Genomic DNA, 57,671 nt, shown 5'->3' on the forward strand with positions numbered 1-57,671 from the left:
CTGTAGTATTGTTGTGCAGGCAGATATTGATGGACAGGCAGAAGACTGGCTGGTTATGTTTAAAAATGAAACACATAATCACCCCACAGAGATCGAGCCCTTCGGGGGAGCGGCCACTTGTCTGGGGGGGTGTATTCGGGATCCTTTGTCAGGCCGCGCCTATGCCTACCAGGCGATGCGCGTTACCGGCAGCGCCGATCCGCGTGTGCCACTGGAATGCACGCTGCCAGGCAAGTTGTCACAGCGTAAGATTACTACCAGTGCGGCGGCTGGCTATAGCTCCTACGGTAACCAAATTGGTTTGGCAACAGGTCAAGTGGCCGAAGTTTATCATGATGGATATGTTGCTAAACGTATGGAAATCGGTGCTGTTATGGCGGCTGTTCCCAAACACCAGGTTGTGCGTGAAGCGCCAGAGCCTGGCGATATCGTCCTATTAGTTGGCGGTCGTACCGGACGCGACGGTTGTGGCGGTGCTACCGGCTCATCCAAAGCCCATACGGAAGAATCGCTGGAGACTTGCGGCGCGGAAGTCCAAAAGGGTAACCCGCCGACAGAACGTAAAATCCAGCGGTTATTCCGTCATAGTGCGGTTAGCATGATGATTAAACGCTGCAATGATTTTGGTGCCGGTGGTGTGTCTGTGGCTATTGGGGAACTTACCGATGGTCTGGAAATTAACTTGGATGCTGTCCCCAAAAAATATGAAGGGCTTGACGGGACAGAACTTGCTATCTCGGAGTCGCAGGAGCGGATGGCGGTAGTGGTTGCCGCTGACAATGCGCAAAAATTTATTGAATATGCGGATGCCGAGAATCTGGAGGCTACTCTGGTTGCTAAGGTATCTGATGATAATCGCCTGACTATGTTGTGGCGCGGTAAGGCAATTGTCAGCCTTAGCCGTGATTTCTTAAACACCAATGGGGCCAAGCAGCATACAAACGTACAGGTGACTGCGCCAGTTAGTAATAGTTATTTTGCAGGTACATCTATCGGGGGTGAGGTAACTGCGCAAAATATCAAAGACGTGTGGCTGAAGACTTTGCAAAATATCAATGTTGGTAGTCAAAAGGGTCTGGCAGAGCGCTTTGACAGCAGCATTGGCGCAGGCACTGTCTTGATGCCGTTTGGCGGCAAACACCAGGCTACCCCTGCCGAAGGCATGGTGGCTAAATTGCCAGTGGTATCAGGCAATACTACTACTGGCACAATCATGACCTATGGTTTTAATCCCAATCTTTCAAGCTGGAGTCCGTTTCATGGTGCTGTCTATGCTATTGTGGAGGCTGTAGCCAAGGTGGCAGCCTTAGGTGGTAATTTCCGGACCGTGCGGCTGACCTTGCAGGAGTATTTTGAAAAACTGGGACAAGACAACGTCAAATGGGGCAAGCCATTTAGTGCCTTGTTAGGCGCTTTCTACGCTCAGCAGCAGCTGGGTATTCCGGCAATTGGCGGTAAGGACAGTATGTCAGGCTCTTTTAATGAGCTTACTGTGCCGCCGACGCTGGTAGCGTTTGCGGTAACACCCGTTAATGTTAGGCAAGTAATCTCGCAGGAATTTAAGCAAGCTGGCAGCCAAGTGGCCGTTATCCGCCTCAGGCGGGACAAAGAGGATTTACCTGATTTTACTGCTTTAGCAGCTACCTACGACAAAGTGAGGGAGCTTGCCCAAACTGGTAAAATAAGTTCAGCTTATACGATTAAAGCAGGCGGTATTGCTGAGGCCGTCAGCAAAATGGCCTTTGGTAATCGCATTGGGATTGAGTTTGCGAAACAAGTAGCTGTCCAGGATCTGTTTACTCCAGACTATGGCTCGCTGGTTCTTGAACTATCTGCCGGACTAGATCTTACCCAGGCGTTTGGCAATATAGAATATCAGTTACTTGGTCAGACAACGCCAAATCCGGTTATTTGCATTAATGAAGTTACGATAACTTTGGAGGAAGCGTTTGCCGCCTGGGAACAGCCATTGGAGAAGGTATTTCCTACTCGCCCGGAGCTTATTAGCGGCCGACCGCAAAGCTTCGCTGCTTATACGGAAAGAAATAAGCGGCGGCCAAGGGCAGCTATCGCTAAGCCACGAGTACTTATTCCAGTATTTCCCGGAACCAATTGTGAATATGATACCATCAAGGTTTTTGAGCAGGCTGGAGCCATTGCCGAATCACTGGTTATTCGTAACCTTTCTGGCACTCATATTGAAGAATCGATTACGGCACTTGCCAGAGGCATTGCTGGTGCTCAGATTATCATGTTGCCTGGCGGTTTCAGCGCTGGCGACGAGCCTGATGGTTCAGGTAAATTTATCGCCACTATGTTTCGCAATCCCCGGGTAAAGGAAGCGGTTACTGAACTGCTGCAACGACGGGACGGCCTGATGCTTGGCATCTGCAACGGTTTCCAGGCACTTATTAAATTAGGGTTGGTTCCCTATGGCGAAATTCAGGACTTAACTGAGCATAGTCCGACGCTGACGTTTAATAAAATTGGTCGTCATATTTCCTGTATGGTCAATACTAAGGTAGTATCTACCTTGTCACCATGGCTGAGTAATGTTGAGGCTGGTGAGGTATTTGCCATTCCTGCCTCGCATGGTGAGGGACGTTTTTATGCCACTGCTGAGGAAATTGCACAATTGGCAGCTAATGGCCAAATCGCGACTCAGTATGTTGATTTTGATGGTCTTGCTACCTATGACGCTAGTTTTAATCCCAATGGGTCCTTTCACGCTATTGAGTCTATCACCAGCCCAGATGGGCGGATACTTGGGAAAATGGCTCATTCTGAGCGTATTGGCAACCATGTTGCCATCAATATTCCGGGCAGCAAAGATCAGCGTCTGTTTAGTGCCGGTGTCAATTATTTTAAATAGCAGCAGGGGGGAAACCTATATGTATAATGTCGCTCATATCGGGATAGTAGTTAAAGACATGGACAAATCCCTGGAATTCTATACCACTGTTTTAGGATGTGCGTTAGAGGAGAGTTACCAGGATGAGCGTGTTCACCTGGCATTTGTCAAAGCAGGTCAGCAAACAATTGAGCTTATTCAACATCAGGAAGATAGTGTAAAGGTACGTGGTGCGGGTATCGTTGATCATATTGCCTTTGCGGTAACTGATATTGCTGCCGAAATGGACAAGCTCCGGCAGCATAATGTGACGTTATTATTTGATCAGCCCAAGATGGTAAGCGGCAAAAAGATTCTATTTTTTGCCGGGCCTGATGATGAACGATTGGAATTTGTGCAAAATCTGTAGGAACTTGTTTCAGCATAGCTGAAACATCGGTTTGTTCAGGTGAGGCTACCCCACCTGAACAAACGCCGCCTGCAGAGGAGGGAGTCTTAACTCGCCGCAAAAGATAAAAAGGAACGGTTCTTGCTTGTGCTGGTTTATGAATCCAGCAGACAAGAACCGTTCTTCACCGTCCCAACAGAAAGTACAGCTTCTGTTGGGACCGGATACAGGCAACAGCGACTTTTGCTGTCGCCGAAAGCTTGGTGCAAATAGGTTTTTTTATTCACCGTTAGGCCGGGCCGATGCCAGGGGGATGTTTGGGCGCGTTTTCAGCAATTGGACATTTTTCTAAACCGCATTCATCGCTATAATCGCAGTCAATCTCTTCGATCTGGTAATGCGGTGCAGCTTGGTTTGGGATATAGTTTTCACAGTAAATGGCAATAATGCTGTGGCGTTTTTTTAGATGAGGACAATCACCAGATAAAAGAGTGGGTGCGCGTTTGCTCATTCTATCACCTCCGTCTTTTGTTGCGTCTTGCTTGTAACTAGCATATAATAGAAAGTATTAATTAAAAATAATATGCAAATATTTCTGCTTAAATTAGCAGTATTGAACATATTGGGGGGTCTTAGTATCAACTTCCAGAATATTACGTTGGGGCAAAAAGCTTTGTTTGATAAGTGTTTTAGTCAGCGCCGTTACGAAAATGCTCATTATAATTTCACTAATTTATATATGTGGCGCAATTTGTATTCCATTAAATGGGCGGAAGTAGATGGCTGCTTGGTTATTAAGGCTGGTCGCGGTGAGAAACAGTTTATGCTGCAGCCGTTTGGTCCTGATGCAGGGATAGAGAGAATCCTAACGGAGATGGCAAATTATTGTACAGAGAATAACCAGGTTTTTAGACTATCGGGGATAGAAAAATTTATGGTAGACATCCTCGAAAAATGGCGACCAGGGAAGTTTGCTATTACCGCTGACCGGGACAATTACGATTATGTTTATAATAGCAGGGATTTGATTGAATTAAAAGGCCGTAAATATCATAGTAAGAAAAATCATGTTAATAGTTTTCTCCGCAATTACAGTAACTATCAGTATATAGCGTTGACGTCCGAGTGGGTGCCGCGCTGTGTTGAAACCCAAATAGAGTGGTGTAGAAAAAAAGGCTGTGATGATGATGCGATGCTAAAAGGAGAGCGGGATGCGATTATTGAAGTGCTTACCCATTGGAACGAGCTTAAGTTGACTGGCGGTTTAATTTATATTAATGAAAAAGTGGAGGCTTTTAGCTTTGGTGAGCAACTAAACAGTGATACTGCAGTTATCCACGTCGAAAAAGCCAATCCGGATATTCGTGGTGTTTATCCGGTGATTAATCAACAATTTTGTGCCAATGCCTGGCGAAAACTGACATATATCAATCGGGAGGAGGATATGGGATTAGAGGGGTTGCGCAAAGCCAAGGAATCGTATTGTCCGGTGAAAATGGTAGAAAAATTTATTGCTATCCTAAAATAGTAACCCCGCTAGCGGGTAAACTATTGTTAGAGACCTGTGGCTGTAGGCTGCAGGTCTAAAAATTTTGGTAAACCGCTATACTTTTAGCTTGGTTGTGGTATAATCGTTAAAGGATTTTTCGTTGCTCTTATTGGCGCAGACAGGTGTTTTATTTAAAACAATATGGTGCTTTTGGATATAGTCAATCATTTCAGTGAGGAGAAGGACGGTCAAGATGGAAATTAAAGCAATTAAAAAACTAAAACTGTATGGTTTTAATAATCTTACTAAGACACTCAGCTTTAATATGTATGATATCTGTTATGCGAAGACGCCGCAGCATCGTCATTCTTATATTGAGTATATTGATGAGGAATATAGTGCTGAACGGTTGACCAATATTCTAACAGAAGTGGCCAATATAATTGGAGCTAATATCTTAAATATTGCCAAGCAGGATTATGATCCCCAGGGCGCCAGTGTTACCATGCTGATTTCAGAAGAGCCGGTTAATCAACCGGGAGAGCCCGTAACCAGCGAGGAGTGCGGGGAATGTGAGCTTAACAGTGAGCCTAAGTCAGAGGCTGTTGTCTGCCACCTGGATAAAAGCCACATTACTGTCCACACCTATCCTGAAAGCCATCCGGATGAAGGCATCAGCACCTTCCGGGCAGATATTGATGTATCGACTTGCGGTCATATTTCGCCGCTCAAGGCCTTGAACTTTCTGATTAATACTTTCCAGCCTGATATTACGGCCATTGATTACCGGGTGCGAGGTTTTACCCGCGATGTGAATGGCAAAAAGTATTTTATTGATCATAAAATAAATTCTATCCAAAACTATATTTCCAGCGAGAATCGGGACATATACCAAATGATTGATGTTAATGTCTATCAAGAAAATATTTTCCATACTAAAATGTTGTTAAAAGAATTTGATTTGGATAACTATTTATTTGGAACCGCCAAAAAGGAACTCATGGCTGGCGAGAAGAAAAAAATTAAACAGCGCCTCAAAAAAGAGATGGCTGAGATTTTTTATGGGAAAAATATTCCCAAAGTCAATTTGAAATTATGAGTACATTAAAATCCCCCAATTGGGGGATTTTATTTTTATGAAACTATTATTACATCCTTTGCCTGTGCGTATTTTTCACTGGATTATGGCTCTTACCATTAGCTATCTTGTTGCAACAGGATTGTATCTGCATGACCCCTGGGGGACGCTATCTTATGGTGTAATGCGCAAAACACATACTATTGCCGGTATTATACTTGTTTTAAATTTATGGGGGCAGATTTACTACTATCTTGTTACCGGCAAATATACCGAGATACTGTTTACGCCGCATGATTTTCCCAACCTGCGCAGCTTCTTTCGATACGCGTTGTTTATCACTGAGCATCACCCGAATTATGGGCGCTATAACCCGGGGCAAAAGGTGCTGTTTACTTGCTGGGGACTTGCTGCCCTGCTAGCGGGAGCGGCTGCATTACCGTACTTCTTTCCTGAGTATGCTGATTGGCTCAGTCGGCCGCTTGGCGGTCTTGGAGGGATTCGGATTATTTTTTACGGCATTGCCATGTTTTTTCTGGCAACCATTCCGCTGCATTTGTATTTGGCGTTGACCGAAGAACCTGCCAAGCTGCAGGCGATGTTCTCGGGTTATATAAACAAAGAGCCTAAAGGGAAGTAATACTTTACTGTGTTGCATCTAGATTTAAGGCAAACGTTGGCTGATAAACCTGGGGTTGACAGTGATTTTGCGTTTTGGCGGACTTGACCATTGCGGTCAACACTTGCCGGCCGGTATCCATACCTTGGGCACCGATTAATACAATAAGATCACCGCTGCGGGCATGACTGAGTGCAGCGGTGATCGCCGCAGATAAAGTGCTGGTGTGGGTATAGCCGGTTTTTAGTGTGTTGAGTGTTGACAGAAAGGCCACCCTTTCTTCGGGGGTTACTGTATCAGGTGGACCAACCTGGTCGGCGCTGTCGGTAATAATTAATTCAAACGGTAATTTTTTACTGAGACCGGCAAGGGTTGCGGCATTGGCGGCGTTAATTGCCGGACCGCGCTGACCGCGGATGGCATTAACAACAACAAGCTGCTGATAGCGCAGCGTGTTTGTTGTATCGAAAACAGCTTCAATACTGCCTGGATTTAGAGCCGTATCATCAACAACAGTGAGTCCGTCGATATGGAAAATATCCATACGCCGTTCAACGCCCCGGAAATCGGCTAACGCCTGGGAAATGACTGCTGGTGTCAGGCCCTGTATTAGGGCGGCGGCAGCGGCCAATAGTGCATTTTCGATATTATGGCGTCCGGGAATGGCTAATGTCATAGCATATTGGCCGGCTGGTATTTGTTGGCCATTGAGTGCGATCAACGGGTTGCTGATTGTAAGGATAAAGCCACTGCCATAGGCTGTCAGGTGGGTAATACCGGCGCAGATGTCGGCCGGGCTATTGACTGCAACGGTAATAAGCCTGCCGGTAAAATGGGAAGCAATAACCTGGCAGTAGGGATCGGCGATATTGATAATCAGGGGAGCTTGGGGGGGAAGCAAGTCCAGAAACTTAGTTTTGGCCGCAAGATAGTTGGCAAAATTGCCATGAAAATCGAGGTGGTCGGCACATAGATTGCTAAATATGCCTGTTGAAAAACGAACATGAGTAACGCGATGCATATCAACGCCCTGTGCGGATACTTCCATAGCGGCATGGGTAACTTTGTTTCTAAGCATTTGTGCCAGATAGTGTTGAAGAGTAACCGCATCTGGTGTTGTCAGGGTACTGGGGATAGCGTTTTTGCCGGTATTGACCCGGACGGTGCCGATAAGTCCAGTCTGGAAGCCATTACGGATAAAAATATGTTCAAGCAGGCAGGCAATAGTAGTTTTGCCATTAGAGCCTGTTATACCTACAAGGTTCAATTTGTGTGACGGGTTTTCATAAAAGGCCGCAGCCAGCTCAGACAGGGCCAATCTGGCGTTAGCTACAACAAGTACCGGAATGGGCAGCGGTGGCAGATGGTCTGGGCAATCGCTCACAATCACCAGTGCTCCCCGGTCAGCGGCAGCTTGGGCAAACGTATTACCATCGGCGGCGCGGCCACAGATCGCCACAAAAATATACCCTGGCTGTACCTTGTCAGAATGGCAGGTAATTCCTGTTGCTTTGCTAACCCAATTCTCAAGTACCTGCATATCATTTCCTCCTTGTCAGCAAATAAGATACTCCATGGTATTCCCACTACAGGCAGGAGGTGAACGAGATAAAAAATCTTTTGCAATTTCTGTTTCTCATGCTTATTATGCTACTGGCACTTAACGCCGGTTGCGGTCTAAAAACGCCTGCTCCCAAACCTGAAGTTCGCCTAGTAGCTGACCAGGTTACCATTGAAGGACAGCCTGTAGGCGCTATGACGATGGAACAAGCCACCAGAGTTTTGGTTAACTTGGCCAAGGCCAAAGATGTGCCGGCCGTAAATGCCGGCTTTGCCCCTGAAACCGGCGAGGTTATTCCTGAACGTCCGGGTCAGCGTCTCAATGTGTCAGCCACTTTGAACGAATTGTTTGCTGCAGCGCCTGGCAGCAAGGTTACATCAGTCTATCAGCAGTTTGTGCCTGATATTACCCAAGATAAGCTTGCTCGTAGTCACAAGCTGGGGCGTTATACTACACAAATTTTGGATGATAGCCCGGGGCGTCTTGCCAATATCCGTCTGACAGCCAAATTAATCAACAACACAGTTCTTGAATCCGGGCAGGAATTTTCTTTCAACAGACTAACAGGCGAACCGACGGCCGGCAGGGGTTTTCAACCAGCAGCAATATTTGGCGATAAGGGAAAAACGGAGCAGGGGCTTGGGGGTGGCATGTGCCAGGTGTCATCAACTCTATATAATGCGGTATTGGCTGCAAATCTTACAGTTACCGAGCGTCATCCTCATTCCCAACCGGTAAAATATGTGCCGCCAGGCAAGGATGCCACTACCTACACAGATAAGGATTTTCGCTTTATCAACACCACGCGCCATCGCCTGATAAGCCGTGTTTTTACTGATGAGACAGGTTCTCAGCTAACAGTGGAACTATGGGGATTGCCTGACGTATAAGCTTGAAACTTTCCAGCCATACTAAACACGAGGTGGGAGCGCATGAAAAACAAGACATGGAATACCGCACTAGTCGTAGGAATTTTGCTGGCATTTCTCACGGGAGCGTACACACTACTCAAGCCTCCCGCCCAAAAACCAACACCTGCACCAACACCGGCACCGACTGAGCAGGAACCGGCCCCGGCGCCACCTGCGCCGGTACCACAGCCGATTCCAGGAGTTGCGCCTTTTGATGCAGCTAAATATGCTAATGAACCACAAATAAAAGTCTATCTGGCAGACAAAGGCTCGATCGAGACTATGCCGCTAGAGAAGTACATTGAAGGGGTTATTGCCCAGGAGATGGAGCCGGATTGGCCGACAGAGGCCTTAGCGGCACAGGCCATTGCCTCACGTACCCTGACAATCAGTGCCATTGAGGCTGGGACAATAAAAAAACTACATAATGCCGATGTCAGTACAGCGAAAGAAGAGCTTCAGGCTTTTGCTCCCCAGAAAGTCAACGACAGTGTGCGGCAGGCCGTGGCCCGGACACGCGGTGAAGTACTGTTATATGCCGGTGGACTTGTTAATGCAATCTATAGTTCCTGCAATGGGCAAATTGGTGCTACCAGAGAAGAAAGCTTCCCTAAAGAAATTCCTCATGACACGCCATATTTCCAGCCTGTCAAAGATAACTGCTTTACCTATGCCCCAGAACAAATAGAATCCTGGACAGTAAAAATTCCGGCTTCCCAGGTTGCAGCTGCCATCGGCTATACTGGTAACCCAGCCGATATCCGTATTTTGGAGAAAGGGCCATCTGGTCGGATTCTCTATATTGGGGCTGGCAATAAAAAAATGTATGGTGCTGATTTCCGCAGAGCTATCGGCTATGATGTTCTGAAATCCACCTTAGTTACGGAAATGAATGTGGAAGATGGTTACTTCATTTTTAAGGGCAACGGCTGGGGCAATGGTGTTGGTTTGTGCCAATGGGGCGCCTATACCTTTGCCAAAGAGGGCAAGCAGGCCGAGGATATTGTCAGGCATTATTATCCTGGCACGGAAGTGAAAAAACTATGGCAATGATTTGTTAAAGAAAAGAAATTTATTCACTGACTTCATATTGGATGAATTTTATAGTAATTTCTGCATACATTAATTACGCGAGGTAGTATGGCGGCTACCTCCCGGGGACTGCGCCGCTTGTCTGGTACGCACGGACAGGCGGCGCAATTTATTTTCTTGATTTTTTTGCAATATTGGTCTTATGAATATTGGCAATAGCTTTCGACTACGCTATAATAATAAAGTTAAGGTTCTGTGAAGGGATTGAGTCTGATCGAACAGAGTAATACGGATATTAGCCATGTACTCATTTCTGTGAAGGGCTCACAACAGGATGATCATGGCGAAGAAGATACAATTGAATTATTTACGCATGGGCGTCGGTATGCGAAAAATGGGGTCCACTACATCACGTATCAGGAAAGCGGGATTAGTGGGATGGAAGGCGCCTCAACACTCTTAAAAGTCTACACAGATTATGTTATTCTGGTGCGTAGGGGCGGCGTTGACCAGCGGCAGGAATTTCGGGTTGGGCAGCGCTCACGTTCCAGGTATGTCACACCCTACGGCACAATGGAAATTAGTATACAAACAACCCGGCTGGCGATAACCCGTGCTGAGGATAATAGTCAGGTTACCGGAATACATATTGAGTATGAGCTGGAAATAGACGGACAGTGGCAAAGCACCAATAAACTTGCTGTCCTTATACAGGGGGATAAGAAGAATGGACATTAAACAACAGCTAATTGCCGCTATTGGACAAGCAGCGAACAAAGCGATAGCGGATGGCGTATTTGTTGCCGAGCGTCTGCCTGAGATAACACTGGAAGTGCCGCCACAAAAGGAGTTTGGCGATTATGCGACTAATTTTGCCATGCAGTCGGCGAAAGCGGCTAAGATGAATCCGCGGGTGATTGCCCAGGCGATTATCGACCGGCTTAATGAGCCATGGCTGGATAAAGCCTTGCTGGCTGGGCCGGGGTTTATTAACTTTTATCTTAAGTCAGATATCCTATACCAAGATTTAACGGATATATTGGCTGCCGGGGAAAATTTCGGCCAGACTAACGCCGGACAAGGTCAGCGGGTACAGGTAGAGTTTGTCAGTGCCAACCCCACCGGGCCATTGCATGTTGGTCATGGCCGGGGGGCGGCCGTAGGCAGCGCCCTTGTTAATCTGCTTCGGGTAGCAGGTTACCAGGTGGAGGCGGAATTTTATATCAACGATGCCGGCAATCAGATGGATAACCTGGCAGCTTCTGTCAACGCCCGGTATTTGGAGCTTATGGGGAAAGCAGTTGATTTTCCCGAAGATGGCTATCATGGCAGGGATATCATTGATACAGCTGAGAGGATTATTGACAAACATGGCGACAAATATCTCAGTATGCCGGAGGCAGAGCGTTTAGCCGCGTTCAAGGAAGTGGGACTAAAGGAAAAGCTGGCTGCGCTTAAAGACGATTTGGAACAGTTTGGCGTCAATTTTGACGTATGGTTTAGCGAACGCACACTACATAACAGTGGTTCTGTAGCAGCTACCTGTGAATTGTTAAAGGCCAATGGCAGTATCTATGAGAAAGATGGTGCCTTATGGTTAAAATCGACAGCCTATGGTGATGATAAAGACCGGGTAGTGATTCGCGATAATGGGGTGCCTACCTATTTGGCTGCTGATATTGCCTATCATCGTGATAAATTTGCCCGTGGTTTTAACAAGGTTATTAATATTTGGGGGGCGGATCACCATGGTTACATTTGCCGGGTTAAGGCCGCGATTAGTGCCATGGGATATAATGCGGATAACCTGGAAGTAATGATTTTGCAGATGGTAAGCCTATATCAAGATGGCCAGCTTGTCAAGATGTCCAAACGGACAGGGCAAGGCGTAACCTTGAGTGAACTTATTGAGGAAGTGGGGCGCGATGCCGCCCGGTATTTCTTCATTATGCGTTCCACTGACAGCCAGCTTGACTTTGATCTTGATTTGGCAAAATCTCATTCCAATGAGAATCCGGTGTATTACATCCAGTACGCTCATGCCCGGATATCCAGTATTTTTCGCCAAGTGGCAGATGCGGGCTTACCTGTTCCTGCTGTCTGGGACCAAAGTAAGCTGGAACTTTTAACAGAGCAGGCAGAAATTGATTTAATCAAAAAAATGGCGATATTCCCAGAAGAGGTTGCCAGTGCTGCTTGTGAGCGTGCGCCGCACCGGATTGCCCGCTATGCGCATGAATTAGCCAGCCTGTTCCATACCTTTTATAATCAATGCCGGATTATTGGCGTTGATCCTGACTTACAGGCCGCCCGTCTGGCACTTGTGACAGCGGTAAGGGCAACGGTAAAACAATCACTTGGTATCCTGGGGGTTGCTGCTCCCAACAAAATGTAAATCGCTTACTTTCCAGGAATGTTTTACAGCAATCGGGAGGAATTTACCTCTGTGTGTTGAATATAAAACGCGGATTGTTAAGTGCGGAGGGTAAAATTATGGCTATACCGAAGAATTCTATTGATGAAGTCGATTCAGCATATCAGGTTTTAAAAGCAGCAGGACATCCGTTATATTACCGGGAATTAATTGATCAGGCCATCGCCGCCAGGGGGGGGACAGTACGTGCATCAGCCCATACTATTGCTGATGTACATACGCGGATTAATCTGGACAGCCGGTTTGTGCACACAGGCAAAAGTATGTGGGGCTTGAATGAATGGTCACCTCAGCGAATAAGTGTGACCGAAGCAGAAGAAACAGCAGCTGCCCAATCAGATATGCAAAGACGGGCTAAGTTGTTTGCTGCCATTCAACAGGATTTTGAAAATGAGGGAACTGCCAGTAACTCTGATCCTGACCAGCTGCTGGAAGACGAGACTGAATTAGAAGAAGAAAACGAAGAAACTGAGGTGTAGTTGTAAGAAGCTGCTACTCTCAGTCATCGGATAAAGAACTTGCATTTTTGGCATAATTAGGGATGTCAGACAGTTAATTGTGGGAAGTTAGTAGGAGGATTTTTAAATGGCTAAATATATTTTTGTTACAGGCGGCGTGGTATCTTCACTTGGTAAGGGAATCACGGCAGCATCACTTGGGCGTCTTTTGAAAAGCCGCGGGCTCAAAGTTACCATTCAGAAGTTTGACCCGTACATCAACTTTGATCCAGGGACCATGAGTCCTTATCAGCATGGCGAAGTATTTGTCACAGAAGACGGTGGTGAGACCGACCTTGACCTTGGCCATTATGAACGGTTTATTGATATTCACTTAAGCAAAAGCTCAAATGTCACAGCTGGCAAAATATATTGGTCAGTTATCAGCAAGGAGCGTAAAGGAGATTATTTGGGCAGCACTGTCCAGGTAATTCCCCATATTACCAACGAAATTAAAGAACGCATTTACCGGGTAGGCGAAGAAGACAATGCTGATGTTGTTATTACCGAAATCGGCGGTACGGTTGGTGATATTGAAAGTCAGCCATTCTTAGAAGCCATTCGTCAGGTTAAAAAGGAAGTAGGCAAGGGTGGTGTGCTCTATATTCATGTTACCCTTGTACCCTACATCTCGGCAGCTGGCGAGCTTAAAACCAAGCCTACCCAGCATAGTGTAAAAGAACTGAGAAGTATTGGTATTCATCCTGATATCATTGTGTGCCGTACTGAGCATGAGATCTCGCAGGAGATGAAAGAAAAGCTGGCCTTATTCTGTGATATTGACTGTGATGCAGTCATCCAGAACAAAAATGCCGCCAGCATCTATGAGGTTCCACTGATGCTGGAAAAGGAAGGGCTTGACCGTATTGCCATGGAAAAGCTCAACCTGAAAGACACTGGGGCCGATATGACGCAGTGGAAACACATGGTGGATAAGATCATGAATCCGCGGTATAGTGTGCAGATTGCCATTGTCGGTAAATATGTCGCCCTGCGGGATGCGTATATGAGTGTGTCAGAAGCTCTGCGCCATGGTGGCATTGCTAATGATACCGCAATTGAGATAAAATGGATTAATGCCGAAGATATTGAGGATAAGGACACTGATCTAGTTGCATGTTTAGGTGATGTTGATGGTATCTTGGTGCCTGGTGGGTTTGGTGACCGCGGGATTGAAGGTAAGCTCAAGGCCATTCGCTATGCACGGGAGAACAAAGTGCCGTTCTTTGGCCTGTGTCTGGGTATGCAGACTGCCGTCATTGAATTTGCCCGTAATGTATGTGGCTTAACAGACGCGCACAGCACTGAGTTTGATCCAGATACAGCGCACCCGGTAATCGACCTTATGCCTGAGCAGGTAGCTATTGAAGCCAAGGGCGGTACAATGCGTCTTGGTGTGTATCCCTGCAAGGTTACAGAAGGTACACTGACCTATCAGGCTTATCAGGACGAGATTATTTATGAACGTCACCGCCACCGTTTTGAATTTAATAATGCGTATCGTGATAAATTGTCTGCTGCCGGCCTTGTTATTGGCGGTACTTTGCCTAATGGGCGCTTAGTTGAGATTGTAGAATTAAAAGATCATCCCTGGTTTGTGGGTACGCAATTCCACCCGGAATTCAAGTCGCGTCCGACTAACCCGCATCCGCTGTTTAGGGATTTTATCAAAGCAACGCTTACAAATAAGCTGGGGAAGTAATAGTAAGTCGCTAAGGGGATTATAATAAAAGAAAGCTGTTGGAGATTATCCAACAGCTTTCTTTTACAAATAGTTATATTTTGCCTGAAAGAAGGTAGTAGTGCAGAGTCTTTACCATGTTGTATAAGTTACATAAGGGAGGTAAGCTTATGTTTAAACGTTCAGTAGTTATCTTGCTGGTTGTTATTATTGGCATATCCATGTTAGGAGCAATGTTCATTGCCCCTAAGGTGAAACAGAGCAAACTGGCCAGCCATGATAAAATCGCCATTGTCTATGTTGATGGTGTGATTGTTGGTGGTCGGGGACAGGTTGGTTTATTTACCGAGGGCGGTGGGACCGATGCTCTCATTCGTCAGCTTCATCAGGCTCGTGATGATGCCTCTGTTAAGGCTATTATCCTTAGAATTAACAGTCCTGGCGGCACAGTTCCGGCTTCGCAGGAAGTAGGTGAAGAACTAAAGAAAATTCGTGCTGCCGGCAAACCGGTCGTTACTTCTATGGCTGACATGGCAGCCTCCGGTGGTTATTGGCTGGCTGCATGCACTGACAAAATATATGCCAATCCATCTACCATCACGGGAAGTCTTGGTGTATATATGCCCTATTCTAACTGGGAGGAATTATACAAAAAAATTGGGGTCCGTCAGGAAAAAATTAAAAGCGGTCCGCATAAAGATATCTTATCACCAGATCGTCAGCTGACCGAGGAGGAAAGAGCCATTATTCAAGTTATGGTTGACGATATGTATAATCAGTTTGTCGAGGTCATTGCGGCAGGACGCCAACTGGACCCGGCCAAAGTGCGTGAGTTGGCTGATGGCCGTATTTATACTGGTCGCCAAGCCAAAGAAGCGGGGCTTGTTGATGAATTAGGCAATATGTATGATGCTATTGACGGGGCGGCCAATATGGTGGGTATTCAGGGTCAACCTGAAATTATTGAATATGGCAAGAAAAATGTCATTGAATCTTTGTTCGCTGCGCAAGATACTTATAAACCCGAACAACTGATGCTTAAACAGCTTACAGAAATACTCTCTTCGGCCGGCCCTGCGGCCGCACCCCAGAGCTATTAAGGGGGGATTTATATGGGCAATTTTTTGGAAACTATTTATGATGTGTTATTTAAACCGAGAGCAGCTATGGAATACATTGCCGAAAAAAAACTAACCGGGCAGGCATTGGTCATGTTTACCATTGGTATGCTTGTCCCGGTGTGGGCAATATATACGGGAATGAGAGGCTCGCCAGGTGTAGCGGCGTTAGGCAGTATGTTTGCCTTGCAATTTATTGGCAGTTTGTTTTTTTGGATACTGGGAGCTTCGGTATTGAATTTTATTGCTGAATTGGCAGGTGGCCGGGGAACGGCTACCGGCCTGTTTGCTGCCCTGGGTTTTTCACACTTGCCGCGGGTCGTCGTAATACCACTAGGCGTTATTGCTGCCTTATTGCCAGATGGCCTGAGTGGTGTAGCTTTTGGCATCATCGGTTTGATTGTAGCTGTATGGACACTGCTTTTGACTGTAGCCGCTATTCGCGGCGCACATGGGCTATCTGGTTCTAAAGCCGTGCTTGTGCTCCTCGCTCCCCTGCTAGCGCTAATTGGCGTTACTATAGCGGCTGTTATTTTTCTCGGCTCAGCCTTAGTCCAACTTCCGTTTCATTTTTAGCGTACCCGGTATAGGTAAATTTCCCAGACTGACCAGCCTTCACTAAAATGCTGTAAAAACTCAAGACCACTTTCCTGATAGTTTGTTATTTCGGCGGCGGATAAAATATATTCGCCGCCTAGCTTTCTAAAAGCCTGACTATCCAGCTCCAGATGATTGAGCTTTAATTGATAAGACTTTCGTACCTCATAGTACTCAAGTTCAGCGGGGAAGAGGTAGCAGGTTATACCCCAGTAATCAAAATATTTTTGCCAAAACTGGTTTTTATCTAATTCTCTGGCCATAATCTGGCGGAAGGCGTGCTTATAAGCGAGCGGGTAAATATTAAGCCGTCCGTCAAGGGTATAGAAGCCATGATATTGGGTTATAGCCGGATAAATGCCGATAGTCGCCACACGGTAGTCCTCTTTCGGACGGCCAATGTAGTTGTCTATTTTTTGAAATAGGCTGTCAGCAAAAAATTCGCCATAGCTAATGTTTTCGTAAAGCCAACCGTTTTCGATCACTGAGATGCCTGTTTGCTCTTTTAACACTAAGTCATACTCAATGTTATTGCCAAACAGAAATCCAAGTTGCAAAGTAATCAGGAGAACCGCCAGTAGTTTGCCAATATAGCGGATATTATCGATAACCGCCAGGCATAAAGCAAAGATGGTATACCATAGCAGCGGGTGCAGCCAATGAAAGCGCTGAATTTGGAATGAATTTAAAAAGCTGTTGCCTGCTACAGCTGAAATAAAAAATTCTGAATAGCGAATTCCATAAAAAATCGATATACTGAGTGCGAGTGTCAGTAACAGCAATATACCTTTATATTCACGTTTTTGATGCCAGCCGGTAAAGAGCGCCAGTGGCACAGCGATACTTAGAATGTACTTATGCAGGCTGACGGCATGATATTGGCCATTAACCAAGTTGTCGACAATAAGTGCTTGAACGCCGCTCCAGTCTTGGGCTTGTCCTAAGAGCAAACGGTTAATTTCCTCGCGGCTGGATAGGAAACCCGAGCTAAAAAAGGCATTATAAATCAGCCATATTTCTGTTATAACATACGAACCGGTTAAAAGGGCGATCGCTCCCCAAAACTTCGGGCGCAGCCTGCGGTGGAGCCAGTAATCATAGAGAGCAGCTAGTCCAAGAGCTGCCAAAATAAAGACACCGGCAAGCGGCAATGATGAATACAATGCAAAAATAATTATAATGAAGACACTACCTGCTATTTTTTTATCATAATAGGCATTAAGCATAGCATAAAATAGTAAAGGCTGTCCGGCGATTGACAGGCCATAGACTGTATAAAAAGGGAGGGTAGCAAACGAAGCGGCACCGGCCCAAGCCAGCCAACGCTGATGGTTAGCTGGCAGGACATAATGCGTAAGCAAAAGATACATGCCAATGAAAGCAGTAAAATGAACAAGTAAGAGATTGATCAGGTATGCGCGGAAAGGAGGCAGGATAAGATAGAGCCAGGTAATTACATTAAACCCGCTGGGCAGACAATTGCGGGGCAGTTCTCCCAGCATTTGATTGATGGTTCCGGTCAGTGCAAATACCTTACCGCTTTTGGCAAGCACTATCCAAGAGGTAATCCAGTCCAGGTTATCATTAATGGTAAAATGAGCATTTTGCCGTAAAACAACAAAAGGTGTTACATAAGCAACTACCAGAAAAGAAAAAAACAAAGCCGATTTATGGCTGGTAAACCAGGATAACAGCTTGCGTAGTAATTGTAATTTGTTTTGCATATAGCTACCTCGCAAATTGATTTCTCTACAAAGTTTAGCACAATTCTGCTGAATTTAGAAATTATTTCACAGAAATTAGAAAAAACAAAATAAATTTCCTATTTTTACCATGAATTAGCAGGATATTTTCAATTGACTACGAATATGATTAAATTAGGAAACAATAATTTAAATTTTCCGTCAAAACTGCGAGAAAGTAAGGTGGTTACATGAGCAATTCCCAAGCAACCATTCTGGTAATTGACGACCAACCTGGGATTCGGAGATTGCTGACTGAGGTTCTCCAGGACGAGGGTTATCAAGTGATTACAGCCACTAATGGCTACGAGGGTATACAGGCTGCACAGAATACTAATCCCAATGTTATATTGATGGATATGAAGATGCCTGGCATGGATGGTATTACGGCGCTAAAAGAGCTGAAACGCCAGGGGCAGGGGGATCAGGTTATTATGATGACAGCGTATGGTGAGTTAGACATGGTAAATGAGGCCCGGGAGATTGGCATGCGTGATTATATCACCAAACCATTTGACATTATGTCCCTATGCCAGATTATTCACGACAATATTAGTACTAGCTTTGGCGAAACTCGTCGGTGTATGATTGGCTGAAATAAACGGTAGATAACCCCGGGGCACAGCTACCCGGGGTTATTGCTGGTCACTCACTTTTCACCTGATGTTGCTAAGTTGTAGTAAGTAGGCAGGATTTTTACCGTAGGTGGCGAAATACAGGAAGCAAAGGGGGGATATCCATGGTCATTAGCGCTGTCTCTACATTGGCGTTGTATTGTCCGCGATGTGGCAAAATTGAACTTCATAATGTCTCAAGGTTTGCGATCAATAATGCTGCATATCAACTTGTTTGCAGCTGCGGTCAAGTACAAGGGGCTATATCTAGTGCGGGACGGCGTCAATATCTGCTTGATATTCCTTGCGTAGTATGCGAAACCAATCACCTAATTTTCCTTGATAGTAACTTGTTTCGCCAGCCAAAAGTAAGTAAGATATATTGCGATCAGGCAAATCTTGAGCTGGGTTTTATTGGTAAAACGGAAGCGATTACTGCGACTATTGCCAAACATAAGCAAGAGGTTGCTAGCTTAGCCAGTGAAATGGCGGGGCAAGCAGATGGTTCAGGAATCGAAAATTCGCAAATTTTGCTGGAAATCTTAAACAAGATTCATGATATTGCGGAGCAGGGGGGGGTATACTGCTCTTGTGGTAATACCGATGTTGATGTTGATGTGCTTGTCGACGCGGTTGAGCTGTCTTGCCCTCAGTGCGAAGGTAGACTGCTGATTTCAGCCAAGGATGAACAAGCTTTAGCGAGACTATCAGCTATGGAGGTTCTAGAAATAGCTCCTCTCAGGCGTACCAGCCGTAAATGAATAGGGGCGCTATTATAGACAATAATGAGAAAAGGTGAGTGAGTTACCTGTGAAATTTTTTCTCGATACAGCTAATATTGGCGAAATCAAGGAAATTTTGCCAATGGGTGTTGTGGCCGGAGTAACTACCAATCCATCACTTATTGCCAAGGAAAAACAGGATATCAAGGAAGTAATCAAGGAGATTGCCTCATTAATACCGGGGCCGGTAAGTGCAGAGGTTATCAGTACCGAGTTTGAAAAGATGCTGCCGGAAGCGCGTGAATTAGCCAAGCTTGGCGATAATGTGGTAATCAAGGTTCCGGTAACGGTTGATGGCTTAAAAACAGCCAGTGCCTTGGCTGCTGAGGGCATTCGCACTAATGTTACGTTGATTTTTTCTGCAAATCAGGCGCTATTGGCCGCGCGGGCAGGAGCAGCTTTTGTCAGTCCTTTTGTTGGCCGGCTTGATGATATTAGTCAGGACGGTATTGCACTTATTAAGGATACGGCTGATATTTTTGCCATTCATGGTATTGAGACCGAAATTATTGCTGCCAGTATCCGTCATCCCCTGCATGTTACCCAGGCGGCCCTGGCTGGAGCGCATATTGCTACTGTTCCCGCCAAGGTATTGAAGTCACTGCTATATCATCCGCTAACAGATGCGGGTATTAGACGTTTTCTTGAAGATTGGCAAAAAGCCAATAGGTAAGATAACCTCGAGAGTAGCGTAACAAGCAATCTCAATATTGAGATATGCTGGCCGGGCAGGTGCCCGGTATAATTGTTTCTAGAATTAAGGAGATGTAGCATTATGGAACGTGAATTGGCATTAGAATTTGTACGGGTTACCGAGTCTGCCGCAGTTGCCTGTGGCCGGTGGATGGGACGTGGTGATAAAATTGCCGCTGACCAGGCGGCTGTAGATGCTATGCGTGCTGCTTTTGATATCGTTAGCATTAGTGGAAAGGTGGTTATCGGCGAAGGTGAGATGGATGAGGCGCCGATGCTGTACATTGGCGAAGAAGTAGGACATGGCGGTCCGGCAGTGGACATTGCTGTTGATCCATTGGAAGGCACTAACTTAGTAGCTAAAGGTTTGCCAGGCGCTATTGCTGTTTTGGCTATCGCCCCGCGCGGCCATCTGTTGCATGCGCCTGACATGTATATGGATAAGATTGCCGTTGGGCCGATGGCCAAAGGTAAAATAGACATTAATGCGCCAGTGACAGAAAATCTTAAAGCCGTTGCCGCTGCGCTTAACCGCTCGGTGGAAGACGTAACAGTGGTTATTCTTGACCGTCCGCGGCATGCTGCCATTATTAAAGAAGCCCGTGATGCTGGGGCGAGGATTAAACTGATTTCTGATGGTGATGTCTCTCCGGCGATCAATGCTGCTATTGAAGGTACAGGCGTACATATGCTATTGGGAATCGGCGGCGCTCCCGAGGGTGTATTGGCTGCTGCTGCTGTTAAATGCCTGGGCGGCGACATGCAAGGCAGATTATGGCCGGAAGGCGATGACGATATTAAGCGGGCAAAAGCTATGGGGATTACTGATATAAATAAGGTATTTACCTTAGATGAACTGGTTCAGGGGGATGATGTGATTTTTGCGGCAACAGCCATCACCCAGGGCGATCTTTTAAACGGAGTGCGTTACTTTGGCGGTGGTGCCCGCACGCATTCGCTTGTAATGCGCGGCACAACAGGTACTGTCCGGTTTGTTGACGCTATTCATAAGTTTGATAAAAAACCCATGCTTATTAAACGGGTATAATTATTGTTAGAACCGAGATTGCTTCACTGCACTTGCAATGAAGCAATCTCGGTTTTTTTCTTCAGCACACGAGTCAAGACTTCCGCCTCTCCGAAAACAACAGACGCTAGACAGATTTTCTGAAAAATAATCCAAGTTATGCATATTTTGTGGGCCTGTCGCTTATGCTAATACTGGGGATAATTCGTGTTGCCAGCTTATTTTACAAGCTGTAGCCAAAATTAGACCAGTAGCGAGGTGATATGTATGCATCTGCCGAAATGCAAGGCCAGACAATGGGCTTATTTGGGAGGAATGGCAGTCTTGGCCGGTATATGGGCTTTTCCTGGCGGACCCAAGCCGGTGTTGCTGGAAACTATCAAGGCTCCGTCTGTAGCCGAAAATCAGATTATGGAGGCACCAGCAGCTGTTTCGCCGCCACAAGCTATGACTATCAGTCATTACATTGTGCAAGCTGGGGATACCTTATCCGGGATAGCTCAGCACTATGGTATTGATGTAGAAACATTGACGGCAGCCAACCCTGCTGTCAGCGAGCTTATTCACCCCGGTGACCAGTTAGTTATATTGCCTGCGAAAGGCGTTGTTCACCAGGTAAATACCGGGGATACCTTATGGGATATTGCTTATACATATGGTATACAGGTAGAAACAATTAAATCGGCCAATGCTAAAGCCAGTGATCAGGTAGACGTTGGTGAAAAGCTTTTTATTCCTGGCGCGCGCTGGGGACGGGCTGACACAGCGGTAGCCCGCGCCTCGGCTAGCCGCTTTATTTGGCCAACCAAAGGTGAAATATCCTCATCGTTTGGCTGGCGGTGGGGACGGCTTCATGCGGGTGTTGATATTGCTAATGATATCGGCACCTATGTTATGTCTGCACGGGCTGGTCGGGTGATTTGGGCCGGCTGGCGAGGCGGCTATGGTTATGCGGTAATGCTTGATCATGGCGGTGGCTATGTAAGTTTATATGGGCATTTGGATGATTACTTTGTTGAGATAGGTCAATATGTACGGGCTGGTCAACGAATTGCCTCTATGGGCAGTACCGGTAATTCCACAGGGCCGCATCTGCATTTTGAAATTCAAAGAGATGGCCAGCCGGTAGATCCAATGGGATTTTTGCCATAAAAACAGAGAATGCCACGTCGCATGGACGTGGCATTCTCTGTTTTTACTTTTTACGATTTAGTATTTTCGGTAAGTTTTTTTGTAGCTTCCAGGTGTTGCAAGGTTGCATCATGATAAGGCCAGGCGGCATCACTCATGTTTTTATCTGTCTTGGTGACAGTCATGTAATTATTGGCTGTATCAGTGTGGGTAAGAAACCATTTTTTCCCTATCTTTTCAAAGGTTAGATCGGTTTTACTTAGGCTGCTGCCGAACTTGCCGGGGGTGGCGGCTGTAACGCTAAATTTGGCATGAGTGGCGGCATCAATGCCGTTGACTTGTAAGCCGTCATTTTTGACAACTATGATGGCATCAACCTTATTGCCGATTTTTTGAGTGACAGCGTCAATGGCTGGTTCAGGGTCCGTAAATTTGAGACCGGCATACCCGGCGGTGGCATCGGGACTGATAGACGAGGCGCCGATAATGCCAATACGGATTATTTCTTTCTTTTTGTCTTTGCCTACATTAATTTCTTTGATGATGTAGGGTTTAATGGCTGCCAAGGCTTTATCTGAAGTCTGGGCATTGGCTGACAATAACGGGAATCTGGCTAGCGGCAGTGTTTTTGTTAAGTAGGCCGGGCCATAGGCAAGCTCGCCTGTACCAAGCACTACGGCGTCATAACCCAGATAGTTATACATGGCGAACATTGGATTAGGAAGCTTAGATGGTGTAGTCGCGAAGTAGTCGGTTAAGGCAGAACCTGAAAGCATGTTGCCTCCATCAACCAAGATGGTATAAGGATTACTCTGGCGTTGTTCTCTTACCAAACTTGAAACTCTTACCAGACCAAATTCAGCTACTCTGGGGAATTTATAATCCCAGTCAATAATATGGCCGTTCACCCTGGCTGTGGCCAGTAGCGTGACTTTAACCGGTGCTGGCGGTAGTTCAGGTTGTTTAGCTTTTGCCAGTGCCAGGACTGGCAGACACAAGATAACGATTAGCGCCAATGCTGCTAGGCGCAATAATGATTTGCAAGATTTCTGCAAGGTTATCCCTCCCAAATTATTGGTTTAGTATTTTCTACTAATTTCGCTATGATTGCAGGTTTTTCCTGTCACATATTAACTTATAAAATTAAAAATATTGGAACAGCCGTTTGTATACACAACTGTTTTTTCGGGGAATAATAAGTATAATCCTGGCGCCTGTACCTATATAAAAATCTACAGAGTGCATATACGCTGCTGCGAGGAAAAGCCATGGACTATATTATTGCCATTCTTATGGCCGGGTTAAGTTTTTTGCTTAATCGTCTCTTTCTGCGTTACTTGGGGCCAGTAAGCATTATTAGTGCAGGTCCGGTTGTTGAGGAAGCTGCCAAAACGCTGTTTGCTTATTATCTGGGAGCTGATCTTATTACGGTACATATGGTATTTGGTGTTATTGAGGCTGGCTATGACTGGCAGCAGAAAAGTACAAGTGGAGGAATTACGGCACCGTTTTTAAGTATTGCCGGCCACAGTTTGTTCGGTGCCGGTAGTGCTGCAGTTCTCCTACTGACTAGTAGTCTGTGGTTAGGGTTAGCTGCCGGTATTGCACTTCATTTGGCATATAATGTTGCTGTTGTTCGGCTATTAGCGGATAAAACGGCTAACAATTCAGGAAAGAGGGATAACCCATGAAAATTTTCTATCATTGTGAATATTGCGGGGAACTAATTGATACATTAGAAGTAGAGGCAGTAGATGAGGTTAAGTTTGGTTTTGATTGCTTGACTGACCAGGAACGTCAGGATATAATTAAAACTGACATTGCGCAAAATGCGATCTATGTAAAGGCACTGTGTGACAGCTGCATAACCGCTATAGGATTGGATGATGATACCGTTGCGCTAGGTATGTCAGCCATTAATAAAGGATATATTCACTAAGATAGAGGTTCTTATGGTATTTGTATTAGATAAAAAATAAATATGTAAGGGCTTTAGCCTAGGCTAAAGCCCTTTTGGTACTACCAGGACGGATGAGGTTTTTATGGGAGAAAAAACAAGTGTAAGGCTATTGACCGCTTTGACTGAGGACAAAGCATTACGCCAGGCTCAGGCCGCATTTGCATTACCTGATGCACAGAGTTTGATTTATGGTCTTACAGGTGCACAAAAGAGTGTGTTTCTTGCGGCTGCTTTTCAGGCAGCTGCGCGGCCAACTATCATTATAGCAGCCAATCATGAAGCAATTGATGTGTTTAGAACTGACTTTGCGGTTCTCTTACCAGAGGTGCCGATAGTAGAACTGCCGGCCCTTGATATGGTGACTTTTGCTGCTGCCGCCAAGAGTGTTGAACTGGCGGCAAAACGCATGGATGTTTTGAATCGTTTGGCCAGAGGCGAAAAGCTGATTGTTTTGGCTACCGCCGAAGCTGCGATGCAAAAGGTTCAGCCCAAACAAGAGTTTTTAAACAGCCGCATAACAATACATAGTGACAGTGCGGTAAGCCGGGAAGAGCTTATCGGCTCATTAGTTTCCTACAGCTATGAACGGGTCGACCAAGTAGATAGTGCTGGTCAGTTTAGTGTACGCGGCGGTATTATTGATATATTTGCTGTTAACCGGAGTTTACCACTCCGGCTTGAACTGTTTGGTGACGAGGTTGATTCACTGCGTGAATTTGATCCGGTTAGCCAGCGATCGGTAAAGGATCTGGTATTGGCAGATATTATGCCGTTAACTCAAACCGAGCACACTGGAAAAGCGGCTGTATTTGTGTCTTATTTACCGGCAAGTGCTGCTATAATACTGGATGAGCCAGCACGGCTTAGGGAACAGATGACTAAGCTGGTTAAGGAAAATCCTGATAGTAAGCGGCGGGTTTTTGCCTGGGCCGAGCTGGTAGCTGCTTGCCAGGCATATAATGTAATTTATCTATCCTTATTGCTGCAAAAAATTCCTCATACGCAGCCGACCGAGATTATTAGCATTACAGCCAAGGGGATTGCGCCTTTTCACCGTCAGATTGAGCTGCTGAGTGCAGAAATAAAAAGCTGGCAGGATAAACGGTATACTATTGTTATATTTATGTCCAGTCAGGATAAGGCCGTCATTATTGAGCGAAATCTAGCCGATGAGGGGCTTACCGCAATTATAGCTCAGTCCGGGCCCGTGCCGCTTATACCGGGTGCTGTTGTGGTACTTACAGGCGCGTTGTCAGGTGGCTTTGAATTCCCGCAGGCCAGGCTTGTGGTGCTGACTGAGTTTGATATCTTCGGACGCCAAAAGAAAAAGCGTCGGCTCCGTGTGGGCAAAGAGCAGCAAATTACTTATTTCCGTGATATCAATCTTGGTGACTATGTTGTTCATGTTAATCATGGTATTGGCAAGTATGTTGGGGTAGAAACACTGGAAGTGGGGGGGGTTCATAAGGACTATCTCCATATTCGCTACGCCGGCGATGATAAATTATATGTGCCCACCGATCAGGTGGGGCAGTTACAGAAGTATATTGGTTCTGAGGGCGAAGTGCCACGCCTTAGCAAGATGGGTGGCAGCGACTGGCTGAAGGTTAAGACCAAAGCTAAAGCGGCTGTAGCCGATATGGCCAAGGAGCTTATCGCACTTTACGCCCAGCGTCAGCTGCAGGTAGGGTATACTTTTGGCCCAGACACCCCTTGGCAGCGTGAATTTGAGGACGCGTTTGCTTATGAAGAAACACCAGATCAACTGCAGGCTATTGCTGAGGTTAAGCATGATATGGAACAGTCGCGGCCTATGGATCGTCTGTTATGTGGTGATGTGGGCTTTGGCAAGACGGAAGTGGCTATTCGCGCTGCCTTTAAAGCTGTTATGGGTGGCAAGCAAGTGGCGGTGCTAGTACCGACGACTGTGCTTGCACAGCAGCATTATCAGACCTTTAGCTCACGCTTTGCCGATTTTGGTACTGTAGTTGACGTTATCAGCCGTTTTCGCAGCGCCCGCGAGCAAAAGGCTACTTTGCAAAAAGTGGCCCTGGGTCAAGTTGATGTCCTTATTGGCACGCACCGAATTTTGCAGTCAGATGTGATATTTAAGGATATTGGCCTCTTAATTGTTGATGAAGAACAGCGTTTTGGTGTGGCGCAAAAGGAAAAGATGAAAAGATGGCGTGCTAATCTGGATGTGCTTACGCTAAGTGCTACCCCCATCCCACGTACATTGCATATGTCATTGGTGGGTGCGAGGGATATGAGTATTATTGAAACTCCACCCGAAGATCGGTTTCCGGTGCAAAGCTATGTTGTTGAATATAATGAGGAAATTATTCGTGAGGCCATTGTCCGCGAATTGAAACGCGGCGGGCAAGTGTATTTTGTTTATAACCGGGTACAGACTATTGATAAAATACGTCAGCGTCTGACAGAAATATTGCCAGACGCCACCATTAAAACAGGTCATGGTCAGATGCCGGAGGAACTCTTAGAGCAGGTTATGCTTGATTTTTATGAAGGTCATGACGATGTCTTACTATGCACAAGCATTATTGAAAATGGATTAGATGTATCTAATGCCAATACCATTATTATCTATGATGCCGATCATTTCGGTTTATCCCAGCTGTATCAAATGCGCGGGCGGGTTGGCCGCTCACACCGGATGGCATATGCTTACTTTACCTATCGCCAGGATAAAGTATTAACTGAGGTAGCCGAAAAACGGCTTCAGGCCATCAAAGAGTTTGCTGAGCTTGGTTCGGGTTTTAAAATCGCCATGCGGGATTTGGAGATACGGGGGGCCGGTAATCTCTTAGGACGAGAGCAGCATGGCCATATTGTCAGTGTCGGATTTGAGATGTACTGCCGGTTGTTAGATGAAGCTGTTGAGGAGCTAAAAACAGGTAAAATAGTCTTGCCGCCGCCTGAGCCGACAATTGAACTTACGCTTGATGCTTATCTTACCGGTGATTATATCAGTGATGCTATGCATAAGATTGAAATATACCAGCGTATCGCAGCTATTCGCCAGGAAGAGCATTTGACTGAACTTATTGATGAGCTTATTGATCGCTTTGGCGAGCCGCCGCTGCCTGTTACCAATCTTTTAGGTGTTGCCCGGATCAAGAACTTGGCACGTCAGTTGGGTGTTCGATTGATCGCCGAACGGGGTGGGCGTGTGGAAATTTCTTTTGGTGATACGCCTAATGTGACTGACGACGGCTTAGTCAAAGCCAGGGAACTTTTTCCCGGCAAATTGTCCTTTCTTCCCGGACCGCCGGATACCATGCGCCTTGCTACTTCCCGCCTAAACCTGCCGCTAATAGAGGTATTAACGAAGTTACTTACCTGTTTGTCAGGAGTTACAGATTCGAAATAAGTGTTAATTTATACGCTGGTTTTGCAGGCAGAAAAATGAATAAAACACATCACCCAGATATATACTACTATCAATGAACGAGTAATATATTTACTGTCGCCTTGCAAGGTGTAAGCTAATTTATCTTAGCACACGAGTCATGACTCTCGCCTCTATAGGCGGCGTTAGTTCAAGTGGAGTAGACTCTCCACCTGAACCCCCGATGTTTCAGCTTTTGCTGAAACAAGTTCACTCTTCAAACTGTCTCGAGTCAAGGTTAGTTTGCAAAAGCTATAGAAAGGGGGATACTGGTGAAGGCAACCGGAATTGTACGCAGAATTGATGATCTAGGCCGGGTTGTAATACCCAAAGAAATTAGACGAACTCTTAGAATCCGTGAAGGCGATCCTCTGGAAATATATGTCGACCGTGAGGGTGAGGTTATTCTGAAGAAATACTCTCTGGTCGGGGAATTGGGGGATTTTGCCAAGGAATATGCAGAATCCTTGTTTGAGGCTATTGGACATATTATTTTGATTGCAGATCGTGATAATGTAGTCGCAGTTGCGGGTGGCGCTAAAAAGGAGTTTTTGAGTAAGCCTCTCGGCCCAGCAGTGGAGAAAGTAATGGAGGAGCGTAAAACTGTTTTAATCAGCAATCCTGGTGAGTCCAAACATTGTCAGGATTGCGCCTCCCAATGCGAAGACGATGAAACCTGTAAATTCACAGCTGAAGTCATTGCCCCCATTCTTGTGGAAGGGGATGCCATTGGTGCAGTTATTATCTGCTCCAAGGAACCGGGAATACAAATGACCGATATGGAGGTTAAGCTAGCCGAAACAGCAGCAGGATTTTTAGCAAAACAAATGGCCCAATAATAGTTACACAATAGGCGAAGTAGCGGACAATAACACTCCTGTTAAGTTCGCTACTTTTATATTATTTTTGCGTATTCATTACGGTTCGCTAATTATGGTTTTAATGACAGGTAGATTTTGCTATAATAGGTAAAGTGGTCAACAGAGACCAGATTTGGAGAGGAATGACTCGGTATTGAGCAAAGATACATTTTTAAAAGGTGCGTTGATTTTGACAGTAGCCGGAATTGTTGTAAAAATTATCGGCTCGGTTAACCGCATTTTACTATCCCGTCTGTTGGGCGGCGAGGGGGTAGGCCTGTACCAAATGGCTTATCCTATTTACTTATTGGCGCTCAGTATCTCATCAGCCGGTATTCCGGTGGCTATTTCCATCATTGTGGCTGAAAAACTGGCTCGCAGTGATTACCGTGGCGCAAATCGCGTTTTTCGGATTTCGTTAGGGGTATTGGCGATTACCGGCATTGTGTTTACCTTTCTTTTGTACTATGGCGCCGGGTGGCTGATTGAACATCATTTTGTCCGTGATGCCCGTGCTTACTATGCCATTGCTGCATTGGCTCCAGCCATCTTCTTTGTAACCGTACTATCCAGTTATCGAGGTTATTTTCAGGGGCTGCAAATGATGACACCCACGGCGGTTTCTCAGATTTTTGAGCAGCTTTTCCGGGTTGTCACAATGATTGCTTTTGCCTATATTCTGATGCCGCATGGTCTGGAGTTTGCCGCAGCCGGAGCGAGCTTTGGGGCTGGTCCTGGTGCTGCCGCCGGACTGTTGGTACTATTATATTTTTATTGGCGGCATAAACCTGGTTTTAAGCATAAGATGAAAACCCAGCCGATGGTTATCCAGGAATCTAGTGTTAGTATTGTCAGCCGGATTGTGAAACTGGCGTTACCAGTATCACTAGCGAATATCATGCTGCCAGTGGTATCTAATATTGATCTTTTAATTGTGCCAGCCAGATTAGAAGTGGCCGGTTATACTGTAGAGCAGGCTACCGAGTTGTTTGGTTATCTCACCGGTATGGCGGTGCCACTGGTTAATTTGGCAACAATTTTGACGGCATCGCTTGCCGCAAGTTTGGTGCCGGCTGTATCGGAGGCCTATACACTTTGTGATAAGCAGCTGATTTATCAGCGGATATCCACAGCAATGCGTATTTCCAACCTGATTACCATTCCAAGCTTTGTGGGATTGTTTTTACTAGCTACACCTATTTCACTGATGTTGTATGGCACGCCGAATGCGGGCACGTCTATTGCCATTTTAGCGGTCGGTATTTTTCTTCTAGGCATACATCAGGTAACAACCGGCGTGCTGCAGGGGCTGGGTCATACGGCTATTCCTGTTATCAATATGGGCATTTCGGCTGTAGTAAAAATCATTATGAGTTGGACACTTACTGCTATACCGGCCTTGGGTATTATGGGGGCCGCCTGGGCCACGGTTGCTGATTTTGGCGTGGCAGCACTTTTAAATATGGTTTTCGTTTACCGGTATGTCGGCTTTAGTCTCAATATCAGGGATGCTTTTAAAACTATCATAGCCTCTGCTGTCATGGGGGCTGTTGTGCTCTTAAGCTATGATGCTATAATGAGCCAAACACTCCATAATAGCGTGGCTACATTAGGAGCTATTAGTGTGGGTGGGATGGTATTCGGTATTGTTATTTTATTGGTTGGCGGGGTTGCGGTCCGCGATATTGAACAACTACCACGGGTAGGTGGAAAATTGGCGGTTATTTTAACGAAATTCAGACTGTTGAGGCGATAACTATGGGAATCACTATTGTCGGACTTGGTCCTGGCAGCTTTAAGCACATAACACTGGAAACATGGGAACTATTGAACGGGAACAGAACGCTATTGTTACGTACGGCCAAGCATCCTTGTGTAGATACGCTCAAAGCGCGCGGGGTTAGCTTTTCCAGCTTTGACTATTTGTATGAGCAGGCCGAAGACTTTGCCAGTCTGTATCAGCAAATTGCTGCTGCTGTGATTGAAAAAGCAAAACGAGGGCAGGATATTGTATATGCTGTTCCCGGCAGTCCGCTGGTAGCGGAAAAGACGGTAGAGTTAATTAGTGCACAGGCCGGAGAAGCCGGGGTAAGCCTTACTATTATTCCGGCCATGAGTTTTTTAGAGATACTGTATACAAGACTGGGTGTAGATCCAATCACTGGTGTAACCATTGTGGATGCGGCTGATTTGACGCTTTTACCGCCTGATCTTGTGACTGGTTTAATTATTACCCAGGTATATAGCCGCCAGGTAGCGTCAGATGCTAAGTTAGCACTAATGGATTATTTGGGAGACGAATACCAGGTTACTGTTGTCCGTCATCTGGGTTTGCCGGAAGAACAGATAACCAAGGTAATGTTGTTTGAACTTGACCGGCTTGAAGGCATTGATCATCTTACGAGTGTATATGTACCGCATCGTCCGGCGCGCAGTAAGCTATTTTCGCTTGATCCGGTGGTGGATGTAATGGCCCGCCTGCGCTCGCCTGGCGGATGTATCTGGGATATTGAACAGACACATCTTAGTCTGCGCCGTTATATTGTGGAGGAGGTGTATGAAGTACTGGAAGCCATTGAACTGGCTGACGGTGTTAAGTTATGTGAAGAACTTGGCGATTTATTGCTCCAGATTGTATTCCATGCGCGTTTGGCCGAAGAAAGCGGTGGTTTTACCATGCAGGAGGTGGTGGATACAGTTACCGAGAAAATGGTGCGTCGCCATCCCCATGTGTTTGGGAAAATAACCGTGCGTGATGCGGCTGAAGTTGTTGTTAATTGGGACCAAATTAAAAAACGGGAAAAGGCTGGTGAAAGGATAGGGGTGCTTGATGGTATTCCTATCGGCCTGCCTACCCTTATGGCGGCTTACAAACTGCAAGCCAAAGCGGCTAAGGTTGGTTTTGACTGGGATGATATTGGCCCGGTATGGGACAAGATAGCAGAAGAACTTGACGAATTGAAAGAAGCAGCAGCGCTGCCTGAAGCTGAGCGTGCTCAGAAGATGGAAGACGAATTAGGTGATGTGTTATTTGCTGTTGTCAATTTGGCCCGGTTTATGGGGATCGATCCAGAGACCGCACTTAACCGCACAAATAATAAATTCAGGCGGCGGTTTAATTATATTGAGGCTAGGCTCAAAGAGCAAGGCATAGCCTGGGAAAGCACGATTTTAGCTGATTTGGATGTGTTGTGGGAAGAAGCCAAGAAAAAAGAGAGCGCTGGATGAGTTTTTTTGCCATTTTTTTTAATCATAGCAGGAATAAAATATTACGTAGCGAATAAAGCTAATCGTAATCGATTTACGTTAGGGGGACACGATTGTGAACAAAACTGACCTGGTTAAAGCAGTAGCCCAAAAAGCTGATATGACTCAAAAGGATGCCGAGAAAGCTATTAATTCTGTATTCGCCGCTATTGAAGAAGCCTTAGCCAATGATGATAAAGTGCAAATTATTGGATTTGGCACTTTTGAAGTGAAGACTCGCGAGGAACGCAAAGGACGTAATCCACAAACTGGCAACGAGATTACAATTCCAGCTTCCAAGAACCCGGTATTCAAAGCAGGTAAGGGGTTAAAAGATACTGTAAACATGTAAAGAGTAAGTGGACAAGACTACAATAAACCAGGTTTTTTGAACCTGGTTTTTGCTTTATCCAGTAATGAGGAGAGACATCATTTATGACAGGTAAGATTTTGATAGTAGATGATGAAATTAATATCCGTGAACTTATAAAGTTCACTTTGGAAAAGTCAGGCTATAAGATCATTGAGGCTGGTGATGGACAGGCGGCTGTAACTATGGCTAAAACCGAAAAGCCGGAGCTTATTGTGCTTGACCTAATGCTGCCAGGCATGGATGGTCTTGAAGTATGCCGAATTGTGAAAAACTCCCGGGAAACAGCCGCTGTTCCTATTATTATGCTTACCGCTAAAAGTGAGGAAATCGATAAAGTAATTGGGCTTGAACTAGGGGCAGATGATTACATCACCAAGCCATTTAGCCCGCGCGAACTCTTGGCCAGAATTAAAGCTGTCCTCAGGCGCAGCAACAAAGAAAGCGCAGTCGGTGGCGAATTGGTACTGGGTAAGCTTAGACTTAATTTTAGTCGTTATGAAGCCTATTTAGGGGCGGTCAAGCTGGAGCTTACTCCCAAAGAATATGAAATGCTCAAGTTGTTTGCAACAAATACCGGCAAAGTATTTACCAGGGAACAACTGCTGGAAAAGGTATGGGGCTACGAATATTTTGGTGATACCAGAACTGTTGATGTACATGTGCGGCATTTAAGGGTAAAATTGGGCCAAGAGAATGAAGTTGCTGAGGCCATTGAAACCGTACGCGGGGTTGGGTATCGGTTTAAGGATTTGTCAGAGAACTAAGTCGCGGTAGAACATGTTAGCTGCATAGATTTTATAGTAAAAAAGGCTGACAAACTTGTTAACACATTGTATATAGTATAAGGGGCGAAATTGCCACACTGCGCTCGCAATGACGATGGAATTGAGTTTCCACTGCGTCATTGCAGACGTAGGTGAAGCATTTCGCCTTTTTTTTAGGGGTATAAATTTTAAAAAATTTTAACAAGATGTTAACATTCAGCTGCCTATTTTTATGTTATATTGCATATGAGAAACTACAGGAGGCAAAACTGGCTTATGAGATATAAAATCCAGGTAAATAAGTTGAAGCTGTATTATGGTGATGTTCTGGCCCTAAAAAAGATCTCAATTGATATTGCGGAAAACAGTGTGTTGGCGTTAATCGGCCCATCGGGCTGTGGTAAATCGACCTTTCTCAAAACACTTAACCGTATGAATGATTTGATTGAAAGTGTAAAAATTGAGGGCGAGGTATTGCTTGACGGCGAGAATATATATCACCCCAAAATCGACACAGTTATGCTGCGGAAACGGGTGGGCATGGTTTTTCAGCGCCCCAATCCATTTCCAATGTCCATTTATGACAATATTGCCTACGGACCGCGTATTCATGGGCAATCCAACCGCGCGCTATTGAATGAAATTGTCGAGAGGAGTCTGACTGGTTCGGCACTTTGGGATGAGGTTAAAGACCGGCTGCATTCCTCAGCAATGGGATTATCCGGTGGTCAGCAGCAACGGCTTTGTATTGCGCGTTTGCTAGCCGTTGAACCTGAGGTACTGTTAATGGATGAGCCTTGCTCTGCGCTGGACCCGATATCGACGATGAAGATTGAAGAATTAGTAACTGAGCTGAAATCACAATATACGATTGTCATGGTTACGCATAACATGCAACAGGCAGCGCGGGTATCTGATTATACCGGCTTTTTCTTAAATGGCGATTTGGTGGAGCAAGATAAAACTGACAATATTTTTACTCGCCCACAGGATAAGCGAACGGAAGATTATATTACTGGACGTTTTGGGTAAAAGGAGGGATTGAAAAATGGTAACAAGACAAAGTTATGATCAGGAACTGGCGGACCTGCGCCAGGCCTTGCTAAATATGGGCAAGGCGGTAGACCGAGCAATTGATGAAGCCGTAATTTCGCTGGCTCAACAGGACAACGAATTGGCTCGTAAGGTTATGGATTCTGATGATGAAATTGATCAGATGGAAATTGATATTGAAGATAAGTGCATGGTGCTGATCGCCAGACAGCAGCCCTTGGCCCGCGATTTGCGGATTATCGGCACTGGCCTTAAAATTACTACTGATTTGGAACGAATGGGTGATCATGCCTATGATATAGCCAAAATAGCGTTGGCCATGAATAAGCAATCCTTGATTAAACCGCTTGTTGATATTCCCCGTATGGCGCAAATGGCGCAAAAAATGCTTAAGGATTCTCTGGAAGCCTATACTACTCTTGATATTACGCTGGCTGAACAGGTGTGTTTAAACGATGATGAGGTTGATAATATCTATTATCAGGTATTTAGAGAACTGTTGACTTATATGATGGAAGACCCCACAACTATTAGCCAGGCCACAGAGCTTATCTTTGTTGCTCGCTATCTGGAACGAATTGCTGACCATGCCACTAATATTGCAGAATGGACCGTGTATTTGGTAACAGGGCAGCGACGGCGGAAAAAATAGTATGTAGTGCAATAAGAACAGGCGAGATTTGCTACGCTGTTGCTCGCAATGACCAGGGACGTCATTGCGGACAACGCGAAGTAATCTCGCCTGTTTTATTTAAAAAATCAGACTAGAATAGAGAAGTACAAAAGGGATGCATCTTTTGAGGTAACTTTATTGTGAATCGTAAACATATAAAAACTAAATAGGTCATTTATTTTGTTGACTTATGTTTGGTTATATATTATTATTTATGTAAAATATACCACTAAATATATAAATAGTAAATTTTGTTATGATTTGATAAAAATCATCAGATTTTATCGAGGAATTTATTAAAAATCTTTGCGCCAAATAGCAGATCTATTGGGCAGGGTAAAAATATATTCAAGAATAAAAGGAGTCAAAGAATTGTTTCTTTGACTCCCATAGTTAGCAAACTTATCGAAAGGTAAGGACGCAAAGCCATGGGTCTATTGTACCACGGGTACTATGATTGCCAGGTTGCCGTTTTAGTTTCACTAAAATGTTTTAAACCAGACTAAAGCGAAGTCTGGTTTTGTTTTTGTAGGGGAACAAATAATAGAATCAAAAAATGGTGATATGAGTGAGTCAAAGAGGGAGAAAAGCACAGAAGAAATTGAGAAAATTATGACGAAAGGTGAATGAGTTAATTTGTATTGAAGTCTTTTGTGCTCTAGAGTGGCATAGATATGTGCTGCTGAAAGGGGGGAGTATCATCATGTAATTTGTAGTTGCCTGTAATTTAGTAGTAAAACAAAATAATCTTAAAGACAACGGTTTCATTCCGATTTGTGCTTTAAGTGGATCGAGGGGTATGGTTATAAGATGAAGGTTACCAGTATTAAAGTAAAACTACTTTTAATTTTTTTGCCATTTGTTATAGTATCTTTTGCTATTTTGTCTGGTATAAGTTACTTTATATCCCGGCAGGCTTTAAACCAGAGCGTGGAAGATACTGCTATGTCAATAGGAGCCGATTACTCTCATCGTATTGAAAGTCAAATTAATGGTGCAAGAGTTCAGTTAGAATCATTTTCCAGTGTTAGTCCGATATACAATCCTGTTGATAAACAGACACTTGTAAAAAATTTAAATGATTGTTCCAAACATTTAGATGGCTTAGCTAATATAATATACCTTTATCCTAGTGGTTCAGGATTACGTCCAGATGGCAGCAAAGTTGAAGCTGGTGACAGGGAATATTTTAAAAAAACAATAGCAAATTGCAAGCCTGTTGTTTCAGATGTGATAGTCAGTAGAACCACTGGGAAAGTGGGCATCAATGTTGCCGTTCCTGTTCTCAATCAGGGACAAATAACCGGTGTGCTTACAGGCTCTATGGCTATGGATAGTCTTGCTGAACTGGTGAAAGAGCTGCAATTTGAGGATTCAGGATATGGGTATATTCTTGATTCGACAGGTACTATCATTGTAAATCCTCACAATAAGGATATTGAAGGAAAATTAACTCTTAGCAGTAAGACTATTAATCCAGATTTGAATTTAAAAGTAACAGAACTAGATAATAACTTAGTAAATTTATTTAATAAAGCTGCCTCTTCAGGAAACCAGGTACGAGGGGAATACATTTCCGAGGAGGGGGTTAATGTCATTGGTATAATAACTCCAATTAATCTAGCAGGCGGGAACCGCTGGTTCATGGTGGTGAATGCCCCGAAAGAAGAGGCACTGCACGAAGTCAATGCGTTAATGTGGGCAATGTTGTCAGTATCAATTGTTTGCCTGGTGGCGGCAATCTTATTTGTTATAATAATTAGTCGACGTATTGCTAACCCCATAGCGTTAATTAGGGATGAATGCTTACTATTAGCAAATGGTGATTTAAGAGAACGTGAAAGGACGATTGTTTCGCATGATGAAATTGGTCAGTTGGTCAATGGGTTTGCGGATATGCGGAACAATCTATATGCGCTGATTTTAAAAATAAAAGATTCAACAAACCAAATGGCTGATATCTCGTGCAATATGGCGGAAGGGGCAAACCAGAATGGCGAGACTGCCAATAAGATCGCTATAACTATAACCGAAATAGCTGAAGGGGCCACACAACAGAATAAGCAAATTATTGAAATTCGAGAGAAAGTGGAAGCTACTAGAGAACATGTTCATGCCGGCCTTGCAGAAGCAGTTGCAACACTGGAGTATGCCACCGGGACTTCACAGGCTACCAATGAAGGAATAAAATCATTGCAAGCAGCAACTGGTCAGCTGACTTGTTTACAAGATATTGTTAAATCTGCAACTGGATCAATGCAAAACCTGGGCCGACGGTCACACGAAATCAGCAGTATAGTGGACATTATTACCAGTATTGCGGGACAGACCAACCTATTGTCCCTCAATGCGGCCATTGAGGCAGCAAGGGCAGGGGAGCATGGCAGAGGCTTTGGTGTCGTAGCAGAAGAAGTTCGGAAACTGGCCGAACAATCAGCCCATGCGGCAACGCAAATTAGTAACCTTGTACAAGATATCCAATCTGAAACAGATGCTACGGTTCGTATTATGGAAGACAGTATGACGCAGGTTGATTTGCAGGTAAGTAATTTTGAGAATGTTGGGGAAGTCATAAAAAAAGCGACCAATGCAATTGTGCAGTCAGAACGCAATATTAGCAGTTTGCAAAATCATTTAGAAATTCTAGAAAAATATTCGATAAGCGTTCAGGAGGCCGTTATGACTATTGCTGAGGTTGTTGAAGGAACAGCAGATGCAACTGGGGAAGTTGCCGCAACGTCAGAAGAGCAATCCGCCTCAACAGAGGAAATTTCAGCCTTAAGTAAAAATATAGCCGACATAGCCGAAGAACTAAAAGTACTTATTAATAAATTTCGAGTCTAAAAGCTAAGGTGAGTTGATTTGTAAATAATGATGAATTTTGCCAGTATAACGTTTTAATGCTGCAGAGGGGGATGGGATTTGCCAAAAAATTTTGTTTCGATTCTTGCAATCGGCTTTGTTGGCGGCATGTGGAGTGGTTTTCTGGGACTAGGCGGAGGTGTAGTGTTGTTAGCAATCATGGTGACTTGCTGGAAGGTGGAGCAGCATGTTGCCAATGCTACTTCATTAGCTGTGATCTTTCCAACAGCAATTGTGGGAAGTTTGCTGTATCAGCACCAGGGATTTTTGGATATGATGCTTGCAGCAAAAATCGCGGTTGGTTGTATTGTCGGCGCGTACTTGGGCTCAACATTAGCATGCCGGTTACCAGCAGCTACCTTAAAAAAATATCTCTCTGGCGCACTGATCATAGTTGGAATATGGATGGTGATTGGATGATACTGTTTTTATTGGGCTTGGTCATGGGCTTTCTCAGCGGCTTAATGGGTATTGGCGGCGGAATTATTATAGTACCTGCTCTCGTTCTTGGCTTTGGTATGTCACAGCACGCAGCCCAGGGAATATCATTGATGCTCATTATTCCCACTGTTCTATCAGGATTGATTACTTATCACCGCAAAGGCTTTGTTGACTATCGAATGGCAGGGCTACTGGCCGTAGGCTCTTTAGGCGGTGCTATCTTCGGAGCCAGTTATGTTCAATACATCCCAGCTTTTATACTGAAAAAAATATTTGGGGCAGTTCTCGCTTTGCTTGGGTATAAAATGTATCGCGATGTTTCTAAACGCTTCATCCTGAAGGGTAATGCAGTGGAACTAATGGACGAAGCAAAATAATTCGAACAGTAGGAGGAAAAAATGCCATTAAAGAATATTGTTGTTTTAGATTTGACGCGGGTGTTGGCTGGACCATTTGCAACTTCGATGTTAGCAGATTTCGGCGCTACGATTATTAAAGTGGAGCCTCCCGGGGGCGATGATGCGCGAGGCTATGGTCCTTTTATAGGTACAGAGAGCCGCTATTTTATGGGACTCAATCGGGGCAAGCAGTCGATGACCCTTAATCTGAAAAATCCTCAGGGACAAGCTGTACTAAAGGAAATGGTTCAACAAGTAGATGTGCTTATTGAAAATTACCGTCCGGGAGTGATGGAAAAATTTGGCCTGGGCTATGAAACACTTAAAAAAATCAATCCAAAGCTCATTTATGCAGCCTGCTCGGGTTTTGGCCAGACTGGCCCATACCGGAATAAATCAGCCTATGATATAACTGTTCAGGGAATTGGCGGTATTATGAGTGTAACCGGTCAGGAAACTGGCGAACCCACGCGGGTGGGGATTCCGTTCGGTGATATTCTGCCTGGACTGTATATTGTTAATGGAATACTCTTGGCTTTGTATCATCGCCAGCAAACAGGTAAAGGACAGATGGTAGATGTATCGATGCTTGATTGTCAGGTAGCGGTCATGGATTCACATATCGGCAAATATTTTGCTACTGGGGTGGTGCAAAAACCGATTGGCAACCGGCATCCGACAGTCACTCCGCTGGAATCGTTTAAGACGCAAGACGGCTATGTTATCGTTGCTGCAGGCAACGAAAAAACCTGGGAGAAATTCTGCTTGTTGCTTGACTGTCCGCAATTACTAGCTGACGAACGTTTTTTATCTAATAATTTAAGGACTCAAAACCGCGATGAACTCAAGCAGCCGTTGGACGCAGTTTTCATAACTAAGACCTCCGAAGAATGGATAAAGCTATTGGAGGCGGCGGGTATTCCCTGTGGCATAATCAATACCATTGATAAGGTCGTAGAAGACCCACAGGTATTGGCTAGAAAGATGATTGTTGAAGTTAACCACTCGGTTGCTGGTAAGGTCAAACTGGCAGGCACTCCCATTAAAATGTCTGAATCTCCTGGGTGTATCCGTGATGCTTCGCCATTATTAGGCGAGCATACAAACAAGATTCTCCAACATTTTTTAGGAATGGACACTCAGAAAATAGCTGAGCTACGGGAAAAGCAAATAATTTAAATTAGTAGAAAACATAAGAACAGCTCAGTTTACTTGTTTTTATTCTTAACGCGCTATGAGTCGAGGAATGGTTCCTCGACTCATAGTTTTTTTGTATAGACCAGCTAGTAGAGCGGTGATGTCCATCTGACACTATTATTGACTCAGCTTTTCAGTACCTGGGAGAGTTATCGTAAAGGTTGTTCCCACATCAAGCTTGCTTTGAACCGTAATGTGGCCACCTAGCATCTCGATAATAAACTTTACAATAGCCAAACCAAGGCCAGTGCCGCCAGCCGAACGGGTGCGGGCTTTGTCTACCCGGTAAAACCGGTCAAAGATCAGAGGCAGGTCTTTAGCCGGGATACCAATGCCTGAATCTTGGACAGCAATGTGTACCTGATTATTTTCGGACCAGCAGGTAAGGATAATTTTCCTTGTTGCCGGAGTATACTTAATGCTGTTTTCGAGTAAATTTACAATAACTTGTTTGAACCAGTCGGGATGAGCCAACGCAGTGAGGGGTGCTTGACTGTATTCTAAGGTAACTGTTTGGTTTTTTTGTTGCCAACGCGGTGCCATATCCTGCTTGGCCGCAGTCAACACGGCGATAATATCAATTGATTCTAACTTGATTTGTTCGCGGTATTCTTGGGCATTTAGCCGGGCTAACTGGAGTAAATCCTGGATAAGGCGATGCATACGGTCAGATTCGTTGTAGATAATGCGTACAAATTTTTCCCTTAGTTCAGGCTGCGCCAGTGCACCGTCAAGCAGGGTTTCAGCAAAGCCTTTGATGGCAGTAAGCGGCGTAGCTAGTTCATGTGAAGCATTGGTAACAAAATCAGCCTGGCGGTCATGGATTTCCTGGAGGGTTGTTATATCATGAAAAACAGTTAATATGCCTGTAGAATCGTTCTCAGCACTGATGATGGGGGCCAGGAATACCTGAAATACCCGCTTTTTGCCGTGAATATTTGTCTTTAGGTCAATAAGCTTGTTTTCTTGCAGCTGCAGAGTACCTTGGATTGCCTGGTCAAGCAGGCTATTGCCGATAACCTGAATATTGTGTTGGCCCATCATTTGCTCGGTTATACCGAAAGTGGTTATTGCTGTTTTGTTGGCGGTTGTTACCTTGCCAAATCGGTCTAGCAGGATAACGGGATCACCCATATTTTGAAGAATGAGCTCCAGCTTATGTTTTTGGGCAATGATGTCATTGACTTTGTCTTCCAGACTGGAGGTTAGGTTGTTGAGGGCATGAGCTAAGATTTCCAACTCATCTCCTGTCTTGATAAATACCCGCTTACTCAGTTGACCTTGCGCGATTTCATTGGCAGTTTCAATAATTTTTTCGAGCGGACGGGTGTATTTATAGGCTAAGGCCAGACTAAAGGCGATAGCTACCAGGAAGGTCAGGCAGCTGGTCGCCAAAAGCGCTGATAATATCTTGCGGTAGCCTGCATCAACATGATCAAGGGGCATGGCCACACGGACAACCCCGGTAATCTCATCATGGTAAAAAACAGGTGTGGACACATAAAGTAAGGACTTGTCCTGGGTAGTGCTTGTCCGAATGCTGTAGCCATTGTTGCCGATAAGTGCTGCAGCTATCTCAGACCGGTCCAGGTGGTTTTCCATGAGTTCTGGATTTTGCTGAGAGTCGGCAATGACAACGCCGGTGGTATCAACAACTGTGACCCGCAGGTCAATACGGGAGCTGAGCTCCTTAATTTTTTCATCAATTTGCCCTTTTTGGATCGGGCCGGACATATCCCGGTAGATTAACTCTTCAATGATTTTAGCCTGGTTAAGCATGGCAGAATCGAGACTGGCAATATTGTGTTGGTAAAAAAACCATAGTATATAGCTTCCAAGCGCTACCAATGTAAAGAGAATGAGTGCTAAAAAGGATAAAACCAGCCGGTTGCGAAGGTTGCGGGTAAGCATGTATGGAATACCTCCTTACAACAAAATACGTTATCTATAGCACCATCATACCGTATTTGGTGTCTGGAAACCAACTTGTTTTTCTTTAACATTCTCTTAACATTTCCTTAACACAATAACATGTAAAGTGATTTACAATAAATACATCAAAAGTACAAACTTCGAGGAGGTCAATAAATAATCATGAAACTTTCGAAAAAAATGCTAACCGGTGCGTTGGCTATGGTGCTGGGAGTAAGCTTACTGGCTGGCTGCGGTGGTCAAAAAGAGGCTCCTAAAGAAGCAGGCACAGCGCAGGCAGAATTATCTGGTACGGTAACTGCTTCTGGTTCGACAGCTCTCTTACCGTTCTTAAAACCGGCTCAAGAAGAATTTCAGAAGAAAAATGCCAAAGTAACGGTTAATATTGCCGGCGGTGGTTCGTTTACCGGTCAAAACCAAGTGGGTGCCGGTTCGGTGAATATCGGTAACTCTGATGTGCCCTTGCAAGATAGTCTCAAAGATAAAGGGCTTGTAGAAACCAAGCTTGTCGGTATTCCGTTTGTATTCATTGTCAACTCCGATGTTTCTGTTGACAATCTGACACAACAACAATACGTTGATATCCTCACCGGCAAGGTGACTAACTGGAACGAGGTTGGCGGCAAGGATCAAAAAATTACCCTTATCCACCGGGCCAAATCTTCCGGCTCACGTGGGGCCATTGCTGAAATTGTGCTTAAAGGCGCAGCTTTCACCGATAATGCGGTTATTCAAGACTCCAATGGTGCTGTAAGGGCTGCTATTGCCAGTACTCCGGGCGCTATTGGTTATGTTGATGCCGCTTATGCCGACCAGTCCGTAAAAGCTCTGGCCTATAATGGCGTTAAGTATAGTATCAATGACGTGATCAGCGGCAAATATCCGGTATTTACCTATGGTCGCATGTTTACCAAAGGTGCGCCCACTGGTGCAGTAAAAGCCTTCATTGATTATGCAACAAGCAAAGAATTCCAGGAGGCTTATGCTGAGAAAAACGGGTTTGTGCCTATTACTAAAATGAAGTAGTTTGTTAAAAAAGACAACTGAATAGTTTGTAACCAAAAGCCTTGAACCTTGTGGTTCAAGGCTTTTGGCTCAAATCCATCTCTTTTGCCACAGACCTGCAAGCCGTGTATTCTGTATAACCTTAACACAATCTTAACATGGCATTAACAAAAATGGAGATGCTAGTGAAGTATAATTGAGAAAAGGACTATATTAGACAGGATGTGACTTTTGGTAATGGCAACAACTGCTGACAACCGGGAGCATCAGCGAAAGCTGCTATATGACAGGTATGTACGCTATCTATTTATTACCAGTGCTTTTCTTATGACGGTAATTATTTTATCAATCATTATTTTCGTAGGACAGCAAGGGCTGGCCACCTTTAAAGAAATCAGTCCAATGGAATTTTTCCTATCCTCAAAATGGGACCCGACAGAAAACCAATATGGTGCTTTGAGCTTTATTACGGGTTCGGTGTATGTAACCATACTGGCTGTATTGTTTGGTGCACCCTTGGGTCTGGCTGGAGCCATTTTTATGGCTAAGATTGCGCCAGAGTGGCTGCGGGAGATCATGCGTCCAGCCACAGATTTATATGTTGCTATTCCCTCGGTTGTATATGGCTATGTTGGGCTGACGGTGTTAGTTCCCTTTATTCGTGAGTTTTTCCATGTCAATACAGGATTTGGCTTATTTGCAGCTTCACTTATTCTAGCCATTATGATATTGCCGACAATTATCAGTATTTCCGAAGATGCCCTTAGGGCTGTGCCCAAGACCTTGGAAGAAGCTTCGCTGGCCTTGGGGGCTACTCGCTGGCAGACCATCGCTAAGGTGCTATTGCCTTCTGCATTGCCAGGAATTTTGACGGCTATTATTTTAGCTATGGCCAGAGCTATTGGGGAGACCATGGCAGTGCAAATGGTAATTGGCAATACGCCACAAATGGCAAAATCGCTGTTTACGCCAACATCGACTCTTCCTAGTGAAATTGTTGTTGAAATGGGTAATACACCCTTTGGATCGGCCTGGGGGAATTCGCTATTTTTAATGGCGCTGGTTCTGCTAATTATATCGTTGGCAATGATTTTGCTTATTAGGCAGATTGCGGCAAGGAGGATGGCATAATGTCGTCAGCACAAAGTCAGGATAAAATGGCAACCGCGCTTATGTGGTTGGCTGGTATGCTTATTTTACTCATATTGGTTGCTTTTCTAGGCTACATGCTGATCAAAGGCTTACCGGTTCTGACCTGGGATTTTATCACAGGTCAATCTAGTGACATCAATGCCGGTGGTGGTGTTGGGGCGCAGTTATTCAATTCTTTCTATATACTCGGACTATCGATGCTATTTTCCCTTCCTGCTGCGGTGGGTGCGGGCATATATCTGGCCGAATATGCCGGTAATAACCGGCTGACAAATATGATTCGCTTAAGTACGGAAAGCTTGGCAACAGTACCTTCGATTGTGCTGGCTTTGTTCGGCATGATTATCTTTGTTAATATGTTTGGCATGGGGTTTAGTATCATTGGTGGTTCGCTTACCTTGATGCTGCTTAATTTGCCGGTGCTGGTACGGGTAACTGAAGAATCAATTCGTACTGTACCTGCATATTATCGTGAAGCCAGCCTGGCACTGGGGGCAACCAAATGGCAGACTATCTGGCAGGTGGTACTGCCGAATGCTATGCCGGGAATTATTACCGGTATCACTCTGACGGCTGGCCGGGCGCTGGGAGAAACGGCTATTTTGATATTTACTGCCGGGACTACGGTATCACGCAGCATGCCTGATTTTAATGTTATGGCTGGCGGCGAAACACTGGCGGTGCATATGTGGTATGTTATGGCGGTTGGCCTTGTACCTGACCGGGTTGCAATTGCCGATGGTATAGGAGCATTGTTAATTATTACAATTTTGATTTTCAACCTGATGTTTACACTTCCCGGTAAATATATCCAACGGAAAATGGCTGGCAGCGGTCAGTAACAAAAAAAGTCCTGAGCTTATAGCTCAGGACTTCTTTTGTTACTGTCAGTATTCTCGAGTGTTTTTAGTTTTTTTGCTTTTGCTGCTGCTTTTTTTACTTTAGCCCAAGCTGTATCCCAGCTCTCCATGGCGGCGGTTGCTCTGGCTAATTGCCAACCGGTGATCAGGCCGGCATCATGGTGGGTGAGGCGGCTGGCGGAGGCTTTGACAAGCTCTTGCAACAGCTGTGGAGTAAAGGCAGTGTCCTGAATTTGGCCTAACAGATCTTGTAGTTGTTCCAACCGTTTGGCAAGTAAGCGGGTATTGTCAGGCAGGATAGGCGCCAGCGATTCCAGTGTATACCGTAGGCGCTTGCTGGCAATTCGCAGCTCGTGGGCGGCACTCAGGTCATTAATATCCAACTCATCGCCTTGCTTGAGAAAGCGGGCAAGCCAGTAGGTTAAGCGTTCCAGGACAAACTTTTTACAGGTTGGCTGCGGCTCAGTGGCAGCTTGGGCGGGGCAATTTTCGATAAACGACCATAAACCCAATAATACAGGTGTGCATTGACCAGTGGCAATTTCGGTATAGAGGTTGGCTCTTGCTGATTGGCATTTGTCAGCAATTAAGGCTGTCAAAGCAGGTTTGCTTGCTTGATGGGGAAGTATAGTTGTTACAGCACAAGTTATTTCGTTCCAGGTTAGACTAAATACATCAAGATCGCGAACCTGGGCCAGCTTATAACTCCAGGTAGTGAGTTTGGTTTGCCAAGCGGTATATTCCTCGTTTGGCAGCAGCGGCTTGACAAGCTGTACCAGGGCGCGTAGTCTACGAAAAGCTACGCGGAAATCGTGTACTTCTTCTATACCATCAGGATTGATTAAATAAGCTTGTTGCGCTCTGATTATTGCATGCAGGTTATAGATAATCATTTGGCCGAGTACTTGATGAGCTGGCCGGGATCCACTGGATTTTTTCAAGGGAGAAGGGAGCGCGTTATCTTGTCCAAGTCCATCAGCTATACCAGACAACATAGCTGCCCGGTATAGCTTGCTATCTTGCTCTGGTAATAGCGGAAACTCTTCAGCTAAAGCCGCTCCCAGCCAAATCAAGGCTTGCGGCTGTCCGGCCTTTAATTCCAGTTCAAGCTCCAGTAACTTCTGTTGTTTATCACCAGCTAAAATCTCACCATCATCTAACGCCAATTCAATCTTGCTGCCGTCTGGGGCAGTAAGATTCAGTATGTGGCGTTCAAACCGGGTACGGAAAATTGGTTCGAGTGGCATTTCTCCCACCGCCGCGGTTAGCCGGGCGCCGATATCGGTAAGCATAAAAGGCATGAGGGTGGGGAGCGGGGTGGCTACATCCATATTATATTCAGCGCGCTGGTGAAGTCCGCCGTCACTCGTACCATCAGCTTTAACTGTGGCTGTCCACTTGCTGTCTGCTAACCGTAAGCGGTAAGACAGGCGTGATTTCAGTAATCGCTGATCAGGAGTATCATAATAGGTGGTATCAAGCAGTTGTTTGTAGACTGGCTGAGTTGACAGTTCCTTTAACACAGAGGAATTGAGTAGGGTATTCAGGCAGGTTGGATCAGCTAGCCGCAATTTCAGTTCTGCTTCCGTGTTTGACATGGAAAAACACCTCCTTGAGCTGTTATGTACTTATTCGCCAAATAAAGCAAAAACGCCTTTTATAAGAAACCGGCTCTTTTGACATAGTGTCAAAAGAACCGGTTTTACGACTTGTTATGTGTGCCGCTGACAGAAAAGGCGGTTAAAAGAAGCGGCACGCTGATAAGTCAGCGTGATAGTGCAGTATCGGTTTGAAACAGCTCCTGCCAGAGGGTGGTGGCAATTGTTTGGGAAGCTGTTGGATGAGCAATTAAGGCAGCCATTTCACGCATATAGTCAAGCTGCGCCGGGTTTGTAAGGAGTGTTTGGACAGTGGTAGCGAGAGTCTGGCTGTTATGGGCCCACTGTGCCGCCCCTTTCCGGGTCAAATAAGCAGCATTTTCTTCTTCATGACCGGGGATGGCCTGATATAAGAGTTGGGGCAGTCTCATGGAAAGAGCTTCACTGATGGTAAGGGCTCCTGGTTTAGTAATTAGGAGATCGGCAACTGACATAAGTTCGGGAACATGCCGGGTATAGCCAAATACTTTGAGCGGGTGGGCACAAGAGTATGTCTTGGCTAAAAGCCTACGGCGCAGGTTTGCATTGCGTCCGGCTACCACCACTAGGTTAAAGGGTAATAACAAAGTATCAAGGGCTAGTACCGCTTGTTCAAGATCGCCTAATCCTAATCCTCCGCCCATGATGAGTAATATCGGCTGATTATTGGAAAAACCTAGCTGCTGGCGAAGAATAGCTAATTCGGCTTGCTCAGGAATATAGCTGAATTTGGGATTAACAGGTATGCCAGTGGCGTGAATGCGCGGTAGGCTAATGCCTTGGGTTGCTAATTTTTCTTTGAGTTCCGGGGTAGCGACAAAATACATATCTGTTTCGTTATAACGCCAGAAACGGTGAATGGCAAAATCGGTAATAACACCAATAAGAGGCTGAGTAATTCTGTGGGTACGTTTAAGGTAGGCCGCAGCACCACAGGGAAAGGGATGGGTACAGATTATGGCATCCGGACGGTGGGTATTAATCAGCGTAAGCATACTACGCTTCATGGATATAGCCATAAGGCTTTGGACTTTACTTCCTGGCGGCATTTGTGAAAAGCGGTATAAGAGGTCATACATATCAGGGAAAATATCGATAAGTTTGAGGTAAACGTCTTTTACTAGCGTATTAAGATATGAGTTTTCACCTGCCATAAAATCAACCACTTGCACGGTGGTGGCTGGCGCGTGGTTTTCTATAGCTGCTTTGATGGCTAGGGCGGCTTGGGTATGTCCATCACCGACAGATGCTGAGACTAATAAGATTTTTACTGGTTTATTTATAGACGACAAAGTGATCACCTCGTCATTAACCTCAATATAATTGTTTTTTTGCCCGCAAAAGATGGTTAGTGCCACGTTAATGGGGCGTTAGCAATATTTTCCGGGGGGAGTACTGTTTTTTATCTGGATAAAAAAACGCGCGCGTTCATTGCGAAATGGGCTTGCAATATCGGCGCGACGCGTTGCGTCTTACTTTATTACTATTATCCATGTATCATTGTACGCTTTATAGTTATCAAGGTCAAGCTCCATAACCGCAAAAGGTTCTGAAATGCATGTAACTGACATCCAATTGCCATAATAATAAAAGTATGCAAAAGAAAATGTTTAGTGAGGTGGCTTAGGATGAATAGGAAGAGTATTGGTTATTTAGTGTTACTGGTATTTTTGTGCATGGCGCTCCTTGGTTGTAATAATCAACCACAGAAAAAGCCAGAAATGCCTCAGGCCCCATTGGATCAGAAGCAGGCAGTCCGGCAAAATGAACCAGAGATTACTGTGTTTATGCATGAAACAGGCGAAAAGAAAACCATGAAGATGGAAGAATATCTTGCCGGAGTAGTGGCCGGAGAGATGAAAACCGAGTGGCCGGTAGAAGCCCTGGCGGCGCAAGCCATTATTGCCCGTACTTTTACGGTGGAGGCCATAGAAACCAAAGGCGGTGTTCCTGAGCGTGGCACCCAGGCTTCCACAGATATTAAGGAATTCCAAGCGTATAATGCCAAGGCTGTCAATGACAATGTCAAAAAGGCTGTGGAAATGACGCGCGGCATGATTATAACTTACCAGGGTAAACCCATAAAAGGTTGGTTCCACGCATCAGCAGGCGGCATTACCGCAACAGCAAAAGAAGGGCTTAACTACCGGGATGCCGAGCCGGCATATATCCAGTCAGTGCAGTCGCCGGACGACCTGGCGCCTGAAGACGTAAAAAATTGGACAGTTGCTTTTTCTAAAGAAGATGTCATAAGTGCAATGGCTAAAATGGGGAAAAAAGTAAATGATATCAGCAGCGTAGAAATTACTCAAAAGGGTCCGTCAGGGCGGGCGACAGTACTTATGATTAATAAAGAAGTTGAGGTATCCGGACCGGAGCTTAGAGTGGCATTAGACAGCACAAAACTAAAGTCAATGCTGCTAGATAAGGTTATGGTAAGCGAGGAAAGTGTAACCTTTGTAGGTAAGGGCTATGGCCATGGTGTCGGCATGTCTCAATGGGGAGCAAACCGGATGGCCAAAGATGGTAAGAAGCCGGAAGAAATTGTTACCTATTACTTCAAAGGGGTACAAGTAGAAAAACGTTGGAATTAACAGTCGGGCGGCAGGCACTGTTAGCATAGGTATGCTGGTATAAGTTAAACAGGCTGTAGTAAAAAGCCATAACCAAGCGTAGCGGCGGCATAAAATGCCGCCGTTTTGCAGGCAAAATTGGCTTCGTGCCTGCAAGCATTATGGTGATCCGAAACTCCAGACAAGCACCCAGGAAACAATAGCAGGTGAAAAATACGATACCACTTTTGCAGTTTCGAAAAAGATGCTAGGGCAATCGTTGTACTATTACTCTGCTTTGCGGCATATACATAACTTGATTTGAAATAGCATTGGCTAGGAGGGAGAAGTTTATGCCGATAGATAACAAGACTCCTAAATGGCGGCATCAGTTAACGCTGGTTGACAGGGAGGAACTCAATGTGGATGGGGTTGTTAGCCTGGGCAGCTATGATGAAAAAGAAATTGTCATGGAAACCGAGAAGGGTGTATTGATCATTAAAGGCGAAAGCCTTAATATTAAGCAGCTCAATCTGGAGCAAGGTAACATTATTATAGAAGGAGCAATCAAGGGCATGTACTACGAAGAAGAGTCACGTCAGAAAAAAGGTCTGCTGGAACGGTTTTTGAAGTAAAGTGCGCAGCCGGGCATTGTCGCTGTGGCTGTTCTTGCTGTCTGTATTTGTAGTTCAGGTTGTGGCATTTAGTCTGGCAAGCATTCTGGTCGACTATAGCCGTGGCGCTCTATATGTAAGATTTACAGCAGAAGCAGCGAGCCCACAAGAAGTGAAAGACCTGCCTTATGCGGCGATCATTAACCAGGCTGGCACAAAGTATGGGGTTAGTCCAGGGCTTATTGCTGCTGTAATTAAGGCCGAGAGTTCGTTCGACCCCCGGGCACTGTCTAAGGCTGGGGCTTATGGACTTATGCAGGTTATGCCAGGTACCTGGCGGTTGGTCAATCGCCAGGCGTTAGTTTGCAGCGGCCGCCATGAAGGGGAATGTGGCAGTAATTGTTTTTATAATCCCGAACTTAATATTGCGATTGGTGCTTGCTATTTAAGTCAACTGGCTAAACGCTATGAGAGCCACACAGAATGGGCAGTAGCAGCCTATAATGCCGGGCCGGGAGCTGTTGATAGGTATGGCGGAATTCCGCCCTATGCTGAGACAACTGAATATGTGGCAAGAGTAGTTGACTATTGGTATCAGCTAAGCGGACGATTACCGCCAACGGGGTTAACAGCTGAAAACTGGATAAAGGTCGCGCAGGTGCTGGGTTGGAGCAGCGTGATGACTGCCTTTGCGCTATTGTTATTGGGCAGAAATTTATTTCGGCGGTACCGGGGGTTCCACTGGCGATAAAGTTCAATACCTCTTGTCCTGTTGTCATGGTGAAAAGATAATACTCAGTACACCAGTCAGGGGGTGAGAAGATGGAGTTTTCGACGCAGGTTAAGACGTTTTGGGTTATCATGGCTACTGGCATAATTCTCGGCGTACTTTTTGATACCTATAGGATATTGCGATGGCGGTTCCGGCCGCCCTTGTTAATAACCTCAGTTACAGATTTAATTTATTGCCTGCTTGCAGCGGCAATTGCATTTGCAGCACTACTTATTAGCAACTGGGGGGAACTCCGATTATATGTGGTAATTGCGTTATTTGCCGGACTATTTTTTTATTACCGTCTAGCCAGCCGCCATGTTATGAAGCTTGTTATAAGCTTGTTTAAACTCACGGCCAAAGTTTTACATATGGCTAAAAGAATAGTTGCTTTTATTTTTATCAGGCCGTTGGTTGTTATTCTGCGACTGTTTTTTTCCCCCGTTAAAATTATGGGAAGGAAGTATAAAGACTGGTACAAAAGATGGCGGTCGCCACCGCCGCCACCGCCGCCACCCGAGGAAATACTGCCACCATGACTAGTGATCAGAATTATTTATATAAATTTCCAGCACTAAGAGGATTTGTTATATAAAGAGCGAATATAATAATAATCAAGGAATATGGTGATGTGTATGAACAAAAAATGCAGGACATCAAGACAATTTAGCTGGTTTCGATTATGTATTGCGGTTATGGTCGGATACTTTTGCTATGTCTTTATTGGTCAACAAACTGAGCTTTCTAAAATTCGTCAAGAATCTCAGCTAGTGAATGCCCGCATGACTAATGCGGTTGAGATCAATAATACTCTGACTGCAGAAAAAGAGAAGCTAAGTACAGCTGCCTATATTGAAAAGGTGGCCCGCGAACAGTTAGGTTTGGTAAAGCCGGGAGAAGTGCCCTATATTCCTTCCCGGTAAACGTCATTCTTGACACATTTTCATTGGCAAGAGTATAATATGGATTGCGGGTTCCAAAAATAAATAAAAAAAGTACGAGAGATTTTAAGGAGGAAATTTGATTAGTATGTCCATTGAAGTTGGCAGTGTTGTTGAGGGAGTTGTGACCGGCATAACTAACTTTGGCGCTTTTGTCGAGTTGCCGGGTGGAAAGGTAGGTTTAATTCACATCTCCGAGGTTGCTGACGTATACGTCCGCGATGTTAAGGATTTTTTAAAAGAGCAGGACAAGGTTAAAGTTAAGGTCTTATCAGTAGATGATCGCGGTAAAATCGGCCTTTCTATTAAGCAACTGCAACCTCCTGCGCCAAGAAAACCGCATACCAACGATTTCCGTCGTTCTAATAGAGTTAATAGTTTGACATTTGAGGATAAGCTGAGTAAGTTTTTAAAAGACAGTGACGAGCGTCAGTCTGATTTGAAGCGCAGTACTGATTCTAAACGTGGCGGCAGTGGCGGTCGCGGCGGTGCTGGCGGTGGCGCCGGTGCTGGTGGAGTTGCGTATTAGGGCGTAGTCGTAGTGAGTTGTCTTTATCGACAAAAAATGGAATAATTAATGATAATATAAGCAGGAACCACCTGGCGATGAGTAGCCAGGTGGTTTTTTGGCATTTGTATTGAATTTATGTCAGATTATTTTATTATATCGGTGGCGTAAATAGACAAACCTCTTGATGGTAATTTATGTAAAATCTTAATTGGGCGTAAAACACTTTTTTACAGGGGTGAAGAACCATGCCAAAAGTATCTGTTATTACTCTGCCTGAAGAAATTCTTCAGGCACCACCGATGAGGCCGTCAGCGGAATTGAGGCAAGAGGAGAAGCCGGTTTTTCAGGAATTTTTTGATTGGGTGAGGACCAGAGGAAAGGATCTGGTTTATCAGAACAATTTGCCGCTGCATATCCTGGCACTCCTGCTTGGGCGGGTATCGTTACTGGGTGAGATGGCTCCATTCGGGCTAGCGCTCTTTGCTGCTGTTGCCAGTTTGGCCAGAGAGCGGGCAGCGGCTGTTGGGATTTGGGCTTTGGTCGGTGTGTTGAGTGCAGGTTTTTACCAGGAGGCGATCATATATCTGCTATCAATACTTTTATATTGGCGTTTATCAGACAAGCTGACGCGGTATGAGAAAAAAATACAGGCTGTGCCGTTGTTTTTGTTTGGGTGCATGTTTTTAAGCGGTGCAGCACTTATGCCGTGGCGGGATTTAAGTTTATACGGTATGTTGCTGGTGGTTTTGGATGCAACATTATGTATGATAGTGGCTTTTATTTTTCGTTATGGTGTGCCGTTATTTCTTACCAATACAAAGGAACAGCAGATCGAGTCTGAAAATCTGCTTGGTGGCACAATTATGCTGGCCATAGCGGTTGCTGGGTTGGGCAGTTTAACGATATATGACTATAGTTTACGCAATATTGCAGGCTCACTTATTGCTATGACGCTGGCCTTTAGCGGTGGTTCGGGTGTGGGTGCTGCAGTGGGGGTGATTACCGGACTGGTTATTGGGTTAAGTGATGGTGATGCGGCCACGGCCATTGCTATGTATGCTGTGGCAGGAATGATTGGCGGGGTATTCCGGGAACTGGGAAAACCGGCAGTGCTGCTTGGGTTTATGCTTGGGAGTGCCATCGCTGTGCTATATTTGGGACAACCAAGTCAGTTGTTGTTGGTTCTGATCGAGGTAACAGTTGCCGGAGCAGTCTTTATGTTGGTACCTGCTGCGAAACTGAGCCAGTGGCGGGAAAAATGTCTTGATGAGGTAGATGAGGGTAAGGTTGCCCAGCAAATGATTTATGCAGCTGTAGGAAAACTGAATAATATTTCCTGTATTTTTGGTGATTTAGCCAAAACCTGCAGTGCTGACAGTGACGAGGAAGCGGCTGCTTATAATGAAAAAATTAAAGAGGGACAATTAGCGCACCTGCTTACAGCTGTTGGAGAACGGATTTGCGGCCCCTGTGTACGGAGAAGTGAGTGCTGGGACCAGAATTTTTATCTAACATATCAAGCTATGCTGGATATGCTAGCCTTAGCTGAAGCTGGGAAACTTAGAAATGGGACAATACCTGATATCATCAAAAGCTCGTGTGTTAACCGGCAAGTGCTATTTGAACTTATTAATCAGGCCGCAGAAACCAACCAGACCCATTGGTATTGGCACAAAAAAATAGCAGAGTGCCGTCAGACGGCTGTAGAGCAACTGCAAGCAACAGGAGTAATTATTGGCAATCTGGTACAAGAACTGAAAAGGGGGCCACAGACAGACAGGGAGGTTGCTGAGATGCTGGCAGACCAGGCTGCTGAGCTAGGGTGTCCGCTTAGCGCAGTACAGGTAATTAGTGAACAAGGCAAGGTTATGGTAGCAGCACAAAAAACGGCCTGTGATGGGACACGGGAATGTATCAATACGATATTGCCGGTAACGTCCAATTTGTTACAGGAGAAAATGATATTACATGCCGACTGTGGCAATAAAATTCGGCATAAAAATTGTAAACTAACTATGGAACTGGATGAACGGTATCATGTGGAAACTGGTATGGCGACAGCCGCCAAAGCTGAAAGCCAGGTTTCTGGCGATACCTGTGTGGTTCAGTCAGTCAGTCGGGGTCGAACAGCACTTATTTTGAGTGATGGAATGGGTAGTGGTGAAGCCGCCGCTAACAGTAGTGGTCAGGCTGTTAGCTTTTTGCAGCGATTATTGGCAGCAGGCTTTGATGTAGATACGGCTGTAAAGATGGTTAATTCGATGTTGCTGATAAAAATGCCAGGTGATACCTTTGCTACTGTTGATATGGCAGTAGTCGACACATTTACCGGCAAAACTGAGTTCTTGAAGGTCGGTTCGGCTCCCAGTTATATTAAACGAGTCCGGGAGGTGACGACAATTAACCCGGTATCGCCACCTATAGGGATATTAGAGCATGTCGAAATTGAGCCTGTTAGACGCGTATTGGCTCCAGGTGATATTGTGATTATGGTGAGTGATGGTGTTACAGATGCTGTCCATGGTACTGATAACGACTGCTGGGTAGCTAATTTCCTGCGTCGCACAGGCAGTGAACGTCCGCAAGATATTGCTGATAGGCTGTTACGGCAGGCCATTCACTTATCTGGCGGTATAGCAAAGGATGATATGGCTGTGCTGGTAGCCAGGGTAACAGACAGGCCAGGAATTGTTCAATAACTATGGAAAAGAAGGGGCTGTCGCAAAATACTTTTTAAGTTATCCACAGCCCTTAAAATTAATGATAATACTGAAAAAGTGGTATAAATTTAGCTTTTAAATCGCTATTTATACCACTTTTCCTATTATTTATAGTTTCATTTTATATAATTAAGCCATTATTTATGGAAGATTTTGTCTTAGTGCGACAGCCTCTTCTTTATCTTGGATACGAGTCAAGACTCCCGCCTCTATAGGCGGCGTTAATTCAGGTGGAGTAGACTCTCCAACTGAATCTCCAATGTTTCAGCTATGCTGAAACGAGTTCACTGCAAATTAGCAGTGAACGGGTCTGGCTTCTCAAAGCCTGCAAGCGGAATGCGTTTATAAGGTAACTTTACTAACATTTGCTCTGTAAGATCTTTAAAAATTATATCTATATTTGTGTCAATGCTTTCTGACTCTCTATCGTATTTAACTACTTTAATCATGTCAAATCTGTCTAATAGGGAAGAGTAAGCGTAACATTTCAACACAATATCAGATTCAATATATGTTTCATCAAACCAAAAGGTATGCATTCTGTCCTGCCGGACTTGCGACAATTCAACAACAACGACAAGGTCGGCAGATAAATTAGCCGCAAGTTTGGCCAAGACTTTTTCATCAGTTAGGCGGGAAGTTTTATGTTCAGCCAAATAGGTTTTGGCAGCTTTTTGCACTGTATCAGCAGGGAGCAATGAATAATAGGGGTACTTGAAAGGTTTTATTATGGTGCTTTGTATTACATGAATATCATCCAGATAACGAAAGTTGGCTGTGTTAATTGGCGGTAAAACGGCCACATTGATAGGTTTTATCGCAAAGGTGGGAAACGGAACAGCACAAAGGACTAGCAATAAGAGCAATAGCTTAACAAAAAATATCTCAGTTTGCCGAATAGACATAGGTAAATTCAGTCCTTTCGTAGGTATTTGGGCTAGTTGCTTATTATATTATACAGTATTATGCAAGCTACTGATGCATAATTCTGAAACATTGTGCCATACTAGGAATTGCAGATGGGTCTAAGTGGCAACTACTATGCAGCAGAAACAAAGTAATTGCAGTTTTGATTGACGTCAAGGAGTTGATTAACTTGAAAATATATCTGATTATACTGCCGGCAGCCTTATGTACAGGTCTGAGAATATGAGCCTGCGTGTGGGAGTGCCGCAAGGGTTATTACATTTCCAGTATGGAACTGTATGGGAACGGTTTTTGTCTGAATTAGGAGCTGAAGTGGTACTATCTGGTGAAACCTCGCGGCATACACTTGATTGTGGGAGTGTTCTTGATGAGATGTGTCTGCCGGCAAAGGTTTTTTTCGGCCATGCCTATCAGTTGCGTGATAAGGTAGACTATTTGTTTTTGCCGCGAATTGTTAGCATTCGGCAGGGGCAGTACACTTGTCCGAAGATTATTGGCATGCCTGATGTGCTGAGAAATAATGTGGGTCAGCTGCCGCCCATTATTGATACAAATATCGATATGCGGAAAAAAAGCAGGCCGTTGTACCAAGCTATTGTTACAATCGGACAGTTGTTTGGCTGCGGTGTAGTCGCAAGTCTGTATGCCTGGTTTAGGGCGTGGCAGTACCGGGCACGAACACAGCCTGTGGGATGGGCTTATGATGGGCGTCCACGGCTTGCTCTTATTGGTCACCCCTATATCATCTATGATCGCCAGGTTAGTCTTGATACTTTGAAAAAACTCAGCAGACTAGGGATGCAGGTTGTTACTCCGGAAATGGTGGAACCCGAAGAAATTAACCGTGCTGCGGCAAAACTGGAGAAAAAAATTTTTTGGTCTAATAGTCATACGCTTGCTGGTGCGGCTATGGCACTCATGTCAGGGAGCCGCTCCTTAAGCGGCATTATTTTCATGACCTGCTTTGCATGTGGACCAGATGCGTTGGTAGGGGAACTTATTCGGCAACAAGCCAGCCAGCTAAATATTCCCTGCCTGCAGCTGTCACTTGATGAGCATACGGCAGAGGCCGGTTTAATTACACGGCTGGAGGCCTTTAGCGACATGGTTAAGCGGAGGCAAAATACATGATTGTAACTTTTCCCCATATGGGAACGCTGAGTATTGTCTTAAAAGCATTATTTACTCAGCTGGGATGTCAGGTTTTGGTGCCGCCGCCCATTACGAAACACACGATGGAGCTTGGGACAAGGGTATCGCCTGAAACGGTATGTCTGCCATTTAAGCTGACCTTAGGCAACTTTATTGAGGCCCTGGAGCAAGGAGCCGATACGTTGGTAACTTGTGGCGGCGACGGCCCTTGCCGTCTTGGCTATTATGGGGTTATTCAAAAAAGAATTTTGGAACAGTTAGGCTATCAGTTCAGGATGATTACAGTGGAGCCTAACTTGATAGAATCTTACCGGCAGCTAAAGTTTGTTGCTCCCCATACAAGCTGGCACCAACTATATAAGGCATTTCAACTGGCGGGTGCTAAGATGAATCTTTTGGATGATATTAGTTGCGAGGCTAATCGTCTCAGGGCTGGTGAGTCTGTACGCGGTTCCGTAAATCTACTATGGGAACAGGCTGTCAGGGAGATTGATCTAGCAGAAAGCTGCCTGGCGCTCAAGGGCTTGCGGGAAGATTTGTTGCAAAAATTACAGGCGGTAAGGGTAGTGCAACCGTTAAATCCCCTGCGGGTTGCTATTGTGGGGGAGATATATGTAATGCTTGAACCTTTTGTCAATCAGAATCTGGAGCGCCGCCTTGGTGACATGGGGGTTGAGGTCTCGAAGACATTGCTTTTAAGCGATTATGTTAAAGGACATTTGTTGCGCCGGCAAAGCTATTTGGAACTTTATAAAAAGCTGTCGACTATAGCGGCACCTTATCTTGGTCACTATGTTGGCGGGCACGGTCTGAAAAGTATTGCGTATACTATTTTAAAAAAGCAACAAGGTTTTGATGGAATTATTCAGGTCTATCCATTTACCTGTATGCCGGAAGTGGTAGCCAAGAATATTTTGCCCAAGGTTAGTCAAGACATAGACATGCCAGTACTTACGCTTGCCTATGATGAGCAGACTGGTGAGGCTGGTGTTATGACAAGACTGGAAGCTTTTATTGATTTATTAAAATATCGGCAGACTAAGCTGCGACAGACTATCAAAATCGACAGTGAACTATCGATTCTGCATTAACAAAGGTCAAGAGCACTGAATTACAGGGCGAATACGCCCTGTTCCTTTTTTGCTAGGTATAGGGATAATGGTTAATTAAGGCAGGAGATTTCGCTTTGCGGCGCGAATGAAAAACTAAAATGCCAACAAAGACTAACACAAGTAGGAAGCCGGGGATAGTAAAAATGCTTGATAAGGTAAAAACATGGATTAACAACTACCGGCTCGTTAAGCCAGGCGGTCGAATTTTGGCCGCCTGTTCGGGTGGGCCGGATTCGCTGGCCCTGGTTCACATTCTACATAGGCTGAAAGACGAGCATGGTTTTAGTTTGGCTGTGGCCCATG

General features: G+C 45.1%; 53 protein-coding genes and 1 riboswitch (2 of these 54 running past the window's edge). Of the genes, 45 read left to right on the top strand and 8 right to left on the bottom strand.

The features are described 5' to 3' along the window. Both SALPA_RS14100 and SALPA_RS14105 read left to right on the top strand, forming a co-directional pair. Nucleotides 1-2,872 carry the 3' portion of a phosphoribosylformylglycinamidine synthase gene (locus tag SALPA_RS14100; RefSeq protein ID WP_255451204.1) on the top strand. Its footprint begins 911 nt before the window's first position, so 2,872 of the gene's 3,783 nt are visible here — the last part of the coding sequence; its start codon lies beyond the left edge, outside the window; the stop codon is at nucleotides 2,870-2,872. Nucleotides 2,873-2,891: 19 nt separating this feature from the next. Next, nucleotides 2,892-3,260 carry a VOC family protein gene (locus tag SALPA_RS14105; protein ID WP_186451072.1) on the top strand — a complete coding sequence of 123 codons (369 nt, stop codon included), beginning with the start codon at nucleotides 2,892-2,894 and terminating at the stop codon, nucleotides 3,258-3,260. A 268-nt stretch (nucleotides 3,261-3,528) separates the two neighbouring features. Here SALPA_RS14105 and SALPA_RS14110 read toward each other — a convergent pair whose 3' ends face one another. Continuing rightward, a complete protein-coding gene (locus SALPA_RS14110; RefSeq protein ID WP_145095175.1) occupies nucleotides 3,529-3,750 on the bottom strand; it encodes a hypothetical protein in 222 nt (73 codons plus the stop codon). A 102-nt stretch (nucleotides 3,751-3,852) separates the two neighbouring features. Here SALPA_RS14110 and SALPA_RS14115 point away from each other — a divergent pair, with 102 nt between their 5' ends. The 3 genes from SALPA_RS14115 to SALPA_RS14125 all read left to right on the top strand — a co-directional run bounded on the left by SALPA_RS14115 (nucleotide 3,853) and on the right by SALPA_RS14125 (nucleotide 6,446). After that, entirely contained in the window at nucleotides 3,853-4,767 is a 915-nt protein-coding gene (locus tag SALPA_RS14115; RefSeq protein ID WP_255451205.1) for a DUF2156 domain-containing protein, read from the top strand. Between the two features lie 214 nt (nucleotides 4,768-4,981). After that, nucleotides 4,982-5,827 (top strand): adenosylmethionine decarboxylase, encoded by an 846-nt coding sequence (speD, locus tag SALPA_RS14120; protein ID WP_145095181.1) that lies wholly within the window; start codon nucleotides 4,982-4,984, stop codon nucleotides 5,825-5,827. A gap of 37 nt (nucleotides 5,828-5,864) precedes the next feature. Then, complete coding sequence (locus tag SALPA_RS14125; RefSeq protein WP_145095184.1) at nucleotides 5,865-6,446, top strand: cytochrome b/b6 domain-containing protein; 582 nt, start codon at nucleotides 5,865-5,867, stop codon at nucleotides 6,444-6,446. A 4-nt stretch (nucleotides 6,447-6,450) separates the two neighbouring features. Here the strand turns inward: SALPA_RS14125 and SALPA_RS14130 are convergent, their stop codons facing one another. Next, nucleotides 6,451-7,965 carry a Mur ligase family protein gene (locus SALPA_RS14130; RefSeq protein WP_145095187.1) on the bottom strand — a complete coding sequence of 505 codons (1,515 nt, stop codon included), beginning with the start codon at nucleotides 7,963-7,965 and terminating at the stop codon, nucleotides 6,451-6,453. A 98-nt stretch (nucleotides 7,966-8,063) separates the two neighbouring features. On the opposite strand from SALPA_RS14130, the gene SALPA_RS14135 reads away from it, so the two are divergent. The 8 genes from SALPA_RS14135 (at nucleotide 8,064) to SALPA_RS14170 (ending at nucleotide 16,235) form a co-directional block, all read left to right on the top strand. Beyond that, the gene (locus tag SALPA_RS14135; protein WP_222427991.1) at nucleotides 8,064-8,876 is read left to right on the top strand and encodes a VanW family protein; all 813 of its coding nucleotides are present in this window, start codon (nucleotides 8,064-8,066) and stop codon (nucleotides 8,874-8,876) included. Between the two features lie 42 nt (nucleotides 8,877-8,918). Then, nucleotides 8,919-9,950, top strand: coding sequence for a SpoIID/LytB domain-containing protein (locus SALPA_RS14140; protein WP_145095193.1), 1,032 nt, complete (start codon nucleotides 8,919-8,921; stop codon nucleotides 9,948-9,950). A 234-nt stretch (nucleotides 9,951-10,184) separates the two neighbouring features. Then, entirely contained in the window at nucleotides 10,185-10,667 is a 483-nt protein-coding gene (locus SALPA_RS14145) for a DUF1934 domain-containing protein (RefSeq protein ID WP_255451206.1), read from the top strand. Then, nucleotides 10,657-12,324, top strand: a complete 1,668-nt coding sequence (gene argS / locus SALPA_RS14150; RefSeq protein ID WP_145095196.1) for an arginine--tRNA ligase — start codon at nucleotides 10,657-10,659, stop codon at nucleotides 12,322-12,324. Before SALPA_RS14145 ends, argS begins: the two co-directional genes overlap by 11 nt. A gap of 98 nt (nucleotides 12,325-12,422) precedes the next feature. Continuing rightward, nucleotides 12,423-12,842: a DNA-directed RNA polymerase subunit delta gene (gene rpoE / locus SALPA_RS14155; RefSeq protein ID WP_145095199.1), complete on the top strand. Its 420-nt coding sequence runs from the start codon at nucleotides 12,423-12,425 to the stop codon at nucleotides 12,840-12,842. A gap of 106 nt (nucleotides 12,843-12,948) precedes the next feature. Next, on the top strand, nucleotides 12,949-14,562 hold the full coding sequence (locus SALPA_RS14160; protein WP_145095202.1) for a CTP synthase: 1,614 nt from the start codon (nucleotides 12,949-12,951) through the stop codon (nucleotides 14,560-14,562). A gap of 200 nt (nucleotides 14,563-14,762) precedes the next feature. Further along, nucleotides 14,763-15,641: a signal peptide peptidase SppA gene (sppA, locus tag SALPA_RS14165; RefSeq protein WP_370516735.1), complete on the top strand. Its 879-nt coding sequence runs from the start codon at nucleotides 14,763-14,765 to the stop codon at nucleotides 15,639-15,641. Nucleotides 15,642-15,653: 12 nt separating this feature from the next. After that, the gene (locus tag SALPA_RS14170; protein WP_145095208.1) at nucleotides 15,654-16,235 is read left to right on the top strand and encodes a Yip1 family protein; all 582 of its coding nucleotides are present in this window, start codon (nucleotides 15,654-15,656) and stop codon (nucleotides 16,233-16,235) included. On the opposite strand, the gene SALPA_RS14175 is transcribed toward SALPA_RS14170, so the two are convergent. Then, entirely contained in the window at nucleotides 16,232-17,980 is a 1,749-nt protein-coding gene (locus tag SALPA_RS14175; RefSeq protein WP_145095211.1) for a DUF6044 family protein, read from the bottom strand. The genes SALPA_RS14170 and SALPA_RS14175 overlap by 4 nt on opposite strands. Nucleotides 17,981-18,189: 209 nt before the next feature. Here SALPA_RS14175 and SALPA_RS14180 point away from each other — a divergent pair, with 209 nt between their 5' ends. The 5 genes from SALPA_RS14180 (at nucleotide 18,190) to SALPA_RS14200 (ending at nucleotide 22,266) form a co-directional block, all read left to right on the top strand. After that, nucleotides 18,190-18,594 carry a response regulator gene (locus SALPA_RS14180; RefSeq protein WP_145095214.1) on the top strand — a complete coding sequence of 135 codons (405 nt, stop codon included), beginning with the start codon at nucleotides 18,190-18,192 and terminating at the stop codon, nucleotides 18,592-18,594. A gap of 143 nt (nucleotides 18,595-18,737) precedes the next feature. Further along, a complete protein-coding gene (locus SALPA_RS14185; RefSeq protein WP_145095217.1) occupies nucleotides 18,738-19,373 on the top strand; it encodes a hypothetical protein in 636 nt (211 codons plus the stop codon). Nucleotides 19,374-19,422: 49 nt separating this feature from the next. Further along, nucleotides 19,423-20,067 (top strand): fructose-6-phosphate aldolase, encoded by a 645-nt coding sequence (gene fsa / locus SALPA_RS14190; protein ID WP_145095220.1) that lies wholly within the window; start codon nucleotides 19,423-19,425, stop codon nucleotides 20,065-20,067. Nucleotides 20,068-20,169: 102 nt separating this feature from the next. Further along, entirely contained in the window at nucleotides 20,170-21,135 is a 966-nt protein-coding gene (gene glpX, locus SALPA_RS14195; protein ID WP_145095223.1) for a class II fructose-bisphosphatase, read from the top strand. A 246-nt stretch (nucleotides 21,136-21,381) separates the two neighbouring features. After that, nucleotides 21,382-22,266 (top strand): peptidoglycan DD-metalloendopeptidase family protein, encoded by an 885-nt coding sequence (locus SALPA_RS14200; protein ID WP_145095226.1) that lies wholly within the window; start codon nucleotides 21,382-21,384, stop codon nucleotides 22,264-22,266. A gap of 50 nt (nucleotides 22,267-22,316) precedes the next feature. Here SALPA_RS14200 and SALPA_RS14205 read toward each other — a convergent pair whose 3' ends face one another. Further along, nucleotides 22,317-23,300 carry a hypothetical protein gene (locus SALPA_RS14205; protein ID WP_145095229.1) on the bottom strand — a complete coding sequence of 328 codons (984 nt, stop codon included), beginning with the start codon at nucleotides 23,298-23,300 and terminating at the stop codon, nucleotides 22,317-22,319. 213 nt (nucleotides 23,301-23,513) lie between these two features. Here SALPA_RS14205 and SALPA_RS14210 point away from each other — a divergent pair, with 213 nt between their 5' ends. From SALPA_RS14210 to SALPA_RS14275, 14 genes are all read left to right on the top strand, one after another. Next, nucleotides 23,514-23,936: a hypothetical protein gene (locus tag SALPA_RS14210; RefSeq protein WP_145095232.1), complete on the top strand. Its 423-nt coding sequence runs from the start codon at nucleotides 23,514-23,516 to the stop codon at nucleotides 23,934-23,936. Beyond that, nucleotides 23,933-24,184, top strand: coding sequence for an anti-sigma-F factor Fin (locus SALPA_RS14215; protein WP_021168597.1), 252 nt, complete (start codon nucleotides 23,933-23,935; stop codon nucleotides 24,182-24,184). The genes SALPA_RS14210 and SALPA_RS14215 overlap by 4 nt, the downstream gene beginning before the upstream one ends. A 103-nt stretch (nucleotides 24,185-24,287) precedes the next feature. Then, nucleotides 24,288-27,596 carry a transcription-repair coupling factor gene (gene mfd / locus SALPA_RS14220; protein WP_145095235.1) on the top strand — a complete coding sequence of 1,103 codons (3,309 nt, stop codon included), beginning with the start codon at nucleotides 24,288-24,290 and terminating at the stop codon, nucleotides 27,594-27,596. A 290-nt stretch (nucleotides 27,597-27,886) separates the two neighbouring features. After that, nucleotides 27,887-28,453, top strand: a complete 567-nt coding sequence (gene spoVT, locus SALPA_RS14225) for a stage V sporulation protein T (RefSeq protein ID WP_021168599.1) — start codon at nucleotides 27,887-27,889, stop codon at nucleotides 28,451-28,453. Between the two features lie 175 nt (nucleotides 28,454-28,628). After that, complete coding sequence (locus tag SALPA_RS14230; protein WP_145095238.1) at nucleotides 28,629-30,230, top strand: polysaccharide biosynthesis protein; 1,602 nt, start codon at nucleotides 28,629-28,631, stop codon at nucleotides 30,228-30,230. 2 nt (nucleotides 30,231-30,232) lie between these two features. Continuing rightward, a complete protein-coding gene (gene mazG / locus SALPA_RS14235; RefSeq protein ID WP_145095241.1) occupies nucleotides 30,233-31,702 on the top strand; it encodes a nucleoside triphosphate pyrophosphohydrolase in 1,470 nt (489 codons plus the stop codon). A 94-nt stretch (nucleotides 31,703-31,796) separates the two neighbouring features. Next, nucleotides 31,797-32,072: an HU family DNA-binding protein gene (locus SALPA_RS14240; RefSeq protein ID WP_145095244.1), complete on the top strand. Its 276-nt coding sequence runs from the start codon at nucleotides 31,797-31,799 to the stop codon at nucleotides 32,070-32,072. Nucleotides 32,073-32,155: 83 nt separating this feature from the next. Continuing rightward, a complete protein-coding gene (locus SALPA_RS14245) occupies nucleotides 32,156-32,857 on the top strand; it encodes a response regulator (RefSeq protein ID WP_145095247.1) in 702 nt (233 codons plus the stop codon). A 276-nt stretch (nucleotides 32,858-33,133) separates the two neighbouring features. Continuing rightward, on the top strand, nucleotides 33,134-33,889 hold the full coding sequence (gene pstB, locus SALPA_RS14250; RefSeq protein ID WP_222427992.1) for a phosphate ABC transporter ATP-binding protein PstB: 756 nt from the start codon (nucleotides 33,134-33,136) through the stop codon (nucleotides 33,887-33,889). Nucleotides 33,890-33,905: 16 nt separating this feature from the next. Continuing rightward, the gene (phoU, locus tag SALPA_RS14255) at nucleotides 33,906-34,562 is read left to right on the top strand and encodes a phosphate signaling complex protein PhoU (protein WP_145095253.1); all 657 of its coding nucleotides are present in this window, start codon (nucleotides 33,906-33,908) and stop codon (nucleotides 34,560-34,562) included. Between the two features lie 406 nt (nucleotides 34,563-34,968). Next, a riboswitch (cyclic di-GMP riboswitch) is annotated at nucleotides 34,969-35,056 on the top strand. Nucleotides 35,057-35,393: 337 nt separating this feature from the next. Then, on the top strand, nucleotides 35,394-37,427 hold the full coding sequence (locus SALPA_RS14260) for a methyl-accepting chemotaxis protein (protein WP_145095256.1): 2,034 nt from the start codon (nucleotides 35,394-35,396) through the stop codon (nucleotides 37,425-37,427). A gap of 78 nt (nucleotides 37,428-37,505) precedes the next feature. Further along, complete coding sequence (locus SALPA_RS14265; RefSeq protein ID WP_222427993.1) at nucleotides 37,506-37,865, top strand: sulfite exporter TauE/SafE family protein; 360 nt, start codon at nucleotides 37,506-37,508, stop codon at nucleotides 37,863-37,865. Next, complete coding sequence (locus tag SALPA_RS14270; protein WP_186451073.1) at nucleotides 37,862-38,263, top strand: sulfite exporter TauE/SafE family protein; 402 nt, start codon at nucleotides 37,862-37,864, stop codon at nucleotides 38,261-38,263. The genes SALPA_RS14265 and SALPA_RS14270 overlap by 4 nt, the downstream gene beginning before the upstream one ends. A 21-nt stretch (nucleotides 38,264-38,284) precedes the next feature. After that, complete coding sequence (locus tag SALPA_RS14275; RefSeq protein WP_145095262.1) at nucleotides 38,285-39,463, top strand: CaiB/BaiF CoA-transferase family protein; 1,179 nt, start codon at nucleotides 38,285-38,287, stop codon at nucleotides 39,461-39,463. A gap of 135 nt (nucleotides 39,464-39,598) precedes the next feature. Here SALPA_RS14275 and SALPA_RS14280 read toward each other — a convergent pair whose 3' ends face one another. Next, a complete protein-coding gene (locus tag SALPA_RS14280) occupies nucleotides 39,599-41,392 on the bottom strand; it encodes an ATP-binding protein (protein WP_145095265.1) in 1,794 nt (597 codons plus the stop codon). Nucleotides 41,393-41,575: 183 nt separating this feature from the next. Between SALPA_RS14280 and SALPA_RS14285 the strand changes: the two genes are divergently transcribed. From SALPA_RS14285 to pstA, 3 genes are all read left to right on the top strand, one after another. Further along, entirely contained in the window at nucleotides 41,576-42,439 is an 864-nt protein-coding gene (locus SALPA_RS14285) for a phosphate ABC transporter substrate-binding protein (RefSeq protein WP_145095268.1), read from the top strand. 216 nt (nucleotides 42,440-42,655) lie between these two features. Then, nucleotides 42,656-43,549: a phosphate ABC transporter permease subunit PstC gene (gene pstC / locus SALPA_RS14290; RefSeq protein WP_145095271.1), complete on the top strand. Its 894-nt coding sequence runs from the start codon at nucleotides 42,656-42,658 to the stop codon at nucleotides 43,547-43,549. After that, nucleotides 43,549-44,412 carry a phosphate ABC transporter permease PstA gene (pstA, locus tag SALPA_RS14295; protein ID WP_145095274.1) on the top strand — a complete coding sequence of 288 codons (864 nt, stop codon included), beginning with the start codon at nucleotides 43,549-43,551 and terminating at the stop codon, nucleotides 44,410-44,412. The genes pstC and pstA overlap by 1 nt, the downstream gene beginning before the upstream one ends. A 17-nt stretch (nucleotides 44,413-44,429) precedes the next feature. On the opposite strand, the gene SALPA_RS14300 is transcribed toward pstA, so the two are convergent. Beyond that, nucleotides 44,430-46,028, bottom strand: a complete 1,599-nt coding sequence (locus tag SALPA_RS14300) for a CYTH and CHAD domain-containing protein (RefSeq protein ID WP_145095277.1) — start codon at nucleotides 46,026-46,028, stop codon at nucleotides 44,430-44,432. A gap of 167 nt (nucleotides 46,029-46,195) precedes the next feature. Continuing rightward, nucleotides 46,196-47,359, bottom strand: coding sequence for a glycosyltransferase (locus tag SALPA_RS14305; protein ID WP_145095280.1), 1,164 nt, complete (start codon nucleotides 47,357-47,359; stop codon nucleotides 46,196-46,198). Between the two features lie 336 nt (nucleotides 47,360-47,695). On the opposite strand from SALPA_RS14305, the gene SALPA_RS14310 reads away from it, so the two are divergent. The 7 genes from SALPA_RS14310 (at nucleotide 47,696) to spoIIE (ending at nucleotide 54,156) form a co-directional block, all read left to right on the top strand. Continuing rightward, nucleotides 47,696-48,661 (top strand): SpoIID/LytB domain-containing protein, encoded by a 966-nt coding sequence (locus tag SALPA_RS14310; protein ID WP_145095283.1) that lies wholly within the window; start codon nucleotides 47,696-47,698, stop codon nucleotides 48,659-48,661. 311 nt (nucleotides 48,662-48,972) lie between these two features. Further along, nucleotides 48,973-49,254: a sporulation protein YabP gene (gene yabP / locus SALPA_RS14315; protein ID WP_145095286.1), complete on the top strand. Its 282-nt coding sequence runs from the start codon at nucleotides 48,973-48,975 to the stop codon at nucleotides 49,252-49,254. Nucleotide 49,255: 1 nt separating this feature from the next. Beyond that, nucleotides 49,256-49,984, top strand: a complete 729-nt coding sequence (locus SALPA_RS14320) for a lytic transglycosylase domain-containing protein (protein ID WP_145095288.1) — start codon at nucleotides 49,256-49,258, stop codon at nucleotides 49,982-49,984. A 71-nt stretch (nucleotides 49,985-50,055) separates the two neighbouring features. Then, a complete protein-coding gene (yabQ, locus tag SALPA_RS14325; RefSeq protein WP_145095292.1) occupies nucleotides 50,056-50,544 on the top strand; it encodes a spore cortex biosynthesis protein YabQ in 489 nt (162 codons plus the stop codon). Nucleotides 50,545-50,640: 96 nt separating this feature from the next. Beyond that, the gene (locus SALPA_RS14330; RefSeq protein WP_255451207.1) at nucleotides 50,641-50,928 is read left to right on the top strand and encodes a septum formation initiator family protein; all 288 of its coding nucleotides are present in this window, start codon (nucleotides 50,641-50,643) and stop codon (nucleotides 50,926-50,928) included. Between the two features lie 106 nt (nucleotides 50,929-51,034). Further along, nucleotides 51,035-51,475 carry a S1 RNA-binding domain-containing protein gene (locus tag SALPA_RS14335; protein ID WP_145095295.1) on the top strand — a complete coding sequence of 147 codons (441 nt, stop codon included), beginning with the start codon at nucleotides 51,035-51,037 and terminating at the stop codon, nucleotides 51,473-51,475. 227 nt (nucleotides 51,476-51,702) lie between these two features. After that, on the top strand, nucleotides 51,703-54,156 hold the full coding sequence (gene spoIIE / locus SALPA_RS14340) for a stage II sporulation protein E (RefSeq protein ID WP_145095298.1): 2,454 nt from the start codon (nucleotides 51,703-51,705) through the stop codon (nucleotides 54,154-54,156). 305 nt (nucleotides 54,157-54,461) lie between these two features. Here the strand turns inward: spoIIE and SALPA_RS14345 are convergent, their stop codons facing one another. Further along, the gene (locus SALPA_RS14345; RefSeq protein WP_145095301.1) at nucleotides 54,462-55,082 is read right to left on the bottom strand and encodes a hypothetical protein; all 621 of its coding nucleotides are present in this window, start codon (nucleotides 55,080-55,082) and stop codon (nucleotides 54,462-54,464) included. 244 nt (nucleotides 55,083-55,326) lie between these two features. Here SALPA_RS14345 and SALPA_RS14350 point away from each other — a divergent pair, with 244 nt between their 5' ends. The 3 genes from SALPA_RS14350 to tilS form a co-directional block, all read left to right on the top strand. After that, the gene (locus SALPA_RS14350) at nucleotides 55,327-56,235 is read left to right on the top strand and encodes an acyl-CoA dehydratase activase-related protein (protein WP_145095304.1); all 909 of its coding nucleotides are present in this window, start codon (nucleotides 55,327-55,329) and stop codon (nucleotides 56,233-56,235) included. Next, nucleotides 56,232-57,347 carry an acyl-CoA dehydratase activase-related protein gene (locus SALPA_RS14355; protein WP_145095306.1) on the top strand — a complete coding sequence of 372 codons (1,116 nt, stop codon included), beginning with the start codon at nucleotides 56,232-56,234 and terminating at the stop codon, nucleotides 57,345-57,347. Before SALPA_RS14350 ends, SALPA_RS14355 begins: the two co-directional genes overlap by 4 nt. 119 nt (nucleotides 57,348-57,466) lie before the next feature. Continuing rightward, nucleotides 57,467-57,671 carry the beginning of a tRNA lysidine(34) synthetase TilS gene (gene tilS, locus SALPA_RS14360; protein ID WP_255451208.1) on the top strand. The gene runs 1,232 nt beyond the window's last position, so 205 of the gene's 1,437 nt are visible here — the first part of the coding sequence; its start codon is at nucleotides 57,467-57,469; the stop codon falls past the right edge of the window.

Source organism: Sporomusa sp. KB1 (genome assembly GCF_007830295.1).
Lineage (GTDB): Bacteria > Bacillota > Negativicutes > Sporomusales > Sporomusaceae > Sporomusa.

Coding starts and splice junctions, on each gene's coding strand:
- sppA (WP_370516735.1), top strand. CDS start 14,763: ATGTTAGGAGCAATGTTCATTGCCCCTAAGGTGAAACAGAGCAAACTG.
- yabP (WP_145095286.1), top strand. CDS start 48,973: ATGCCGATAGATAACAAGACTCCTAAATGGCGGCATCAGTTAACGCTG.
- SALPA_RS14105 (WP_186451072.1), top strand. CDS start 2,892: ATGTATAATGTCGCTCATATCGGGATAGTAGTTAAAGACATGGACAAA.
- SALPA_RS14210 (WP_145095232.1), top strand. CDS start 23,514: ATGGACTATATTATTGCCATTCTTATGGCCGGGTTAAGTTTTTTGCTT.
- SALPA_RS14280 (WP_145095265.1), bottom strand. CDS start 41,392: ATGCTTACCCGCAACCTTCGCAACCGGCTGGTTTTATCCTTTTTAGCA.
- SALPA_RS14345 (WP_145095301.1), bottom strand. CDS start 55,082: ATGTCTATTCGGCAAACTGAGATATTTTTTGTTAAGCTATTGCTCTTA.
- yabQ (WP_145095292.1), top strand. CDS start 50,056: ATGGAGTTTTCGACGCAGGTTAAGACGTTTTGGGTTATCATGGCTACT.
- SALPA_RS14285 (WP_145095268.1), top strand. CDS start 41,576: ATGAAACTTTCGAAAAAAATGCTAACCGGTGCGTTGGCTATGGTGCTG.
- argS (WP_145095196.1), top strand. CDS start 10,657: ATGGACATTAAACAACAGCTAATTGCCGCTATTGGACAAGCAGCGAAC.
- SALPA_RS14355 (WP_145095306.1), top strand. CDS start 56,232: ATGATTGTAACTTTTCCCCATATGGGAACGCTGAGTATTGTCTTAAAA.
- SALPA_RS14350 (WP_145095304.1), top strand. CDS start 55,327: ATGAGCCTGCGTGTGGGAGTGCCGCAAGGGTTATTACATTTCCAGTAT.
- SALPA_RS14200 (WP_145095226.1), top strand. CDS start 21,382: ATGCATCTGCCGAAATGCAAGGCCAGACAATGGGCTTATTTGGGAGGA.
- mfd (WP_145095235.1), top strand. CDS start 24,288: ATGGGAGAAAAAACAAGTGTAAGGCTATTGACCGCTTTGACTGAGGAC.
- glpX (WP_145095223.1), top strand. CDS start 20,170: ATGGAACGTGAATTGGCATTAGAATTTGTACGGGTTACCGAGTCTGCC.
- SALPA_RS14135 (WP_222427991.1), top strand. CDS start 8,064: ATGCTTATTATGCTACTGGCACTTAACGCCGGTTGCGGTCTAAAAACG.
- pstA (WP_145095274.1), top strand. CDS start 43,549: ATGTCGTCAGCACAAAGTCAGGATAAAATGGCAACCGCGCTTATGTGG.
- rpoE (WP_145095199.1), top strand. CDS start 12,423: ATGGCTATACCGAAGAATTCTATTGATGAAGTCGATTCAGCATATCAG.
- SALPA_RS14260 (WP_145095256.1), top strand. CDS start 35,394: ATGAAGGTTACCAGTATTAAAGTAAAACTACTTTTAATTTTTTTGCCA.
- SALPA_RS14300 (WP_145095277.1), bottom strand. CDS start 46,028: ATGTCAAACACGGAAGCAGAACTGAAATTGCGGCTAGCTGATCCAACC.
- SALPA_RS14335 (WP_145095295.1), top strand. CDS start 51,035: ATGTCCATTGAAGTTGGCAGTGTTGTTGAGGGAGTTGTGACCGGCATA.
- SALPA_RS14160 (WP_145095202.1), top strand. CDS start 12,949: ATGGCTAAATATATTTTTGTTACAGGCGGCGTGGTATCTTCACTTGGT.
- SALPA_RS14130 (WP_145095187.1), bottom strand. CDS start 7,965: ATGCAGGTACTTGAGAATTGGGTTAGCAAAGCAACAGGAATTACCTGC.
- pstB (WP_222427992.1), top strand. CDS start 33,134: ATGAGATATAAAATCCAGGTAAATAAGTTGAAGCTGTATTATGGTGAT.
- spoIIE (WP_145095298.1), top strand. CDS start 51,703: ATGCCAAAAGTATCTGTTATTACTCTGCCTGAAGAAATTCTTCAGGCA.
- SALPA_RS14125 (WP_145095184.1), top strand. CDS start 5,865: ATGAAACTATTATTACATCCTTTGCCTGTGCGTATTTTTCACTGGATT.
- SALPA_RS14330 (WP_255451207.1), top strand. CDS start 50,641: ATGAACAAAAAATGCAGGACATCAAGACAATTTAGCTGGTTTCGATTA.
- SALPA_RS14245 (WP_145095247.1), top strand. CDS start 32,156: ATGACAGGTAAGATTTTGATAGTAGATGATGAAATTAATATCCGTGAA.
- SALPA_RS14270 (WP_186451073.1), top strand. CDS start 37,862: ATGATACTGTTTTTATTGGGCTTGGTCATGGGCTTTCTCAGCGGCTTA.
- SALPA_RS14110 (WP_145095175.1), bottom strand. CDS start 3,750: ATGAGCAAACGCGCACCCACTCTTTTATCTGGTGATTGTCCTCATCTA.
- SALPA_RS14175 (WP_145095211.1), bottom strand. CDS start 17,980: ATGCAAAACAAATTACAATTACTACGCAAGCTGTTATCCTGGTTTACC.
- SALPA_RS14140 (WP_145095193.1), top strand. CDS start 8,919: ATGAAAAACAAGACATGGAATACCGCACTAGTCGTAGGAATTTTGCTG.
- SALPA_RS14275 (WP_145095262.1), top strand. CDS start 38,285: ATGCCATTAAAGAATATTGTTGTTTTAGATTTGACGCGGGTGTTGGCT.
- pstC (WP_145095271.1), top strand. CDS start 42,656: ATGGCAACAACTGCTGACAACCGGGAGCATCAGCGAAAGCTGCTATAT.
- SALPA_RS14310 (WP_145095283.1), top strand. CDS start 47,696: ATGAATAGGAAGAGTATTGGTTATTTAGTGTTACTGGTATTTTTGTGC.
- SALPA_RS14180 (WP_145095214.1), top strand. CDS start 18,190: ATGAGCAATTCCCAAGCAACCATTCTGGTAATTGACGACCAACCTGGG.
- speD (WP_145095181.1), top strand. CDS start 4,982: ATGGAAATTAAAGCAATTAAAAAACTAAAACTGTATGGTTTTAATAAT.
- SALPA_RS14215 (WP_021168597.1), top strand. CDS start 23,933: ATGAAAATTTTCTATCATTGTGAATATTGCGGGGAACTAATTGATACA.
- SALPA_RS14185 (WP_145095217.1), top strand. CDS start 18,738: ATGGTCATTAGCGCTGTCTCTACATTGGCGTTGTATTGTCCGCGATGT.
- phoU (WP_145095253.1), top strand. CDS start 33,906: ATGGTAACAAGACAAAGTTATGATCAGGAACTGGCGGACCTGCGCCAG.
- SALPA_RS14170 (WP_145095208.1), top strand. CDS start 15,654: ATGGGCAATTTTTTGGAAACTATTTATGATGTGTTATTTAAACCGAGA.
- mazG (WP_145095241.1), top strand. CDS start 30,233: ATGGGAATCACTATTGTCGGACTTGGTCCTGGCAGCTTTAAGCACATA.